Annotated in this window: 53 protein-coding genes and 1 tRNA gene (2 of these 54 only partly in view); 35 read left to right on the top strand and 19 right to left on the bottom strand. The window is 61.9% G+C overall.

All coding sequences use genetic code 11. The annotated features are described in order from the left end of the window. From surA to LOY45_RS24350, 10 genes are all read left to right on the top strand, one after another. A protein-coding gene (gene surA, locus LOY45_RS24305) for a peptidylprolyl isomerase SurA (protein WP_258578482.1) crosses the window boundary here: on the top strand, positions 1-795 show its 3' portion. It extends 525 nt beyond the left edge of the window; 795 of the gene's 1,320 nt are visible here — the last part of the coding sequence; the start codon falls outside the window, past its left edge; its stop codon occupies positions 793-795. Then, positions 792-1,781, top strand: a complete 990-nt coding sequence (gene pdxA, locus LOY45_RS24310) for a 4-hydroxythreonine-4-phosphate dehydrogenase PdxA (protein ID WP_258578483.1) — start codon at positions 792-794, stop codon at positions 1,779-1,781. The genes surA and pdxA overlap by 4 nt, the downstream gene beginning before the upstream one ends. Next, positions 1,778-2,584, top strand: coding sequence for a 16S rRNA (adenine(1518)-N(6)/adenine(1519)-N(6))-dimethyltransferase RsmA (gene rsmA / locus LOY45_RS24315; protein ID WP_115085031.1), 807 nt, complete (start codon positions 1,778-1,780; stop codon positions 2,582-2,584). Before pdxA ends, rsmA begins: the two co-directional genes overlap by 4 nt. Before the next feature lie 104 nt (positions 2,585-2,688). Next, positions 2,689-3,069, top strand: a complete 381-nt coding sequence (apaG, locus tag LOY45_RS24320) for a Co2+/Mg2+ efflux protein ApaG (protein ID WP_258578484.1) — start codon at positions 2,689-2,691, stop codon at positions 3,067-3,069. Further along, complete coding sequence (locus LOY45_RS24325) at positions 3,069-3,944, top strand: symmetrical bis(5'-nucleosyl)-tetraphosphatase (RefSeq protein WP_258578485.1); 876 nt, start codon at positions 3,069-3,071, stop codon at positions 3,942-3,944. The genes apaG and LOY45_RS24325 overlap by 1 nt, the downstream gene beginning before the upstream one ends. A gap of 14 nt (positions 3,945-3,958) precedes the next feature. Further along, positions 3,959-4,288 (top strand): thiosulfate sulfurtransferase GlpE, encoded by a 330-nt coding sequence (glpE, locus tag LOY45_RS24330; protein ID WP_115085028.1) that lies wholly within the window; start codon positions 3,959-3,961, stop codon positions 4,286-4,288. Between the two features lie 281 nt (positions 4,289-4,569). Further along, positions 4,570-6,492, top strand: a complete 1,923-nt coding sequence (locus tag LOY45_RS24335) for a PrkA family serine protein kinase (RefSeq protein WP_028942155.1) — start codon at positions 4,570-4,572, stop codon at positions 6,490-6,492. Between the two features lie 135 nt (positions 6,493-6,627). Beyond that, positions 6,628-7,899 carry a YeaH/YhbH family protein gene (locus LOY45_RS24340; protein ID WP_115085027.1) on the top strand — a complete coding sequence of 424 codons (1,272 nt, stop codon included), beginning with the start codon at positions 6,628-6,630 and terminating at the stop codon, positions 7,897-7,899. Then, on the top strand, positions 7,896-9,458 hold the full coding sequence (locus tag LOY45_RS24345) for a SpoVR family protein (protein ID WP_038998436.1): 1,563 nt from the start codon (positions 7,896-7,898) through the stop codon (positions 9,456-9,458). The genes LOY45_RS24340 and LOY45_RS24345 overlap by 4 nt, the downstream gene beginning before the upstream one ends. 55 nt (positions 9,459-9,513) lie before the next feature. Beyond that, complete coding sequence (locus tag LOY45_RS24350; RefSeq protein WP_134061268.1) at positions 9,514-10,743, top strand: multifunctional CCA addition/repair protein; 1,230 nt, start codon at positions 9,514-9,516, stop codon at positions 10,741-10,743. Positions 10,744-10,830: 87 nt separating this feature from the next. On the opposite strand, the gene folK is transcribed toward LOY45_RS24350, so the two are convergent. After that, complete coding sequence (gene folK, locus LOY45_RS24355; RefSeq protein ID WP_115085025.1) at positions 10,831-11,340, bottom strand: 2-amino-4-hydroxy-6-hydroxymethyldihydropteridine diphosphokinase; 510 nt, start codon at positions 11,338-11,340, stop codon at positions 10,831-10,833. Continuing rightward, positions 11,331-11,684 carry a dihydroneopterin aldolase gene (gene folB, locus LOY45_RS24360; RefSeq protein WP_115085024.1) on the bottom strand — a complete coding sequence of 118 codons (354 nt, stop codon included), beginning with the start codon at positions 11,682-11,684 and terminating at the stop codon, positions 11,331-11,333. Before folB ends, folK begins: the two co-directional genes overlap by 10 nt. A gap of 74 nt (positions 11,685-11,758) precedes the next feature. Between folB and plsY the strand changes: the two genes are divergently transcribed. Then, positions 11,759-12,328, top strand: coding sequence for a glycerol-3-phosphate 1-O-acyltransferase PlsY (plsY, locus tag LOY45_RS24365; RefSeq protein WP_166675631.1), 570 nt, complete (start codon positions 11,759-11,761; stop codon positions 12,326-12,328). 26 nt (positions 12,329-12,354) lie between these two features. Here the strand turns inward: plsY and tsaD are convergent, their stop codons facing one another. Beyond that, positions 12,355-13,380, bottom strand: coding sequence for a tRNA (adenosine(37)-N6)-threonylcarbamoyltransferase complex transferase subunit TsaD (tsaD, locus tag LOY45_RS24370; protein WP_258578486.1), 1,026 nt, complete (start codon positions 13,378-13,380; stop codon positions 12,355-12,357). Between the two features lie 201 nt (positions 13,381-13,581). Here tsaD and rpsU point away from each other — a divergent pair, with 201 nt between their 5' ends. From rpsU to LOY45_RS24395, 5 genes are all read left to right on the top strand, one after another. Then, positions 13,582-13,797, top strand: coding sequence for a 30S ribosomal protein S21 (gene rpsU / locus LOY45_RS24375; RefSeq protein ID WP_002551877.1), 216 nt, complete (start codon positions 13,582-13,584; stop codon positions 13,795-13,797). 304 nt (positions 13,798-14,101) lie between these two features. Continuing rightward, positions 14,102-16,072 (top strand): DNA primase, encoded by a 1,971-nt coding sequence (dnaG, locus tag LOY45_RS24380; RefSeq protein ID WP_258578487.1) that lies wholly within the window; start codon positions 14,102-14,104, stop codon positions 16,070-16,072. Positions 16,073-16,139: 67 nt separating this feature from the next. Then, entirely contained in the window at positions 16,140-17,987 is a 1,848-nt protein-coding gene (gene rpoD, locus LOY45_RS24385; RefSeq protein WP_115085020.1) for an RNA polymerase sigma factor RpoD, read from the top strand. 128 nt (positions 17,988-18,115) lie between these two features. Then, complete coding sequence (locus LOY45_RS24390; RefSeq protein WP_115085019.1) at positions 18,116-21,859, top strand: EAL domain-containing protein; 3,744 nt, start codon at positions 18,116-18,118, stop codon at positions 21,857-21,859. Positions 21,860-21,872: 13 nt separating this feature from the next. Continuing rightward, positions 21,873-21,949, top strand: a tRNA-Ile gene (locus LOY45_RS24395). 52 nt (positions 21,950-22,001) lie between these two features. On the opposite strand, the gene LOY45_RS24400 is transcribed toward LOY45_RS24395, so the two are convergent. Next, positions 22,002-22,154 (bottom strand): hypothetical protein, encoded by a 153-nt coding sequence (locus LOY45_RS24400; RefSeq protein WP_166675630.1) that lies wholly within the window; start codon positions 22,152-22,154, stop codon positions 22,002-22,004. Between the two features lie 71 nt (positions 22,155-22,225). Next, on the bottom strand, positions 22,226-22,879 hold the full coding sequence (locus tag LOY45_RS24405) for a glycosyltransferase family 25 protein (RefSeq protein WP_115085018.1): 654 nt from the start codon (positions 22,877-22,879) through the stop codon (positions 22,226-22,228). A 266-nt stretch (positions 22,880-23,145) separates the two neighbouring features. Between LOY45_RS24405 and LOY45_RS24410 the strand changes: the two genes are divergently transcribed. Beyond that, on the top strand, positions 23,146-23,943 hold the full coding sequence (locus tag LOY45_RS24410) for a lipopolysaccharide biosynthesis protein (protein ID WP_115085017.1): 798 nt from the start codon (positions 23,146-23,148) through the stop codon (positions 23,941-23,943). Here LOY45_RS24410 and LOY45_RS24415 read toward each other — a convergent pair. Further along, positions 23,898-24,746, bottom strand: a complete 849-nt coding sequence (locus LOY45_RS24415; protein ID WP_233674572.1) for an AraC family transcriptional regulator — start codon at positions 24,744-24,746, stop codon at positions 23,898-23,900. The genes LOY45_RS24410 and LOY45_RS24415 overlap by 46 nt on opposite strands. Positions 24,747-24,840: 94 nt before the next feature. Here LOY45_RS24415 and panB point away from each other — a divergent pair, with 94 nt between their 5' ends. From panB to LOY45_RS24470, 11 genes are all read left to right on the top strand, one after another. Then, on the top strand, positions 24,841-25,659 hold the full coding sequence (gene panB / locus LOY45_RS24420; protein ID WP_115085016.1) for a 3-methyl-2-oxobutanoate hydroxymethyltransferase: 819 nt from the start codon (positions 24,841-24,843) through the stop codon (positions 25,657-25,659). Positions 25,660-25,751: 92 nt separating this feature from the next. Next, entirely contained in the window at positions 25,752-26,213 is a 462-nt protein-coding gene (locus LOY45_RS24425) for an Lrp/AsnC family transcriptional regulator (protein WP_115085015.1), read from the top strand. 229 nt (positions 26,214-26,442) lie between these two features. Continuing rightward, positions 26,443-28,125 (top strand): flavin monoamine oxidase family protein, encoded by a 1,683-nt coding sequence (locus tag LOY45_RS24430; RefSeq protein ID WP_115085014.1) that lies wholly within the window; start codon positions 26,443-26,445, stop codon positions 28,123-28,125. A gap of 13 nt (positions 28,126-28,138) precedes the next feature. Continuing rightward, positions 28,139-28,936, top strand: a complete 798-nt coding sequence (locus LOY45_RS24435; protein WP_134061262.1) for a carbon-nitrogen hydrolase family protein — start codon at positions 28,139-28,141, stop codon at positions 28,934-28,936. Between the two features lie 38 nt (positions 28,937-28,974). Then, complete coding sequence (gene pqqF, locus LOY45_RS24440) at positions 28,975-31,308, top strand: pyrroloquinoline quinone biosynthesis protein PqqF (RefSeq protein ID WP_258578488.1); 2,334 nt, start codon at positions 28,975-28,977, stop codon at positions 31,306-31,308. A 168-nt stretch (positions 31,309-31,476) separates the two neighbouring features. Next, complete coding sequence (gene pqqA / locus LOY45_RS24445) at positions 31,477-31,548, top strand: pyrroloquinoline quinone precursor peptide PqqA (RefSeq protein WP_008365141.1); 72 nt, start codon at positions 31,477-31,479, stop codon at positions 31,546-31,548. A 67-nt stretch (positions 31,549-31,615) separates the two neighbouring features. Then, positions 31,616-32,527 (top strand): pyrroloquinoline quinone biosynthesis protein PqqB, encoded by a 912-nt coding sequence (pqqB, locus tag LOY45_RS24450; RefSeq protein WP_115085011.1) that lies wholly within the window; start codon positions 31,616-31,618, stop codon positions 32,525-32,527. An 8-nt stretch (positions 32,528-32,535) separates the two neighbouring features. Then, positions 32,536-33,291, top strand: coding sequence for a pyrroloquinoline-quinone synthase PqqC (pqqC, locus tag LOY45_RS24455; protein WP_115085010.1), 756 nt, complete (start codon positions 32,536-32,538; stop codon positions 33,289-33,291). Further along, positions 33,288-33,563 (top strand): pyrroloquinoline quinone biosynthesis peptide chaperone PqqD, encoded by a 276-nt coding sequence (gene pqqD / locus LOY45_RS24460; protein ID WP_115085009.1) that lies wholly within the window; start codon positions 33,288-33,290, stop codon positions 33,561-33,563. The genes pqqC and pqqD overlap by 4 nt, the downstream gene beginning before the upstream one ends. Continuing rightward, positions 33,535-34,695 (top strand): pyrroloquinoline quinone biosynthesis protein PqqE, encoded by a 1,161-nt coding sequence (pqqE, locus tag LOY45_RS24465; protein WP_115085008.1) that lies wholly within the window; start codon positions 33,535-33,537, stop codon positions 34,693-34,695. Before pqqD ends, pqqE begins: the two co-directional genes overlap by 29 nt. Then, entirely contained in the window at positions 34,661-36,499 is a 1,839-nt protein-coding gene (locus tag LOY45_RS24470) for a S9 family peptidase (RefSeq protein WP_115085007.1), read from the top strand. Before pqqE ends, LOY45_RS24470 begins: the two co-directional genes overlap by 35 nt. 86 nt (positions 36,500-36,585) lie before the next feature. Here LOY45_RS24470 and LOY45_RS24475 read toward each other — a convergent pair whose 3' ends face one another. The 3 genes from LOY45_RS24475 to LOY45_RS24485 all read right to left on the bottom strand — a co-directional run bounded on the left by LOY45_RS24475 (position 36,586) and on the right by LOY45_RS24485 (position 38,884). Further along, positions 36,586-36,744, bottom strand: a complete 159-nt coding sequence (locus LOY45_RS24475; RefSeq protein WP_003177654.1) for a YqaE/Pmp3 family membrane protein — start codon at positions 36,742-36,744, stop codon at positions 36,586-36,588. A 164-nt stretch (positions 36,745-36,908) separates the two neighbouring features. Beyond that, positions 36,909-38,189, bottom strand: a complete 1,281-nt coding sequence (locus LOY45_RS24480; protein ID WP_258578491.1) for an aspartate aminotransferase family protein — start codon at positions 38,187-38,189, stop codon at positions 36,909-36,911. Further along, complete coding sequence (locus tag LOY45_RS24485) at positions 38,186-38,884, bottom strand: MOSC domain-containing protein (protein WP_115084988.1); 699 nt, start codon at positions 38,882-38,884, stop codon at positions 38,186-38,188. Before LOY45_RS24485 ends, LOY45_RS24480 begins: the two co-directional genes overlap by 4 nt. 102 nt (positions 38,885-38,986) lie before the next feature. Here LOY45_RS24485 and LOY45_RS24490 point away from each other — a divergent pair, with 102 nt between their 5' ends. Next, positions 38,987-39,910 (top strand): LysR family transcriptional regulator, encoded by a 924-nt coding sequence (locus tag LOY45_RS24490; protein ID WP_115084987.1) that lies wholly within the window; start codon positions 38,987-38,989, stop codon positions 39,908-39,910. A 229-nt stretch (positions 39,911-40,139) separates the two neighbouring features. On the opposite strand, the gene LOY45_RS24495 is transcribed toward LOY45_RS24490, so the two are convergent. The 9 genes from LOY45_RS24495 to bioB form a co-directional block, all read right to left on the bottom strand. Beyond that, a complete protein-coding gene (locus LOY45_RS24495) occupies positions 40,140-41,918 on the bottom strand; it encodes an acyl-CoA dehydrogenase C-terminal domain-containing protein (RefSeq protein WP_115084986.1) in 1,779 nt (592 codons plus the stop codon). A gap of 122 nt (positions 41,919-42,040) precedes the next feature. Continuing rightward, complete coding sequence (locus tag LOY45_RS24500; protein ID WP_115084985.1) at positions 42,041-43,324, bottom strand: GGDEF domain-containing protein; 1,284 nt, start codon at positions 43,322-43,324, stop codon at positions 42,041-42,043. Between the two features lie 250 nt (positions 43,325-43,574). Beyond that, the gene (locus tag LOY45_RS24505; RefSeq protein ID WP_258578494.1) at positions 43,575-45,380 is read right to left on the bottom strand and encodes a phenylacyl-CoA dehydrogenase; all 1,806 of its coding nucleotides are present in this window, start codon (positions 45,378-45,380) and stop codon (positions 43,575-43,577) included. A 269-nt stretch (positions 45,381-45,649) separates the two neighbouring features. Then, the gene (locus tag LOY45_RS24510) at positions 45,650-45,946 is read right to left on the bottom strand and encodes a pyrroloquinoline quinone biosynthesis protein PqqE (RefSeq protein ID WP_115084983.1); all 297 of its coding nucleotides are present in this window, start codon (positions 45,944-45,946) and stop codon (positions 45,650-45,652) included. 107 nt (positions 45,947-46,053) lie between these two features. Continuing rightward, complete coding sequence (gene bioD / locus LOY45_RS24515) at positions 46,054-46,734, bottom strand: dethiobiotin synthase (protein WP_115084982.1); 681 nt, start codon at positions 46,732-46,734, stop codon at positions 46,054-46,056. Position 46,735: 1 nt separating this feature from the next. Continuing rightward, on the bottom strand, positions 46,736-47,560 hold the full coding sequence (gene bioC / locus LOY45_RS24520; protein ID WP_258578495.1) for a malonyl-ACP O-methyltransferase BioC: 825 nt from the start codon (positions 47,558-47,560) through the stop codon (positions 46,736-46,738). After that, the gene (locus LOY45_RS24525; protein ID WP_115084980.1) at positions 47,553-48,284 is read right to left on the bottom strand and encodes an alpha/beta fold hydrolase; all 732 of its coding nucleotides are present in this window, start codon (positions 48,282-48,284) and stop codon (positions 47,553-47,555) included. The genes bioC and LOY45_RS24525 overlap by 8 nt, the downstream gene beginning before the upstream one ends. Beyond that, positions 48,277-49,449, bottom strand: coding sequence for an 8-amino-7-oxononanoate synthase (gene bioF, locus LOY45_RS24530; RefSeq protein ID WP_115084979.1), 1,173 nt, complete (start codon positions 49,447-49,449; stop codon positions 48,277-48,279). Before bioF ends, LOY45_RS24525 begins: the two co-directional genes overlap by 8 nt. 7 nt (positions 49,450-49,456) lie before the next feature. Further along, entirely contained in the window at positions 49,457-50,515 is a 1,059-nt protein-coding gene (gene bioB, locus LOY45_RS24535; RefSeq protein ID WP_010221404.1) for a biotin synthase BioB, read from the bottom strand. A gap of 89 nt (positions 50,516-50,604) precedes the next feature. Between bioB and LOY45_RS24540 the strand changes: the two genes are divergently transcribed. The 5 genes from LOY45_RS24540 (at position 50,605) to rarD (ending at position 56,228) form a co-directional block, all read left to right on the top strand. Next, a complete protein-coding gene (locus tag LOY45_RS24540; protein WP_134061255.1) occupies positions 50,605-51,342 on the top strand; it encodes a ComF family protein in 738 nt (245 codons plus the stop codon). Positions 51,343-51,401: 59 nt separating this feature from the next. Further along, a complete protein-coding gene (locus LOY45_RS24545; protein WP_115084977.1) occupies positions 51,402-52,166 on the top strand; it encodes a TOBE domain-containing protein in 765 nt (254 codons plus the stop codon). Positions 52,167-52,229: 63 nt separating this feature from the next. Beyond that, entirely contained in the window at positions 52,230-54,131 is a 1,902-nt protein-coding gene (locus LOY45_RS24550) for a PhoX family protein (protein ID WP_258578496.1), read from the top strand. 169 nt (positions 54,132-54,300) lie between these two features. Further along, positions 54,301-55,275: a serine/threonine protein kinase gene (locus LOY45_RS24555; RefSeq protein ID WP_115084975.1), complete on the top strand. Its 975-nt coding sequence runs from the start codon at positions 54,301-54,303 to the stop codon at positions 55,273-55,275. Between the two features lie 65 nt (positions 55,276-55,340). Continuing rightward, the gene (gene rarD / locus LOY45_RS24560; protein ID WP_115084974.1) at positions 55,341-56,228 is read left to right on the top strand and encodes an EamA family transporter RarD; all 888 of its coding nucleotides are present in this window, start codon (positions 55,341-55,343) and stop codon (positions 56,226-56,228) included. A 98-nt stretch (positions 56,229-56,326) separates the two neighbouring features. Here rarD and LOY45_RS24565 read toward each other — a convergent pair whose 3' ends face one another. Further along, entirely contained in the window at positions 56,327-56,845 is a 519-nt protein-coding gene (locus LOY45_RS24565; protein WP_115084973.1) for a glycine cleavage system transcriptional repressor, read from the bottom strand. Between the two features lie 434 nt (positions 56,846-57,279). On the opposite strand from LOY45_RS24565, the gene LOY45_RS24570 reads away from it, so the two are divergent. Beyond that, on the top strand, positions 57,280-57,671 hold the beginning of the coding sequence (locus LOY45_RS24570) for a malate synthase G (protein WP_258578498.1). The gene runs 1,786 nt beyond the window's last position; the window shows 392 of its 2,178 coding nt (coding positions 1-392); the start codon lies at positions 57,280-57,282; its stop codon lies beyond the right edge, outside the window.

The following is a 57,671-nucleotide window of genomic DNA, read 5'->3' on the forward strand; positions in this document are numbered from 1 at the left end:
TCGGAAGAATGGCGACTGGCCAACATCCTGATCCCGACGCCGGAAAGCGCCAACTCGGCGCAGATCCAGGCGGCGGCCCAGAAGGCCGGCGAGGTGTACACGCGCCTGAAGAGCGGCGCCGACTTCGGCCAGATGGCAATTGCCAACTCCGCCAGCGAAAACGCCCTGGAAGGCGGTGAAATGGGCTGGCGTAAAGCCGGTCAGCTACCGCCTGACTTCGCCAAGTTGCTCAGCAGCCTGAACGTCGGCGACGTCACTCAGCCGCTTCGTATCCCTACCGGTTTCATCATCATCAAGATGCAGGAAAAACGTGGCGGCGGCGGAGCCACCCTACGTGACGAAGTGCATGTCCGTCACATCCTGATCAAGCCGAGCGAGATTCGCAGCGAAGCGGCGACCCAGGAGCTGGCCCAACGGCTCTATGACCGTATCCAGAACGGTGAGGACTTCGCCACGCTGGCCAAGAGCTTCTCCGAAGACCCTGGCTCGGCACTCAATGGCGGCGATCTCAACTGGATCGATCCAAGCGCCCTGGTGCCGGAGTTCCGCGAAGAAATGGCCAACGCCCAACAAGGCCAGGTGACCAAGCCGTTCAAGACCCAGTACGGCTGGCATGTCCTCGAAGTGCTGGGCCGGCGTGCCACCGACAGCACCGAGCAAGCCCGCGAGCAACAAGCCATGAACGTGCTGCGTAACCGCAAGTACGATGAAGAGCTGCAGACCTGGCTGCGTCAGATCCGTGACGAAGCCTACGTCGAAATCAAGCTTCCTGGCGCCGATCAGGCCGCGCAGTGAAACCTCAGCGCTTCGCCCTCACACCCGGCGAGCCGGCCGGCATAGGCCCCGACCTGTGCCTGCTGCTCGCCACGCAAGCCCAGCCGCACCCCCTGATTGCCATTACCAGCCGTGACCTGCTCGCCGAGCGGGCCGCGCAGCTGGGCGTGGCCGTCAGCCTGCTGCCGGTTCGCCTCGACGCCCTTCCCGACCAGCCCGCCCCCGCGGGCAGCCTGTATGTCTGGGATACGCCGCTGCAAAACCCGGTGGTAGCAGGCCAGCTGGACAAGGCCAACGCCGGGTTCGTGCTGGAAACCCTGACCCGCGCCGGGCAAGGCTGCCTGGACGGGCATTTCGCCGGGATGATCACCGCCCCCGTGCACAAGGGCGTGATCAACGAAAGCGGTATCGCCTTCTCTGGGCATACCGAATTCCTCGCCGACCTGACCAGTACCGCGCAAGTGGTGATGATGCTGGCAACCCGCGGCCTGCGCGTGGCCCTGGTGACGACTCACCTGCCCCTGCGTGACGTTGCCGACGCCATCACCAGCGAACGCCTGGAGCGTGTCACGCGGATCCTGCATGCCGACCTGCAACACAAGTTCGGCATTGCCAACCCGCGCATCCTGGTTTGCGGCCTCAATCCGCATGCCGGCGAAGGTGGCCACCTGGGCCATGAAGAAATAGACACCATCGAACCGACATTGGCGCGCCTGCGCAGCGAGGGCATGGACCTTCGCGGCCCGTTGCCCGCCGACACCCTGTTTACCCCCAAATATCTGGAGCACTGCGACGCAGTGCTGGCGATGTACCACGACCAGGGCCTGCCCGTGCTCAAGTACAAAGGCTTCGGCGCTGCGGTCAATGTGACCCTGGGCCTGCCGATCATCCGCACCTCGGTCGACCATGGCACTGCCCTGGACCTGGCTGGCAGCGGCAAGATCGACACCGGCAGCCTGCAGGTCGCCCTGGAAACCGCCTACCAGATGGCCGAGACCCGAAAATGACCGAGCAATACCAACACAAGGCGCGCAAGCGCTTTGGCCAGAACTTCCTGCACGACGCCGGCGTCATCGACCGCATCCTGCGCTCGATCCACGCCAAGGCCGGCGAGCGCATGCTGGAAATCGGCCCGGGTCAGGGCGCCCTGACTTCCGGCCTGCTGGCGAGCGGCGCACAGCTGGACGTGGTCGAGCTGGACAAGGACCTGGTACCGATCCTCAACCAGCAGTTCGCTAACCGCGACAACTTCCGCCTGCACCAGGGCGATGCGCTGAAGTTCGACTTCACCAGCCTGGGTGCGGCGCCGAACAGCCTGCGCGTGGTCGGCAACCTGCCGTACAACATCTCCACGCCGCTGATCTTCCACTTGCTGGCCAACGCCGAACTGATCCGCGACATGCACTTCATGCTGCAGAAAGAAGTGGTCGAGCGCCTGGCCGCAGGCCCTGGTGGGGGTGACTGGGGCCGCCTGTCGATCATGGTGCAGTACCACTGCCGGGTCGAACACCTGTTCAACGTCGGCCCGGGCGCGTTCAATCCGCCGCCCAAGGTCGATTCGGCGATCGTGCGTCTGGTACCGCACGAAACCCTGCCGTTCCCGGCCAAGGACCATCGCCTGCTAGAGCGCATTGTCCGCGAAGCCTTCAACCAGCGCCGCAAGACCCTGCGCAACACTCTCAAGGCCCTGCTCAGCAGCGACGCCATCGAGGCTGCCGGCGTCGATGGCAGCCTGCGTCCGGAGCAACTCGACCTGGCCGCCTTCGTGCGCCTGGCCGACAAGCTGGCCGAGCAACAAGGCGCCGCGTAACGTGCGCCAATGGCCAGTCATGCCCGCATGACTGGCCGGCTACCCCGCCGATAGCCTAGACTGACGCCATCGCCGTATCCGCGTCTGTTGCCAAGGCCCCTTGCATGTCTGATCCCCGTTACCAGATCGACGTCAGCGTCGTGACCCGCTTTCTCAAAGAACAATCCGACCCCGAAAACGAACGTTTCGCCTTCGCCTATACCATCACGGTGAAGAACAACGGCACTGTGCCCGCCAAGCTGATGTCGCGGCACTGGTTGATCACCAACGGTGATGGCCATGTCGAAGAGGTCAAGGGCGCGGGCGTTATCGGCCAGCAACCGCTGATCGAACCTGGCGAAAGCCACACCTACAGCAGCGGCGCGGTGATCAGCACCACGGTCGGCACCATGCAGGGCAGCTACCAGATGTTCGCTGAAGACGGCAAGCGCTTCGACGCCATCATCGCGCCGTTCCGCCTCGCCGTCCCTGGAGCCCTGCACTGATGGCGGTATACGCAGTCGGCGATCTGCAAGGCTGCCTGCAGCCACTCAAGTGCCTGCTCGAGCGGGTTGCCTTCAACCCGAAGGTCGATCGCCTGTGGCTGGTCGGTGACCTGGTCAACCGCGGCCCGGAGTCACTGGAAACCCTGCGCTTCCTTTATTCCATCCGCGAATCGCTGGTGTGCGTACTGGGCAACCATGACCTGCACCTGCTGGCCGCCTGGCACAACATCGAGCGCTTGAAAAAAAGCGACACCCTGCGCGAAATCCTCGATGCCCCGGATGCCGGTGAACTGCTCGACTGGCTGCGCCGGCAAAAGCTGCTGCACTACGACGAGCAGCGCGGCGCAGTGCTGGTGCACGCCGGCATCCCGCCGCAGTGGACCCTGGGCAAGGCCCTGGAGCTGGCAAGCGAAGTGGAGGAAGTGCTGCGCGACGACAACCGTTTAAAGCCCTACCTCGACGGCATGTACGGCAACGAGCCGAACAAGTGGAGCAAGGACCTCAGCGGCGTCACCCGCTTGCGGGTTATCACCAATTACTTCACCCGCATGCGCTTTTGCACCAGCGAAGGCAAGCTCGACCTCAAGGGCAAGGAAGGCGCCGATACCGCCCCGCCTGGCTACAAGCCCTGGTTCGCCCACAAGGGCCGTCGCTCTCGGCATGTGAAGATCATCTTCGGCCACTGGGCGGCGCTTGAAGGCCGCTGCAAGGAGCCCGGGGTCATTGCCCTGGACACCGGCTGCGTCTGGGGCGGCGCGATGACCCTGTACAACGTCGATACCGGCGCATTCCATCGCTGCGAATGTTCCGACCAAGGCACCCCGCGCGCGCAGCCTGCGTCCGCACAACCGGCTAGAATGAACGACCAGTCCTGAAGGAAACCGTACCCATGAGCGAATTCAAACGCATCCCTCCCGAGCAGGCCCAGGCGCTGCGCGAGCAAGGTGCGGTCGTGGTCGATATTCGCGACCCGCAAGCCTTTGCCGCCGGCCACATCACTGGCGCGCAACATCTGGACAACCATTCGGTAGCGGATTTCATTCGCGCCGCCGATCTCGATGCGCCAACCGTGGTGGTCTGCTATCACGGCAACTCCAGCCAGAGCGCTGCCGCTTATCTGATCAGCCAGGGCTTTTCCGACGTCTACAGCCTCGACGGCGGCTTCGAGCTGTGGCGTGGCACCTACCCGACGGAAACCGCCCAGGGCACTGCCGAATAATTTTTTTCACCTCCCGCAGCCCGCGTCCTGTGCGGGCTCGCGCCTGACCAGACGAACGGTCATGGCGAACTTCATGTACAAGCGGCCTTGACCTCCCCGATTACGAACTATCCTTAAGCCCAGGCCATCCAAAAAGGGGAGAGCCGGTACACCGGCGTGCGGGTCATCGGTAGCGAGTTCTAGGTGTTCTGGGGGGTATACAGCAATTGGCAGTGCCGATTGCATGCCAGCATCAGCTGACTGATCCGGCGTCGGCTCCACGTATCGAGCGAGGTGACGTCATGAGTATTTTTAGCCACTTCCAACAACGTTTCGAGTCCACCCGTCAGGAAGAACTTTCGCTGCAAGAGTACCTTGAGCTCTGCAAAAGCGATCGCAGCGCTTACGCGTCGGCGGCCGAACGCCTGTTGATGGCCATCGGTGAGCCAGAACTGGTCGACACCTCGAACAACTCAAGGCTGTCGCGCATCTTCTCCAACAAGGTGATCCGCCGCTATCCGGCCTTTGAAGACTTCCATGGCATGGAAGAATGCATCGACCAGATCGTGTCCTATTTCCGCCATGCCGCCCAGGGCCTGGAAGAGAAGAAACAAATCCTCTATCTGCTCGGCCCGGTAGGTGGCGGCAAGTCTTCCCTGGCCGAAAAGCTCAAACAACTGATGGAGAAGGTGCCCTTCTATGCCATCAAGGGCTCGCCGGTATTCGAGTCGCCCCTGGGGCTGTTCAACGCTACCGAAGACGGCGCCATTCTCGAAGAAGACTTCGGCATCCCGCGGCGCTACCTGAACACCATCATGTCGCCCTGGGCGACCAAGCGACTGGCCGAATTCGGGGGCGACATCAGCCAGTTCAAGGTAGTCAAACTCTACCCGTCGATCCTCAACCAGATCGCCGTGGCCAAGACCGAACCGGGTGACGAGAACAACCAGGATATTTCCGCTCTGGTGGGTAAGGTCGATATCCGCAAACTGGAGGAATACCCACAGAACGACGCCGACGCCTACAGCTACTCGGGCGCATTGTGCCGGGCCAACCAGGGCCTGATGGAATTCGTCGAGATGTTCAAGGCTCCGATCAAGGTCCTGCACCCGTTGCTGACGGCCACCCAGGAAGGTAACTACAACAGCACCGAAGGCCTCGGTGCGATCCCCTACTCCGGGATCCTGCTGGCCCACTCCAACGAATCGGAATGGCACAGCTTCCGCAACAACAAGAACAACGAGGCCTTCATCGACCGGATCTACATCGTCAAGGTGCCGTACTGCCTGCGGGTCAGCGACGAAATCAAGATCTACGACAAGCTGCTGTTCAACAGCTCGCTGGCCAAAGCCCATTGCGCCCCCGACACCCTGAAGATGCTGGCGCAGTTCACCGTGCTGTCGCGGCTCAAAGAACCGGAAAACTCGAACATTTACTCAAAAATGCGCGTGTATGACGGCGAAAACCTCAAGGATACCGATCCCAAGGCCAAGTCGATCCAGGAGTACCGCGACGCGGCCGGGGTGGACGAAGGCATGAACGGCCTGTCGACCCGCTTTGCCTTCAAGATCCTCTCCAAGGTGTTCAACTTCGACCCCCATGAGATTGCCGCCAACCCGGTACACCTGCTGTATGTACTGGAACAACAGATCGAACAGGAACAATTCCCGGCCGAAGTGCGTGAACGCTACCTGCGCTATCTGAAGGAATACCTGGCACCACGCTACATCGAGTTCATCGGCAAGGAAATCCAGACCGCTTACCTGGAGTCCTACAGCGAATACGGGCAGAACATCTTCGACCGCTACGTGCTGTATGCCGACTTCTGGATCCAGGACCAGGAGTACCGCGACCCGGAAACTGGCGAGATCCTTAACCGCATCGCCCTCAACGAAGAGCTGGAGAAGATCGAGAAGCCGGCCGGCATCAGCAATCCGAAGGATTTCCGCAACGAGATCGTCAACTTCGTGTTGCGCGCCCGGGCCAACAACAACGGCAAGAACCCGACCTGGCTCAGCTACGAAAAACTGCGGGTGGTGATCGAGAAGAAAATGTTCTCCAACACCGAAGACCTGTTGCCGGTCATCAGCTTCAACGCCAAGGCCAGCAAAGAGGATCAACAGAAACACAACGACTTCGTCACCCGAATGGTGGAACGCGGCTACACAGACAAGCAAGTTCGGCTGCTCTCGGAATGGTACCTGCGGGTCAGGAAATCGCAATAAGCGGCAAGCGGCAAGCTGTCAGCTGCAAGCCGCGCACGTATGTCGAATGCGTGCCGTGCTTGCGGGGACAGCGGTGATCCAACTTGAAGCTTGAAGCTTACAGCTTGCAGCTACCGCCTACTCCCGGAGGGGCCTATGAGCTATGTGATCGACCGACGCCTGAACGGCAAGAACAAGAGCACGGTCAACCGCCAGCGCTTTTTGCGGCGTTACCGTGACCACATCAAGAAGGCCGTCGAGGAGGCAGTGAGCCGGCGCTCCATCACCGACATGGAGCATGGCGAGCAGATCAGCATTCCCGGTCGCGACATCGACGAGCCGGTGTTGCACCATGGCCGTGGCGGCAAGCAAACGGTTGTGCACCCAGGCAACAAGGAGTTCACTGCTGGCGAGCGTATCGCCCGTCCGCAAGGGGGCGGGGGTGGCGGTGGCCGTGGCAAGGCCGGCAACTCAGGCGAAGGCATGGACGAGTTCGTCTTCCAGATCACCCAGGAAGAATTTCTCGAGTTCATGTTCGAAGACCTCGAACTGCCCAACCTGGTCAAACGGCACCTGACCGGCACCGACACCTTCAAAACCGTGCGCGCCGGTATCAGCAACGAAGGCAACCCGTCGCGCATCAACATTATCCGCACCCTGCGTTCGGCCCATGCCCGGCGCATCGCCCTGTCCGGCAGCAGCCGGGCAAAGCTACGCGAAGCCCAGGAGGAACTGGCGCGACTCAAACGAGAAGAACCAGACAACTTCGGCGATATTCAGGAAATTGAAGCAGAAATAGAGCGACTGAGTGCGCGCATCCATCGCGTGCCGTTCCTCGACACCTTCGACCTCAAGTACAACCTGCTGGTCAAGCAACCCAACCCCAGCTCCAAGGCGGTGATGTTCTGCCTGATGGACGTTTCCGGTTCCATGACCCAGGCCACCAAGGACATTGCAAAGCGCTTCTTCATCCTCCTGTACCTGTTTCTCAAGCGAAACTACGACAAGATCGAAGTGGTGTTCATCCGCCACCACACCAGCGCCCGCGAAGTGGACGAAGAGGAGTTTTTCTATTCCCGGGAAACCGGCGGCACCATCGTCTCCAGCGCCCTGAAGCTGATGCAAGAGATCATGGCTGAACGCTACCCGGCCAATGAATGGAACATCTACGCGGCCCAGGCCTCGGACGGTGACAACTGGAACGACGATTCGCCGATCTGCCGCGAGATCCTCACCAATCAGATCATGCCGTTCGTCCAGTATTACACTTACGTTGAGATCACCCCTCGCGAACATCAGGCATTGTGGTACGAGTATGAGCGTATCGGCGAAGCCTATGCCGATACGTTCGCCCAGCAGCAGCTGGTGTCGGCCGGCGATATCTATCCGGTCTTCCGTGAACTCTTCCAGCGCAGGTTAGTGACATGACCGCTAGAGAGCAGAAGCGCCATCCCATTTCTACCGGGTCCGAATGGACATTCGAACTGATCCAGGCCTATGACCGGGAAATCAGCCGCCTGGCCGAGCGCTATGCCCTGGACACCTACCCCAACCAGATCGAGGTGATCACCGCCGAGCAGATGATGGACGCCTACGCCTCCGTCGGCATGCCCCTGGGCTATCACCACTGGTCCTACGGCAAGCACTTCCTCAGCACTGAAAAGTCTTATAGCCGCGGTCAGATGGGCCTGGCCTACGAAATCGTGATCAATTCCGACCCCTGCATCGCCTACCTGATGGAAGAAAACACCATCTGCATGCAGGCGCTGGTGGTCGCCCATGCCTGCTACGGGCACAACAGCTTCTTCAAGGGCAACTACCTGTTCCGCACCTGGACCGACGCCAGTTCGATCATCGATTACCTGGTGTTCGCCAAGCAGTACATCACCCAGTGTGAAGAGCGCCACGGCATCGATGCCGTGGAAGACCTGCTCGACTCCTGCCACGCCCTGATGAACTACGGCGTTGACCGCTACAAGCGGCCCTACCCTATCTCTGCCGAAGAAGAGCGGCGCCGGCAGAAGGAGCGCGAAGAACACCTGCAGAAACAGATCAACGACCTGTGGCGCACTATTCCCAAGGGTGCCGACAAGAATAGCGATCGCGACAACGCACGCTTCCCGGCCGAACCCCAGGAGAACATCCTCTACTTCATCGAGAAACACGCGCCATTGCTCGAGCCCTGGCAGCGTGAAATCGTGCGCATCGTGCGCAAGATCGCCCAGTACTTCTACCCGCAGCGCCAGACTCAGGTGATGAACGAAGGCTGGGCGACCTTCTGGCACTACACCCTGATGAACGACCTGTACGATGAAGGCCTGGTCACCGAAGGCTTCATGATGGAGTTCCTGCAGTCACACACCAGCGTGGTGTTCCAGCCCGGCTTCGACAGCCCCTACTACAGTGGCATCAACCCCTACGCCCTGGGTTTCGCCATGTACCGCGACATCCGCCGCATGTGCGAACACCCTACCGAAGAGGACCGCCGCTGGTTCCCCGACATCGCCGGCAGCGACTGGCTGTCGACCATCAAGTTCGCCATGAGCAGCTTCAAGGATGAAAGCTTCATTCTCCAGTACCTGTCACCCACGGTGATCCGCGACCTCAAGCTGTTCAGCATCCTCGATGACGACCAGCGCGAGGACCTGTTGGTGCCAGCCATCCATGACGAAAGTGGCTACCGGATCATCCGCGAGACCCTGGCCGCCCAGTACAACCTCGGCAACCGCGAACCCAACGTGCAGATCTGGAGCATCGACCGCCGTGGCGACCGCTCCCTGACCCTGCGTCACCAACAACACGACCGCAAACCCCTGGGCGACTCCACCGAAGAAGTTCTCAAGCACCTGCACCGCCTCTGGGGCTTTGATATCCACCTGGAAACCCTGCAGGGCGACCAGGTGATGAAAACCCACCACGTGCCGCCCAGAGGCGAGCACGGCGAAGCGGACTATGGTCGCCTGGACCTGGCTGTAGTGCACCTCTAGCACGCCCTCCGTTGCTGCCAGACAGGTTATCCTGTGGCATCAACGGAGGTTCTACATGCAGATCTACAAAGTCGGCGGCGCGGTACGCGACCGTCTGCTCGGCAGGCCGGTCAGTGATATCGACTGGGTAGTGGTCGGCGCCACGGCGGAACAAATGCAAAACTTGGGTTATCGCCCGGTAGGGGCGGATTTCCCGGTGTTCCTGCACCCCAAAAGCGGCGAGGAATACGCCCTGGCGCGCACCGAGCGCAAGAGCGGGCGCGGCTATGGCGGCTTCACTTTTCACGCCAGCCCCGAGGTCACCCTTGAAGAAGACCTGATCCGTCGCGACCTGACCATCAATGCCATGGCCGAAGATGACCAGGGCAATGTCTGCGATCCGTATAACGGCAAAAGGGATCTAGAAGCCCGCATCTTGCGTCATGTATCCCCGGCGTTCGCCGAAGATCCATTGCGCGTGCTGCGCGTTGCCCGCTTTGCTGCGCGGTATGCCGGCTTGGGGTTCACCGTGGCCCCGGAAACCATTGAGCTGATGCGCGAACTCAGCGAATCAGGCGAGCTGCAGGCCCTGACCGCCGAGCGCAGCTGGAAGGAAATCGCCCGGGCACTGATGGAAGATCAACCCCAGGTGTTCATCCAGGTGCTGCGCGATTGCGGCGCCCTCAAGCAGCTGATGCCTGAACTCGATGCGCTGTTCGGTGTGCCGCAGCCTGAGGCTCATCACCCGGAAATCGACAGCGGTATCCACACCCTCTCAGTGCTCGAACAAGCCGCCCTGCACCAACAGCCCCTGAGCGTGCGCTGGGCCTGTTTGCTGCATGACCTGGGCAAGGGCCTTACCCCGGAAGAGGAATGGCCGCGACACATCGCTCACGAGCAACGCGGGCTGAAATTGATCAAGGCGGTGAACCAGCGCTTCAAGGCCCCCCGCGAGTGCCAGGAGCTGGCTTTGCTGGTGGGTGAGTACCACACACACTGTCATCGGGCGCTGGAGCTGCGGGCCTCGACCTTGCTGGAATTGCTGCAAAGCTTCGATGTGTACCGTCGGCCACAGCGATTCGAGGAATTCATCGCTGCGTGCGAGATGGACGCCCGGGGCCGCAAAGGGCTGGAGCAACGTGAATATCCACAGGCGGACTATCTGCGCGGCGCGGCAGCGGCGGCGCGAGCGGTGCAGGTGCAGCCACTGGTGCAGAGGGGCCTGGCCGGGCAGGCGCTGGGCGAGGCGCTCAAGGGCGAGCGGCTGAAGGCGTTGAAGGCGTACAAGGACGGCGCCAAGCCGTAATGCGTGTCGCCTTCATCGCTGGCAAGCCAGCTCCCACAGGGCCTGCCTACACCGGACCTTGTGGGAGCTGGCTTGCCAGCGATGGGGTCAAAACCTGGTTAGCTGCTGCCCACGCCACTCGAAGGGCACCGGCGCGAGCACTTGCTCGATCTGCGCCTCGACCCACAGCTGGCCCATGGTTTTCCCGGCGCCCGGATGCATCAGCTCAGGCGCAATCAACGCCAGCGGCCACAACACAAATGCGTTCCTGAGGATCTCCGCCCGCGGCAACACCAGCCCGTCAAAGCTGCCATGCAGGTCGTTGTACATCAGCACATCGATATCCAGCGGCAGGCCCTTGCGCTCGGGGGCATAGCGGCCATTGTCGGCCTCGATGAACTTGAGCCGGCGGTCCAGCTCCATCAGTGGCAGCTCGGTCAGGCCGGTGACCACCAGATTGAAGAACGGCCCGCTCTTGATCCCCACCGCCTGACTCTCGAACACTGCCGAGCAACGCATGCCCGCAAGCATCCCGGCCAAGGCGTCGAGCCCGGCAGTCAGATGCCGTTCGCGCTCGATATTACTGCCCAGCCCGAGGTAAACCCTGTTCAGAGACATCCGCGCTCAATCTCCACGCCCACCCCACTGGCGGCAGGTACCGCGCCTGGCTTGGTCAGCTTCAGGCGTAACCAGGGGATCTGGAACTCGCTCATCAGCACCGCCGCCAGACGCTCGGCGAAGGTCTCTACCAACTGGAATTCGGACTGCTCGGCAAATGCCTGGATGCGCGCCGAGACGCTGGCGTAGTCCAGGGCCTTGGTCAGGTCGTCACCGGCTGCTGCGGGGCGATTGTCCCAGGCAAAACTCAGGTCCAGACGCAGGCACTGGCGAATTCCGCGCTCCCAGTCATAGGCGCCGATCACGGTATCGACTTCCAGCCCCTCGATGAACACTCTGTCCAAGCACTTCTCTCCACAGCACGACAAGGGCGCGTTGCGCCGTTAGAATCAGGGCGTCCTCGCCCGGAATGGTTAGCATGTTTTGGTTACTGGCGCTGTGCGCCTACCTGCTCGGCTCTCTGTCCTTTGCCATCGTCCTCAGCCGCCTCAATGGCAGCCCGGACCCGCGCATGAGCGGTTCAGGCAATGCCGGTGCAACCAACATGCTACGCCTGGCCGGCCGCAAACTGGCGGTCCTGACCCTGCTTGGCGACTTGTGCAAGGGCCTGGTGCCCGTGCTGATCGCCAATCTTGCTGGCCTCGACCTGCAACAACAGGCCTGGATCGGCGTGTGCGCAGTGATTGGCCATCTGTTCCCGGTGTACTTCCGCTTTCGCGGCGGCAAAGGCGTCGCCACCGCTGCCGGCATGCTGCTGGGGCTCTACCCGCCAGCCGCCTTGCTGGCCATCAGCGCGTGGCTGCTGACCTTCCTCCTGACCCGCACCAGCTCGCTGGCGGCCCTGGTGGCAACGCCCCTGACCTTGCCGTTACTAGCCTGGCGCGAACCGGAAGCGCTTTTGCCGATCAGCGTGCTGACAGTGCTGATCGTCTGGCGCCACCGCGGCAATCTACGCGACCTTTTCGCCGGACGCGAACGGCATTTCTGAATCCACTGCATGAGCAACGCTCAGCTTCACAGCGGCGCCAGCTGCTCCATCGGCCAGCGGGCCTGCACGCTGATCGCCAGGCTTTCCTGCTGCCCGGCAGCCAGACGCTGGCAGCCGGCATAGGCAATCATTGCGCCGTTATCGGTGCAAAACTGCGGCCGGGCGTAGTACACATTGCCCTTGATGCCGGCCAGCATGTCTTCCAGCGAAGCGCGCAAAGCCTTGTTGGCACTGACGCCGCCAGCGATCACCAGGCGCTTGAGGCCGGTCTGCTTCAGCGCACGCTTGCACTTGATGGTCAAAGTCTCCACCACCGCCTGCTGGAAGGCCAGCGACACGTCGCAACGAGTTTGTTCGCCGTCGTCTCCAGCACTCTGGCAGCGCTGCCAGGTGTTGAGGGCGAAGGTTTTCAAACCACTGAAGCTGAAATCAAGACCGGGGCGATCGGTCATCGGCCGCGGGAACACGAAGCGCCCAGGCACGCCCTGGATCGCCAGGCGGGCGATCTCCGGGCCACCCGGGTAGTTCAGGCCCATCAGCTTGGCGGTCTTGTCGAAAGCTTCGCCAGCGGCGTCATCGAGGGTCTCGCCGAGCAGTTCGTAACGGCCGATACCATCGACCCGCACCAACTGGGTATGCCCGCCCGACACTAGCAAGGCGACGAACGGGAACTCCGGCGGCTGCTCTTCGAGCATCGGCGCGAGCAGATGGCCTTCCATGTGGTGTACGCCCAATGCCGGAATGCCCCAGGCAAAAGCCAGGGCCTGGGCACAGGAAGCGCCCACCAGCAGAGCGCCGACCAGGCCAGGGCCTGCGGTATAGGCGATGGCATCGATCTCGGTGGCGACGCAGTCGGCTTCGGCCAGCACCTGGCGGATCAACGGCAGCATGCGCTTGACGTGATCACGCGAGGCCAGCTCCGGCACTACCCCGCCATAAACGCGGTGCAGGTCGATCTGACTGAACAATGCATCGGCCAAAAGGCCGCGCTCACTGTCGTATAATGCGACGCCGGTTTCGTCGCAGGATGTTTCCAATCCCAGTACTAGCATGGGTCCGTGCCTTGTTGAGGCTGAATTCGAAGGCGCGCATGATAGTCCCCACTCCCGACGCCGACCAGCGGTTTTCGATCAGAGGCTTTGCATTCCGGTCGGCTAAGGGTTAACATCCGCAACCCTTAAAAACCGACGTTCTCCAGCGCACATTTTTGCCACGAGTTCGTTGACCCCGGTAATGAATGAAGGTAGCTCTGGATGCCAGCCGTCAAAGTTAAAGAGAATGAACCCTTCGACGTAGCTCTGCGTCGTTTCAAGCGCTCCTGCGAAAAAGCCGGTGTTCTGGCTGAAGTTCGTAGCCGCGAATTTTACGAGAAGCCGACTTCTGAGCGTAAGCGCAAAGCAGCAGCCGCTGTTAAACGTCACGCCAAGAAAGTTCAGCGCGAACAGCGCCGCGCCGTTCGCCTGTACTAATACAGTCGTCCGTCGCAAGCTTCTGCCTCGCCCGGCCCAAAGCCGGGCTGCCGGCAGTCGTTGCTTGATCCTTTGGCCTTCGGGCCCAAGGCGTCCTGCTGCCCTGCAGCATGGACAACCTGCCTGAATCGTCAGAACTGGCCTCAACGCCAGCTGTGCACGTCCTTCCTGACGAGCCTTCACCGGCTGCAGACGAGCACGTCTTTCCGTATTTTGTGTTACGCCATTCGACATCGCTCGAACGCGCAGCCGTTCCCGCCGCATTAGCGATTACACTTGCTTATCGCCTGATGATGAGAGTGCCATGGCCGGGCTGATTCCCCAGAGTTTTATCGACGATCTGCTTAACCGTACCGACATCGTCGATGTGGTGAGTTCGCGTGTGCAGCTGAAAAAAGCTGGCAAGAACCTCACGGCCTGCTGCCCGTTCCACAAGGAAAAAACCCCGTCCTTCAGCGTCAGCCCCGACAAACAGTTCTATTACTGCTTTGGCTGCGGCGCGGGCGGCAACGCCCTTGGCTTTATCATGGACCACGACAACCTGGATTTCCCCCAGGCCGTCGAGGAACTGGCCAAGGCCGCCGGCATGGAGGTCCCCCGCGAAGAAAGCGGGCGCAGCCACAAACCCCGGCAACCGGTCGATTCACCCCTGTACCCGCTGCTTGAAGCCGCCGCCGACTTTTATCGCCAGGCGCTGCGCAGCCACCCGACACGCAAATCGGCCGTCGACTACCTCAAGGGCCGCGGCCTGTCCGGTGAGATCGCCCGCGATTTCGGCTTGGGCTTTGCTCCGCCAGGCTGGGACAACCTGTTCAAGCACCTGAGCAGCGATACCTTGCAGCAAAAGGCCATGATCGATGCCGGCCTGCTGGTCGAGAACGCCGAGTCCGGCAAGCGCTACGACCGCTTCCGTGACCGGGTGATGTTCCCGATTCGCGACAGCCGTGGCCGGGTCATTGCCTTCGGCGGCCGGGTGCTGGGCGACGACAAGCCCAAGTACCTGAACTCCCCGGAAACCCCGGTGTTCCACAAGGGCCAGGAGCTGTACGGGCTTTACGAGGCGCGCAAGTTCAACCGCAACCTCGATGAGATCATCGTGGTCGAAGGCTACATGGACGTCATCGCCCTCGCGCAGCAAGGCTTGCGCAATGCGGTGGCCACCCTGGGCACGGCCACCAGCGAAGAACACCTCAAGCGCCTGTTTCGCGTGGTGCCGAACGTGCTGTTCTGTTTCGACGGCGACCAGGCCGGCCGTAATGCTGCCTGGCGCGCCCTGGAAGCAACGCTTTCGAGCCTGCAGGATGGACGCAAGGCGCGCTTTCTGTTTTTACCCGAAGGCGAAGACCCGGACACCCTGGTACGCGCCGAAGGCACTGACGCCTTCCGCGCCCGCATAAACCAGCATGCACAGCCGCTGGCCGATTACTTTTTCCAGCAGTTGACCGAGGAAGCCGACCCGCGCTCGCTCGAGGGCAAGGCGCACATGGCCACCCTCGCTGCACCGTTGATCGAAAAAGTGCCCGGGGCCAACCTGCGTGCACTGATGCGCAATCGCCTCAAGGAAATCACCGGGCTGGACAACCAGCAGGTCGAACAACTGGCGCACAGTGCGCCGGCAGAAGCACCACCCAGTTACGACCCGGGCATCGATTACGACGCCATTCCCGACTACACGCCGGATTACGGCGATTTTCATCAGCCCGACTACGTGCCAGCGCAACAGCAGTGGACGCCGAACAAGGGTGGCAAGAAAAAATGGGACGGCAAGCCCTGGGACAAGAAGGGCAAACCCTGGGAGCGCAATGGCCAGCGCCAGGATCCGCCGCCACGGGTACCGACCTCGGTAGAACCGCCGACCTTGAGCGCCCTGCGCACCCTGCTGCATCACCCGCAGCTGGCGAAAAAGGTCGAGGATGCCAGCCAATTGGCGGCCGAAGAACACGTCTACGCCCAGCTGCTGGTGGCCCTGCTGGAGGCGCTGCAGAAAAATCCTGAACTACGCTCACTACAGTTGATCGCCCGCTGGCACGGCACCGAACAAGGCCGCCTGCTCAGGGCTTTGGCAGAGAAGGAATGGCTGATCGATGCCGACAACCTTGAACAACAGTTTTTCGACACTATAACTAGCTTGTCCGCTCGCCAACGCGAGCGCAGCCTGGAACATCTGCTCAGGAAAGCACGTCAAAGTGACTTGAGCGCAGAGGAAAAAAATCAGCTGCGTGACCTGTTAAGCCGGAATGTTCCCGCACAAACCCCGACCTCAACTGGCGCGTGAGGTCCTAGCTCGGGTATAATCCTTGGCTTGTTTTTTGCCCGCCAAGACCTTCAGTGGATAGGGTGTTATGTCCGGAAAAGCGCAACAGCAGTCTCGCATCAAAGAGTTGATCACCCGCGGTCGTGAGCAGGGCTACCTGACTTACGCGGAGGTCAACGACCACCTGCCAGAGGATATTTCAGATCCGGAGCAGGTGGAAGACATCATCCGCATGATCAACGACATGGGGATCAACGTATTCGAGAGTGCTCCGGATGCGGATGCCCTTTTGTTGGCCGAAGCCGACACCGACGAAGCCGCAGCTGAAGAAGCCGCCGCAGCGTTGGCGGCTGTGGAAACCGATATTGGTCGCACGACTGACCCGGTGCGCATGTACATGCGTGAAATGGGTACCGTCGAGCTTCTGACCCGCGAAGGCGAAATCGAAATCGCCAAGCGGATCGAAGAAGGTATCCGTGAAGTCATGGGTGCTATCGCCCACTTCCCGGGTACTGTCGATCACATCCTCTCCGAGTACGATCGCGTCACCACCGAAGGTGGCCGCCTGTCCGACGTTCTCAGCGGCTACATCGACCCGGACGACGGCATTGCGCCGCCAGCCGAAGTGCCGCCGCCAGTCGACCCGAAAGCACCGGCCAAGGCCGAAGCTGACGACGAAGACGAAGAGAAGGAAGGTGACGAGGAAGAGGAAGAGACCGAAAGCGGTCCCGACCCGGTCATTGCACAGCAGCGCTTTGGTGCCGTTCAGGAACAACTGAACGCTACCCTCAAGGTACTGAAGAAGAACGGCCGCAGCCACAAGGACAGCATCAAGGCGATGCTCGACCTGGCTGAGCTGTTCATGCCGATCAAGCTGGTGCCCAAGCAGTTCGAAGCCCTGGTTGAGCGCGTTCGCAGTGCCTTGGATCGCCTGCGTCAGCAAGAACGCGCCATCATGCAGCTGTGCGTCCGTGACGCACGCATGCCACGCGCCGACTTCCTGCGCCTGTTCCCGAGCAACGAAACCGACCAGACCTGGAGCGGCGATCTTTCCAAGCGCAGCACCAAGTGGGCTGCAGCGCTGGGCGAGAAGAACGACGCTATCGTTGCTTGCCAGCAGAAGCTGATCGATCTCGAAAACGAAACCGGCCTGACCATCGCCGAGATCAAGGACATCAACCGTCGCATGTCGATCGGTGAAGCCAAGGCTCGTCGTGCCAAGAAGGAAATGGTCGAGGCCAACCTGCGTCTGGTTATCTCGATCGCCAAGAAGTACACCAACCGCGGCCTGCAATTCCTCGACCTGATCCAGGAAGGCAACATCGGCCTGATGAAGGCGGTGGACAAGTTCGAATACCGTCGTGGTTACAAGTTCTCGACCTATGCCACCTGGTGGATTCGCCAGGCGATCACCCGTTCGATCGCTGACCAGGCCCGCACCATCCGTATTCCGGTGCACATGATCGAGACGATCAACAAGCTCAACCGCATTTCCCGGCAGATGTTGCAGGAAATGGGTCGCGAACCGACCCCGGAAGAGCTGGGTGAACGCATGGAAATGCCTGAGGACAAGATCCGCAAGGTATTGAAGATCGCCAAAGAGCCGATCTCCATGGAAACCCCGATCGGTGACGACGAAGATTCGCACCTGGGTGACTTCATCGAGGACTCGACCATGCAGTCGCCAATCGATGTGGCCACGGTCGAAAGCCTCAAGGAAGCGACCCGTGACGTGCTCTCCGGTCTGACCGCTCGCGAAGCCAAGGTGCTGCGCATGCGTTTCGGTATCGACATGAACACCGATCACACCCTCGAAGAGGTCGGCAAACAGTTCGACGTGACCCGTGAACGGATCCGTCAGATTGAAGCCAAGGCGCTGCGCAAGCTGCGCCATCCGACGCGAAGCGAGCATCTGCGCTCCTTCCTCGACGAGTGATGACAAACCCCGGCCCAGGCCGGGGTTTTTCTTTTCCGGCGAACGGCGCTTTTAAGCCTTTGCCCACTACCCCGCCGCTTGAATGCCCGTCTACACTCGAATCAATCCACCTGTGTGACGAGGCCGCTATGCCCCCAATGCCGGCACTTCTGTTGGCTCTCCTGCTCATCTGGAGTGCAACGGCCGGCGCCCTGACCCTGACTGAAGAAGAACAAGCCTGGCTCAGCGCGCATCCGCAGCTGCGTCTGGGCGTCGATGCATCCTGGCCACCTTTCGAATACCGGGACCAGGACGGTCGCTACCAGGGATTGGCCGCCGACTACATTGCCTTAATCCAGGAACGCCTGGGGGTGCAGTTCAAGCCGATCGAACCGATCAGCTGGACCGCTGTACTCGAGCAGGCACGCAAGAACAAACTCGACTTGCTGCCCGGCATCATGTCGACCCCCGAGCGCCAGAGTTACCTGGCCTTCACCCGCCCGTACCTGGATTTCCCGATCGTCATCCTCGCCCATGACGGCGGGCCGCAACCGCGCACCATCAAGGACCTGTACGGGCTGAAAATCGCCGTGGTGGAGAACTACGCGCCCCATGAGCTGTTGCGCACCCATCACCCGGATCTCAACCTGGTGGCCCTGCCCAACGTCAGCTCGGCACTGCAGGCCCTGGCCACCGACGAGGTAGATGCAGTGGTTGGTGACCTCGCCTCGAGCATCTGGAGCCTGCGCCAGCTCAAGCTCGAGGGCCTGTACGTGAGTGGCGAAACCCCTTACCGCTATCAGCTGGCCATGGCTGTGCCCCGGGAGCAGAAAATCCTCGTCGGAATCCTCGACAAGGTCATGGCCGACATGACCCCCAATGAGGTCAGCAATATTCAGGAGCGCTGGGTTGGCAAGGTGCTCGATCACCGCACGCTGTGGTACGACCTGCTGATCTACGGTCTTCCCGCCTTGCTGTTGATGGTGGCGATTCTGGCCGCGGTGATGCGCGTGAACCGGCGCCTGAGTTCGGAAATCTCCCGGCGCATTGCCCTGGAACAGGAGCTGCGCAGCAGCGAGTACCATTACCGCGGCCTGGTCGAAAGCCTCTCGGCAATTGCCTGGGAAGCCGATGCAAACGACTTTACCTACAGCTACGTTTCGCCCCATGCCGAGGACCTGCTCGGCTACCCTTTGAGCCAGTGGCTGCGCCCGGGCTTCTGGCGCAGCATCATTCACCCCGACGACGCGTTGTGGGCCCAGGCCTTCTGCGACAGCGAAACCGCCGCTGGGCGCGATCACAGCCTCGATTACCGGGTAATCCGCGCCGACGGACGCAGCCTGTGGGTACGCGATATCGTCAGCCTGATCGAACACGGGCATAAACCGTTGATGCGCGGGCTGATGATCGATATCAGCGAAACCAAGAACGCCGAAGAGGCCCTGCGCCTGTCCGAACAGAAGTTCGCCTCGGTGTTTCAGCAATGCCCGGACATCCTGGTCATCGCCCGCCTGAGCGATGGCTGCCTGCTGGAAGTAAACGAAGCCTTCGAAGAGCAGATCGGCCTAAGCCCGGCGCAGGTTCTGGGCCGCACCGCGACCGAACTGAGTATCTGGGGCATCGACGGCGTCGGCCCTGACCTGCTCAAGCGCTTGCAGGCAGGCAGTATCCGCAACCTGGAAATGCTCTTTCGCCGCAGCAACGGCCAGGTGTTCACCGGGCTGACCTCCGCCGAAACCTTTCAGCTCGACAGCACGCCGGCGCTGGTGGTCGCGGTACGCGACATCAGCCAACTGAAAGAAACCCAGGAGCAGTTGCAAACCTCCGAAGAGAAGTTCGCCAAAGCCTTCCACGCCTCCCCCGACGGCCTGCTGCTGTCGCGCCAGAGCGACGGGCTGCTGATCGAGGTGAACGAAGGTTTCTGCCGCCTGACCGGTTACGACACCCAAATGTCGCTGGACCACACTTCGTTGGACCTGGGCATCTGGGTCGATCTCAACGAGCGCCGCCGCTTGCTGGAGATGCTTCAGCGCGATGGTTTCGTGCGCGACTTCAGTTGCCATATCCGCCGCAGCGATGGCCAGATTCGCTTGTGCGAGCTTTCCGCCCGACCGCTGCCAATCGCCGGTGTCGATTGCATGCTGACCATTGCCCGCGACATCACCGAGCGCCACCTCATGCAGGAAAAACTGCAACTGGCCGCCACGGTGTTCGAAAACACCGCCGAGGGGGTATTGATCACCGATACCGACCAGCGCATCAGCGCGGTCAACCGCGCCTTTAGCGAGATCACCGGTTACAGCGAGTTCGAGACTCTGGGCCAGACCCCTCGCCTGCTGGCTTCGGGTCAGCACGACAGCGCCTTCTATGTGGCCATGTGGCACCAATTGACTGCCGAAGGTCATTGGCAGGGTGAAATCCATAACCGGCGCAAGAATGGCGAGATCTACCCCAGCTGGCTGACCATCAGCGCCGTGCGCAACACCGAGCGGGTCATCACCCACTTTGTTGCGGTGTTCGCTGACATTTCCAGCCTCAAGCATGCCCAGGCCAAGCTCGATTACCAGGCCCATCACGACCCGCTCACCGGGCTGCCCAACCGCACCCTGTTCGAAAGCCGCCTGCAGGCCGCGCTCAATTGCACCCAGGCGTCAAAGCGCCAGGGCGCAGTACTGTTTCTCGACCTGGATCGTTTCAAGCACATCAACGACAGCCTCGGCCACCCGGTCGGCGACCTGCTGCTCAAAGGCATTGCTCAACGGCTCAAGGAACAGGTGCGTGATATCGACACCGTGGCGCGCCTGGGTGGGGACGAGTTCATCATCCTGCTGCCCGGCCTGCACCAGCCCAGCGATGCCGAACATATCGCACACAAGCTGCTGGCCTGTTTCAGCGCACCGTTCCAGGCTGGCGAACACGAGTTCTTCACCAGCGCCAGCATCGGCACCAGCCTTTATCCACAGGACGGCACCGACGTCGCCTCGTTGATCCGCAACGCCGACGCCGCCATGTACCGTTCCAAGGCCAAGGGCCGCAACCGGGTCGAGTCCTACACCCGCGATCTCACCGCCCAAGCCAGCGAACGCGTCGCCCTGGAGCACGAACTGCGCCGGGCCATCGAACGCAATGAGCTGAGCCTGTGCTACCAACCCAAGTTCAGCCTGAAAACCCAGAGCCTGGTGGGCGCCGAAGCGCTGATCCGCTGGTCCCACCCGACCTTTGGTGACGTACCACCGGAACATTTCATCCCACTGGCCGAAGAAAACGGCATGATCCTGCAACTGGGCGACTGGGTGCTGGAACAGGCCTGCCGACAAATGCAGGACTGGAAGCACAACTACCAGGCATTCGGGCCGCTATCGGTCAATCTTGCCGGCGCCCAGCTGCGCCAACCAAGCCTGGTCAAACGTATCGAACAGCTGCTCAAGACCCACCAGCTCAAGGCCGGCGACCTGCAGCTGGAGATCACCGAAAACTTCATCATGAGCCAGGCCGAGGAAGCCCTGGCCATCCTCCACCAGCTCAAGCACCTGGGCGTGCAACTGGCGATCGACGACTTCGGTACCGGTTACTCGTCACTGAGCTACCTCAAGCGCCTGCCGCTGGACATCCTCAAGATCGACCAGTCGTTCATCCGCGGCCTGCCCGACGACCCCCACGATGCCGCGATTGCCCGCGCCATCATCGCCCTGGGCCGCAGCATGCAACTGACCATCATCGCCGAAGGGGTGGAAAGCCAGGCCCAGCAACAATTCCTCGCTGCCGAAGGTTGCGAACAGATCCAGGGCTACATCGTCAGCCTGCCGCTGCCGGCCGAGGAGTTTGCCGCAACTTTCCTTCGCATAGCTCTTTCAGATCTTTCGGATGGCACAGCCTGGAAACCCTCGTTATAATCCGCGTCCACTGGGGCCTATAGCTCAGTTGGTTAGAGCAGGGGACTCATAATCCCTTGGTCGCAGGTTCGAGTCCTGCTGGGCCCACCAAACAAAAAACCGCGCCTTTGCGCGGTTTTTTTTTTGCCTGCAATAACAGGGATCACCTGCGCTGCTTGAGCTTCTCCTGCAGCCAGTCACCGACGATCAAAGGCACCCACACCAGCGGTATCAGCACGAAGCCGGACAGGGCCAACGCACTCAGAAAAGCGTCCTTCAGTGCTTGAAGTGCGCGAAAGCATTTTTTGCCAATCATCTCGAACCCTGAGCAATGAATGTGCCGTGGCATCCGTGCCACGCTTACCTTCACCACTTTAGTCCGTTACCTCAGAAACGCACCCGAAACAGCGTGCGCCAGAAATTCTTCAGCGGCGAAATGCGATGCTTGTCCCAATTACGCTGCCAGAAATCATCCTCATTCCTGACCTGCGCTTCGATGTCGCTACCCGTCGCTGATGCCGCGTGCTGACGGAACAGCATCGGGAACACACAATGCTGTTTGATCCGTTGCTTAAACAGCACATCCACTGGCGTGCCGTCATAAGGCGTTTCGGCCAGAATCCGGCAGCCCTCAGGCGACAGGACGTAGGCGTGCAAGGCCACCACACGGCCGCGGGCAATATAGGGGAACCAGGTTAGCCAAGTCCGGCCCATGCTGTAACCCAGGTGCAAGACTTCGAATGAACGGGTTCGGATAAAGCGGTTGACCCAACGAACCGGGGTTGCTTTGAGCTCATACGCCTTGACGTCATCCTCGAAGACCAGAATCCGTTGCAAACCTTCATCCAAGGCCTGCCTGGCCAAGGCTTGATGAGATTCGTAACAGCCCCGGACAGGATCATCACTGCGCTCGACCACGTGAAAAATCACCTGGTTATGAATCTGTCCACCCACCGTTCGCCTGAACAACTCGCGGCGGTCATTACGCTCTTTGATAGAGATGCAATACACCGCATCTACGTCGAACTTGATCTTGCTCACCACACCGTTCCCTCGAGCTGCAACCGGTTCTCCCGAAGGGCTGCATATAAAAGCCGACGAGTTTAATCCGCCCTAGCTGCCATTACAAAGCCACTACCTATATCCATTCCTCAAGCCGGCATCCTGCTGCTGGAACTGAACCTTGGGAGACTGGTCACAATCGTTAACAGTTTTTAACAAACTGACAAACAACACCTATACTTTGTATGGCCTTTACCCAGTCACTACCACTGTGGTGATTGTCTATATGCACAAGGAATTGGCACATGGGCGCCTCTGCAGCAAGATCACTTCTTGGCGAGCGCTGCAATATCCACGATTTTGCAGATTGCCAGAACATACAATCCGGTTCGGTATTCATCATTGCATCGGGCGGTTCGGCAAAGGATTTCCCCTTTCAAACCTTCCATGACATCCCCATGATCACAATGAATGGGGCAATCTCGATGTTTCTCGACACACCGGTCAGGCCCTTCTTCTACGCCTGTACAGACAGGGACTTCTCCAACCAGCAACCACAGCTGTTTGCTGAAGCGTTACATCGCAGTGACCGCGTTGCTCTTTGGGAAGAGCACGTTCGGTCCTTGTCGATCCGGACGGACGGCGAGCTGTACCTTTTGCACAAAGCCCCTAAACCGAGTTTCATCGACATTCTGCGGCGAAAGGACCAGGAACTTGTCCGTAACCACACCTTCCCAGGCTGGGGACAAAAGCTGCTCGGGTTCAGCAAAAATCTGCAGCGTGGCTTCTTTGATGCACGCACGGTGGCCTACCTGGCCTTGCAAATCGCCTATCACGTCGGTTTCACCAAGGTGTTTCTGGTAGGCGTTGACCTTAACCAGGACCTGGGAAGATTCTACGAACGCAATGATATGGCGGTATCCCCCTGCGGGCTGGACCAGCACTACGAGTCTCGCATCCTGCCGTCATTCCAACTTGTCGCCAACTCGGTGGTGGACGACACCTTCGCGGTCTACAATCTTTCCGAATTTTCCCGCTTACCGCACAGCGTCATTCCCTACAAAACCCTTGAAGAAGTGACCGCGATGGTTCGTGAGGGCTGATTGTCACCCGGAGTCCGGGCACAAAACCGCGTGCCATACAGGCCTGGAGTGACACCATAATGTCGCTGAAACAGCGCAATAAACGCCGACACCGAGTCATACCCCAACTCGTTGGCCAGCGCCGTGACACTCATGCCTTGCGCCAACAAGGGCAAGGCCGCGAGCAGGCGCAGCCGTTGGCGCCACTCTCTGAACGACAACTGTGTCTGCGCCTGAAATAGCCGCACAAGTGTGCGCCGCGAAGCCCCAACCTGCTGCGCCCAGTCTTCAATACTACGGTTATCGCCTGGGTTGGCCTGCAATGCTTCGGTGATGCGTCGCAAGCGCGGATCACTGGGCAGTGGCAGGCCAAAGGGCGCTTCAGGCAACTCCCGCAGTTCATCGACCAGCACCTGCAGCAGCCGCGCCTGGGCACCTTGCGCCGGATAATTCGGCGCAAATCGGCTGGCCTTGTCGATCAACTCGCGCACCAGTGGTGTCACCTGCAGCACTCCACAAGGCCGCTGGTAACCGTTAAGCAGCGATTCGTCCAGATAAAGCCCGCGAAACTCGATGGTCTGATCGCTATAGGCGGTGTGCTCGACACCCGCCGGTATCCACAACGCGCATTGAGGCGGCAGCAGGTAACTGTGCTGCTCGGTCAAAACCTCCATGATCCCGACGCTGGCATAGGTGAACTGCACCCAGGGGTGGCTGTGCATCTGCACCCGATGGCCCGCCGGAATGGCAAACATGCGCCGGTAGACCGGTTCCGGCAGCTGCTGAAAGTCCGGCAGCGACGGTACTTCACTGGTTTGTCTCATTGGCGGCATTGCCTGTCTCCTTTGCTCAAGTGAGCCGACAAAGGCCGATGGTAGCCTGCGCCCGGCTTAGTTGAACAACCCCTAGGAGAGACCGATGAGCAGCCATGTGCGTGAAAACCGTTTGAGCGTGCCCGCCATCCAGCAGCGCAAAGGCGCTGGCAATCTGGTAGTTCTGACTGCGTACAGCATGCCGATGGCGCGCTGGGTGGATGCCGAGGCCGATGTGATCATTGTCGGTGACTCGGTCGGCATGGTCCTGTATGGCATGCCCAGCACCCTCGGGGTCACCCTGGAAATGATGATTGCCCACGGCCAGGCGGTGATGCGCGGGTCGCAACGCGCCTGCGTGGTCATCGACCTGCCGTTCGGCAGTTATCAGGCCTCGCCCGAGCAAGCCTTCCTCACTAGTGCGCGACTGCTGCGCGAAACCGGTGCCCAGGGCATCAAGCTTGAAGGCGGCGAAGAGCTGGCCGAGACCGTCGCCTTCCTCACACGCCGTGGGATTCCGGTAATGGCCCATGTCGGACTGATGCCGCAGCAGGTCAACAGCCTCGGCGGATTCAAGGCCCAGGGCCGGGATGACCAGAGTGCTGCCAAAGTACGCCAGGACGCCCTCGCCATGCAGGCAGCCGGGGCTTTCTCGGTGGTACTGGAAGGCATCGCCGAACCCCTGGCCCGTCGCCTGAGCGAGGAGTTGGCAATCCCCACCATTGGCATTGGCGCTTCACCTGCCTGTGACGGCCAGGTTCTGGTCACCGAGGATTTACTGGGCTTGTTCGGTGAATACCAGCCACGCTTCGTCAAACGCTTCGCCGACCTGCAGCCACAGATTGCCCAAGCCCTGGCAGCCTATGCCCGGGAAGTGCGCGACGGCAGCTTTCCCCAGGCCGAGCACTGCTTCAAGTCGCGCTGAGCACAGACGCCTTGCTCAAGGGTGAGGGCAATGGATAGGCTATCGCGCTTATTCCATGAGCCGTGAAAAGCGGCTCTCGCCAGAGAGTGCCCATGCCTGACAGCCGCCCCGTCGCCCTCGACGAAATCGATCGCCAGCTGATCTCGCTGCTGCAGATCAACGCCCGTGAAAGCGTCGCCACGCTCGCCCGGCAACTGGGTATCGCGCGCACCACGGTGACTTCGCGCCTGGCCCGCCTGGAAAAGACCAAAGTCATCAGCGGCTACGGCGTGCGCCTGGGTCAGCGGCTGATCGATGGCGGCTTGCAGGCCTATGTGGGGATCAAGGTGCAACCGCGCTCGGGCAAGGACGTGGTGCGGCGCCTGAGCGCCATGGGCCAGGTGCAGCAATTGTGCGCGGTCAGCGGCGAATTCGATTACGTCGCCTGGCTGCGCAGTGATTCGCCCGAGCAACTGGACCAGTTGCTCGATCAGATCGGCAGCGTTGATGGGGTGGAGAAGACCACCACCTCGATTATCCTCAGCAGCAAGGTAGATCGCGGGCAGCCGGTTTAAAGCCACATTATGTGTAGGAGCGGGCTTGCCCCGCGATGAGGGTTGATCGCGGGGCAAGCCCCCTCCTGAAGGAATCAATATGAATTACAGATACGTCATATCGACCAAAAACATGACCAAACGACGACACTCTGCATCTTAATTACGTAACCCCCACCCCCTAAAATGACCGCCAGTGTTTTCCTATACTCAAGCTCCGCACCCCGCGCAGCGCCTGGCAAGGTCACGTATGAACAAGAACAATCGCCACCCCGCCGACGGCAAGAAACCCATCACCATTTTCGGCCCGGATTTCCCGTTCGCCTTTGACGACTGGATCGAGCATCCGGCCGGCCTGGGCAGTATTCCGAGCGAGCGCCAAGGCGAAGAGGTTGCGATTGTCGGCGCCGGTATCGCCGGGCTGGTAGCGGCCTACGAGCTGATGAAGCTGGGCCTCAAGCCTGTGGTGTACGAAGCCTCGAAAATGGGTGGGCGCCTGCGCTCGCAGGCCTTCGAAGGCACCGACGGGATCATCGCCGAACTCGGCGGCATGCGCTTTCCGGTGTCGTCCACGGCGTTCTATCACTACGTCGACAAGCTCGGCCTTGAGACCAAGCCGTTCCCCAACCCGCTGACACCCGCCTCGGGCAGCACGGTCGTCGACCTGGAAGGCCAGACCCACTACGCGGAAAAACTTTCCGACCTGCCCAAGCTGTTCCAGGAAGTGGCCGATGCCTGGGCCGATGCCCTGGAGGACGGTGCCCGCTTCGGCGATATCCAGCAGGCTATCCGCGACCGCGATGTGCCGCGCCTCAAAGAGCTGTGGAACACCCTGGTACCGTTGTGGGACGACCGCACCTTCTATGACTTCGTCGCCACTTCCAAAGCTTTTGCCAAGCTCAGCTTCCTGCACCGCGAAGTATTCGGCCAGGTCGGTTTCGGCACCGGTGGCTGGGACTCGGACTTCCCCAACTCGATGCTGGAAATCTTCCGCGTGGTAATGACCAACTGCGACGATCACCAGCACCTGGTGGTCGGTGGCGTCGAGCAGGTGCCGCTGGGCATCTGGCGCCATGTGCCGGAGCGCTGCGCGCACTGGCCGGCCGGCACCAGCCTCAGCTCGCTGCACCGCGGCGCACCACGCCCCGGGGTGAAAAGCATTGCCCGCGACAGCGACGGGCGCCTGGCGGTGACCGACAACTGGGGCGACACCCGTCATTACGCCGCCGTGCTGACCACCTGCCAAAGCTGGCTGCTGACCACTCAGATCGAGTGCGAAGAATCGCTGTTCTCGCAGAAGATGTGGATGGCCCTGGACCGTACCCGCTACATGCAGTCATCGAAGACCTTCGTCATGGTCGACCGGCCATTCTGGAAGGACAAGGACCCGGAAACCGGCCGCGACCTGATGAGCATGACCCTGACCGACCGCCTGACCCGCGGTACCTACCTGTTCGACAACGGCGACGACAAGCCGGGGGTGATCTGCCTGTCCTACTCGTGGATGAGCGATGCGCTGAAGATGCTCCCGCACCCGGTGGAAAAACGCGTCAAGCTGGCCCTCGATGCGCTGAAGAAGATCTACCCGAAAGTGGATATCGCCGGGCACATCATCGGCGACCCGATCACCGTGTCGTGGGAAGCCGACCCGCACTTCCTCGGCGCCTTCAAGGGCGCCCTGCCCGGCCATTACCGCTACAACCAGCGCATGTACGCGCACTTCATGCAGCAGGACATGCCGACCGAACAGCGCGGCATCTTCATTGCCGGTGACGATGTGTCGTGGACCCCGGCCTGGGTCGAAGGCGCGGTGCAGACTTCGCTCAATGCGGTGTGGGGTATCATGAATCACTTCGGTGGGCAGACCCACCCGGACAACCCAGGCCCGGGCGATGTGTTCAATGAGATCGGACCGATCGCCCTGGCCGACTGACGGGAGAATCGCCATGCGCATCGCCCTGTTCCAAGGCGAACCGCAACCGCTGGACCTGTCCGGCAACCTCGAGCGCCTGCACCAGCAGGCGCAACTGGCCGCTGCCCGCGGCGCCGAGTTGCTGGTATGCCCGGAGATGTTCCTGAGCGGCTACAACATTGGCAGCGAAGCCGTCGCGCGCCTGGCCGAAGCCGAAGACGGCCCGTCGGCCATGGCCGTGGTGGAGATCGCCCAGAGCAATCGCATCGCCATTGCCTACGGCTACCCGGAGCTGGCGGACGACGGTCAGATCTTCAACAGCGTGCAGTTGATCGACGCCCATGGCAGCAGCCTGTGCAACTACCGCAAGACCCACCTGTTCGGTGGCCTGGACCGGGCGATGTTCAGCCCGGGGCCGGATCACTTCCCGGTGGTCGAGCTCAACGGCTGGCGCCTTGGATTTCTGATCTGCTACGACATCGAGTTCCCGGAAAACGCCCGGCGCCTGGCCCTGGCCGGTGCCGAGCTGATCCTGGTGCCGACGGCGAACATGGTGCCCTTCGACTTCATTGCCCAGGTCACCGTGCGCGCCCGCGCCTACGAGAACCAGTGCTACCTGGCGTACGCCAACTACTGCGGCAGCGAAGACGAAATCCACTACTGCGGGCAAAGCAGTATCGTCGGCCCGGACGGCAGCATCCTGGCCATGGCCGGTCGTGACACGGCGCTGCTGAGCGCCGACCTGGACCTGCAGCGGGTGCAGCAAGGGCGGGCCAACAACCCTTACCTGCACGACCTGCGCCCCGAGCTCTACAGCACGCCGCGGCAATAATCCGCTAGCATGACGGTTCGCCTGTATCCGGAGCCGTCATGCCCAGCGCCCTTCACATCCTGACCCTCGCCAATGGCCTGCAGGTGACCCTGCGCCATGCGCCGCAGCTAAAACGCTGTGCAGCGGCAGTGCGGGTACAGGCCGGCAGCCATGACGCGCCACGGGCGTGGCCGGGGTTGGCGCACTTTCTCGAACACCTGTTCTTTCTTGGCAATCAACGTTTCGCGCTGGAAGACGGCCTGATGCGCTACGTGCAGCACTACGGCGGCCAGGTGAATGCCAGTACCCGTGAACGCAATACCGAGTTCTTCTTCGAAGTGCCGCCAGCGGCCTTTGCCGGTAGCCTGGAGCGTCTTTGCCAGATGCTTGCGCACCCGCAGTTCGACCTTGAACGGCAAGTGCGCGAGCGGGAAGTGATCCATGCCGAGTTCATTGCCTGGTCACGCAATCCACAAGCGCAGCGGCAGTTTGCCTTGCTTCAGGCTGCTGGCAGCGAACATCCGTTGAGCGCTTTTCAGGCTGGCAACCGTTACAGCCTGCAGGTTCAAAGCCCGGCGTTCCAGGCGGCATTAAGGGATTTTCATCAGCGCCTCTATCAGGCCGGGCAGATCACCTTGAGCCTGAGCGGGCCGCAAAGCCTCGACGAACTGCAGGCGCTGGCGTGTCGATTCGGCCAAGTGTTCAATAGCGGGACAAAAGTGCAGCAGGCGCTACCGCCAAGCTTCAACAACCAGGCACCACTGCTGGTCCGCAACGAGCGCCAAGTGGATGTCCTGTACCCGTGCGCCCCTCTCCCCGCTGGCTTTGAACAAGCCGTCGATTTTCTCGCGACCTGGCTGAGCGACACCCGGCCCGGCGGGCTACCGGCGACGCTGCGTGAGCGGGGCTGGCTGGAGCATTTCGAGTTTTCCTCGCTGTATGGCTTTGCCGGCCAGACCCTGCTGCACGCGGGCCTGAAACTCCACGTTACGGCTGACGCCGAGCAGGTCCGGGCACTGCTGGCTGACTGGCTGGCGTTCTTCCGGGCGGCTGACTTGGGCCAAATCAATCAGGAATACGCTCGATTGCAGCGCTGCCGCGAACTTACCGCCAGCGCATTGGAGCTGGCGCGCCGGGATAGCGCCGGGCAACGCTTCGAGGCGCTGGACGCGCAAGGACTTGCTGCGCTTGAGCGGTTACTCGAGACAATGCTCGCTGGCCAGGTAAAAACACCCACCCTCGCCTGGCAGTTGCCCACCGCGAATCCGTTGCTGAACGTGAAGGCAGAGACTACTCAAGCAACCGCCGTTCCCGAAGGCCTGACGGTTTCTCCTCTACTACCGCCGTCGCGCCAGCATGGTGTCATCTACCTGCGCTGGCGGCTCACCTCAGCCTTGCGCGAGCGCCTCTGGCAGGTACTTGATCGGGCGCTGCAAGCCCTGCGTGAACAGGCAGCGCAGGCTGGCGTACACCTGCAGTTCAGCGCCTGCGACAAATACTGGCAGTTGCGCTGCGCCGGCAATGGAACAGTGCTGGTCGCAGTGATCGAACAGGCGTTGGCAATCCTGCGGTTCCCCCCCAGCCAGAGCTGGACACCCGGCGCTGCCAACCAGCCCGATGTCATGCCAATTCGTGCCCTGCTCAGGCAGCTCCCGGAGCAGCTGCTTGGCTACCAGGACGAACCGTTACCAGCCTGTACCATCAGCCAGAGCGATCTTGATACGCTGTGGGAATATTCAATCTGGAATGGACTCTCGACCGGCTTGAGTGCCACCGATCAATCAGCACTGAACCGGGCCGTGGGTAAAGTGCCCGGGCGCGCAGGCAGGCATCTACCCGCCAGAATCGAAGCTGTGCGGCGCTGGCAAACACTGCCGCCGGTGGCCAGCGAGCAAGCGCTGCTGCTCTTTTGCCCGGTCGAAGACCAAGCCACTGGCCGGTTCCTTGCCCAGCAGTTGCAAGGGCCCTTCTATCAACGGCTGCGAGTCGAGCTGAATCTGGGCTATGCGGTGTTCAGCGCCTTCCGTCAGATCGAGGGCTGCAATGGCCTGCTGCTCGGCGTGCAGTCGCCGTCGGCCAGCCACGCCGAGATCGTCAGGCACATCCACACAGTACTCGATGCCCTGCCCGCCACGCTGAGCTGCAACACCGCGGACAAGCAGGCACTCGCCGCACAGTTCGACGAACAGGCCATGACCAACAATGACGTTGCCGAATGGGCCTGGCAGGCGCATCTGGCCGGCCATCAGCAGCCGCTGCTGAGCGATCTGCAAGCGGCGATCCTGGCTATCGACCCGCCACAACTGCAACACCTGGCGCGCCAGACAAGCCAGGCCGAACTCGGTTGGTTGTGCCTGGCGAACGGGCCGGCGCCCGGCGAAAACTGGCACTGACGCTGGCGATTCTTACCGTCCCTGTAACGGCGTTTATCTGAGATTTAACCATTCAGTTCGTATTTTTTTAGTAAGATAGCGCAATCTCGGCTATGGGACCCCCTCATCTGGAGGGTGGACTAAATAAGTAGCTGGCAAACCCCAGACCTATCCGGAAGGAGTAATCCCATGTGGACCAAACCTGCTTACACTGACCTGCGTATCGGCTTTGAAGTGACCATGTATTTCGCAAGCCGCTGAGCCTGCTTGCGGTACAACGCCTCGGTCCGCCGGGGCGTTTTTATTTCAGGACGCGGCAGGAGTGGCCATGTACATCCAGATTCTAGGTTCCGCCGCCGGTGGCGGGTTCCCGCAGTGGAACTGCAACTGCGCAAACTGCAAAGGCTTTCGCGACGGCAGCTTGCGCGCCACGGCGCGGACCCAGTCATCGATTGCCCTGTCTGACGACGGTATCCACTGGGTACTGTGCAACGCTTCGCCGGACATCCGCGCGCAGCTGCAAGGCTTTGCCCCGATGCAACCGGCCCGCGCCCTGCGCGACACCGGCATCAACGCCATCGTCCTGCTCGACAGCCAGATCGACCACACCACCGGCCTGCTCAGCCTGCGCGAAGGCTGCCCGCACCAGGTCTGGTGCACCGACATGGTCCATCAGGACCTGAGCACCGGCTTCCCGCTGTTCACCATGCTCAGCCACTGGAACGGCGGCCTGCAATGGAAGCGCATCGAGCTCGAAGGCAGCTTCGTCATCGACGCCTGTCCGAACCTGCGCTTTACCCCCTTCCCGCTGCGCAGCGCCGCACCGCCCTACTCACCGCACCGCTTCGACCCACACCCGGGCGACAACCTCGGGCTGATGGTCGAGGACCTGCGCACCGGCGGCAAGCTGTTCTACGCCCCGGGCCTGGGCCAGGTCGACGGCAAATTGCTACAGATGATGAGCGATGCCGACTGCCTGCTGGTCGACGGCACCCTGTGGGAGGATGATGAAATGCAGCGCCGTGGTGTCGGCACCCGCACCGGCCGCGAGATGGGCCACCTGGCGCAGAACGGCCCGGGCGGCATGCTCGAGGTGCTGGAAAGCTTCCCGCGTCAGCGCAAAGTGCTTATCCACATCAACAACACCAATCCGATTCTCGATGAGGATTCGGCCGAACGCGCCGAATGCGCCCGGCGCGGCGTCGAAGTGGCCTTCGACGGCATGAGCATCACTCTCTAGGAGCCGACATGAGCGACGCCAAACCGCTGTCCCCTGCCGAATTCGAACAGGCCCTGCGCGCCAAGGGCGCCTACTACCACATCCATCACCCCTACCATGTGGCGATGTATGAAGGCCGCGCAAGCCGCGAGCAGATCCAGGGCTGGGTGGCCAACCGTTTCTACTACCAGGTCAACATCCCGATGAAGGATGCAGCGATCCTGGCCAACTGCCCGGACCGCGAAATTCGCCGCGAGTGGATTCAGCGCCTGCTCGACCATGACGGCGCCCCTGGCGAAGACGGCGGCATCGAAGCCTGGCTGCGCCTGGGCCAGGCGGTCGGCCTCGACCCGGAGCAACTGCGCTCCCAGGAACTGGTGCTGCCCGGCGTGCGCTTTGCCGTGGATGCCTACGTCAACTTTGCCCGCCGCGCCAGCTGGCAGGAGGCGGCCAGCAGCTCGCTGACCGAGCTGTTCGCCCCGCAGATCCACCAGTCGCGGCTGGACAGCTGGCCCCAGCACTATCCGTGGATCGACCCGGCCGGCTACGAGTACTTCCGTACCCGCCTGGGCCAGGCCCGGCGTGACGTCGAGCATGGGCTGGCGATCACCCTGCAGCACTACACTACAGTTGCGGGCCAGCAGCGCATGCTGGAGATCCTGCAGTTCAAGCTGGACATTCTCTGGAGCATGCTCGACGCCATGAGCATGGCCTACGAACTGAACCGCCCGCCTTATCACAGTGTCACCAGCGAAAGGGTCTGGCACAAAGGAATCGCCTTATGAGTTTCGATCGCGCGCAAGTCCCGGCATGGCGCCCGGGCTATCGCTTCCAGTATGAGCCGGCACAAAAAGCTCATGTGCTGCTGTATCCGGAAGGGATGATCAAGCTCAACGAGAGCGCCGCGCTGATCGGCGGGCTGATCGACGGCCAGCGCGATGTCGCGGCGATCATTGCCGAGCTCGACACGCAGTTCCCCGGAGTACCCGAGCTCGGTGACGACATCGAGCAATTCATGGAGGTGGCCCGTGCCGAACACTGGATCACCCTTGCCTGAGCTGCCGGCAAGACCCGAAGTCGGCCTGCCGCTGTGGCTGCTTGCCGAACTGACTTACCGTTGCCCGCTGCAGTGCCCGTACTGCTCCAACCCCCTGGACTTCGCCGCCCAGGGTCAGGAGCTGAGCACTGAGCAGTGGTTCAGGGTCATGGCCGAGGCGCGCGAGATGGGCGCGGCACAACTGGGCTTCTCCGGCGGTGAGCCGCTGGTGCGCCAGGACCTTGCCGAATTGATCGGCGAAGGTCGGCGCCTGGGCTATTACACCAACCTGATCACCTCCGGCATCGGCCTCACCGAGCAGAAGATCGCCGCCTTCAAGGAAGCCGGGCTGGACCATATCCAGATCAGCTTCCAGGCCAGCGACGAGCAGGTGAATAACCTGCTGGCCGGTTCGAAGAAGGCCTTCGCGCAGAAGCTGGAAATGGCCCGGGCAGTCAAAGCCCACGGCTACCCGATGGTGCTGAATTTCGTCACTCATCGGCACAACATCGACAAAATCGACCGCATCATCGAGCTGTGCGTTGCCCTCGAAGCCGACTTCGTCGAACTGGCCACCTGTCAGTTCTACGGCTGGGCGCACCTCAACCGTGTCGGCCTGCTGCCGACCCGCGCCCAGCTCGAACGCGCCGAGCGCATCACCAACCAATACCGGGCTAAACTGCAGGCCGCTGGCAACCCGTGCAAGCTGATCTTCGTCACCCCGGACTATTACGAAGAGCGCCCCAAGGCCTGCATGAACGGCTGGGGCAGCGTGTTCCTCACCGTCACCCCGGATGGCACCGCCCTGCCCTGCCACGGCGCCCGCCAGCTGCCGGTGCAGTTTCCCAATGTCCGCGAGCACAGCATGCAGCACATCTGGTACGACTCGTTCGGCTTCAATCGCTTCCGCGGTTACGACTGGATGCCCGAGCCATGCCGCTCCTGTGACGAAAAAGAGAAGGACTTCGGCGGCTGCCGCTGCCAGGCCTTCATGCTCACCGGCGACGCCAGTAACGCCGACCCGGTTTGCGCCAAGTCGGCCGAGCACGGCATTATCCTCAAGGCTCGCGAAGAAGCCGAGCACGCCCACCAGACCATCGACGAGCTGACCTTCCGTAATGAGCGAAACTCACGTGTCATTGTCCGCGGCTGAGCGCTTCAGCGCCGAACAGGCGGTCGCCGCCGGTACCGATTTTGCCGAGCTGCGGGTGGCTGCCCAGGGATTGTTCTGGAACGAATTTCGCCCCAGCGATGGCGCCTGCCGGATCTGGCACTGGCGCGATGGCCAGGCCCGTTGCCTGACGCCCAATGGCTTCAGCGTACGCAGCCGGGTCTATGAATACGGCGGTGGCAGCTTCTGCCTGAGCGACGATGGCCTGGTGTTCGTCAACGAGGCGGACCAGCAGTTGTATACCCAGGACCTCAACGGCGGGTTACCGCAGTCGCTGACCGAGGGCGTGCGGCGCTACGGCGATCTGCGCTGGGCCAACGGGCATGTGCTGGCGGTGGAAGAAAGCCATGGTCCGGGGGCGGTCGAGCATCGCCTGGTGGCCATCGCCAAGGGCAGCCGTGAAGTCCTGGCCGAAGGCGCCGACTTTTACGCCTCGCCAACCCTGAGCACCGATGGCTCGCGCCTGGCCTGGATTGAATGGAGCCGCCCGGAACAACCGTGGACGGCAACCCGGCTGCTGTGCTGCCAACGCCAGGCAGATGGCCAGTGGAGCACGCCACGCTGCATCGCCGGTGAAGCCGGTCCGCAACAGTCCCTGCAACAACCTCATTTTGACCCAGCCGGTCGTTTGTATTGCCTGTCCGACCGCAACGGCTATTGGCAGCCCTGGGGCGAAACGGCAACAGGCTGGAACCCCTTGCCAGCCGCCGCGGCCGACCATGCCGGCGCGCCCTGGCAGTTGGGCGCCAGCACCTGGTTACCGCTGGACGAGCAGCGCTACCTCGCGAGCTGGTTCGATAACGGCTTCAGCCGCTTGGGGATTTGCCTTGCCGATGGCTCGGTAGAGGATTACAGCGCGGACTACAGCCGCTTCCGCTGCCTGGATCTGGACGAGCAGCATCTCTATGCCATTGCCGCGTCGGCCATCAGCCCACCCGCCGTTATCGCCATCAACCGCCAGAACCATCATGTACAGGTCCTGGCCGGCGGTGCTTTACCGCTGCCCGCCGAACGCATCAGCCGTCCGCAAGCACTGCGCTACCGCAGCGGTGACGGCATCGCCCACGGTTTCTTCTACCCGGCCATGAACGCTGAGGTGCAGCCGCCGCTGCTGGTGTTCATCCATGGCGGCCCGACCTCGGCCTGCTACCCGGTGCTCGATCCACGCATCCAGTACTGGGCCCAGCGCGGCTTCGCCGTGGCCGACCTCAATTACCGTGGCAGCAGCGGCTATGGCCGGGACTATCGCCAGGCCCTGCACCTGCGCTGGGGCGAGATTGACGTCGAAGATGCCTGCGCCGTGGTCAGGCACCTGGCCGAGCGCAAGCTGATCGACCCGCAGCGCGCGTTTATCCGCGGCGGCAGTGCCGGCGGCTACACCACCCTCTGCGCCCTGGCGTTCCATGATGTATTCCGCGCCGGTGCCAGCCTGTATGGCGTCAGTGATCCGCAGGCGCTGGCCCGGGCAACGCACAAGTTCGAAGGTGATTACCTGGACTGGCTGATCGGCGATCCGGTGACCGATGCCGAGCGTTACCAGCGGCGCACCCCCTTGCTGCATGCCGCAAACATCAAGGTGCCGGTGATCTTCTTTCAGGGTGAGCTGGATGCTGTAGTAGTGCCGGAACAGACCCGTTCGATGCTTGAAGCGCTGAAGGCCAACGGCATTCGCGCCGAAGGGCATTTCTACCCTTCGGAGCGTCACGGTTTTCGTACGGCGAGCAACCTGGCGCATGCGCTGGAAGAGGAATGGAAGTTTTATCGGCGGGTGCTGGAAGGCAGTTAGATCGCTATCGCGGGTCAAGCCCGCTCCCACAGAGTCAATCCTGTGGGAGCGGCGGTGCGGCGCCCCGACTTGACCCGCGATTGGCCTCACCGCTTGGCGATGATATACACCGCATGGACGATGCCCGGGATATACCCCAGCAACGTCAGCAAGATGTTCAGCCAGAAGGCGCCGCCGAAGCCAACCTGCAGAAACACGCCAAGCGGCGGCAGGAGAATGGCGATGATGATGCGGATAAAGTCCATTGGGCAGCTCCCTTCAAAGATGTACTAGAACTGACTCTAGCGCGTCACCGGGGTTCCACTTGTAAGCAGCAGACAAAAAAACGCCCCAAGCCAAAAACAACAGGCCCGGGGCGATGCGCAGGAACGCGAGACGGTTCGGAAAATTCGTTAGTGCGGTGTAGTGATCAGGCCGTGGCCTCGCGCCGCAGGTTCTGCTGCGCGGCGTGCACACGGGCAAAGGCCCGGGCCAGGCGCAGGAGCATCTCGTCGATGTTGCCCTTGCTCACCGTCAGCGCTGGCGAAAAGCGCAGCACGTCGGCCTGCGGAGCGTTGAGCAGCAAGCCTTCGTGCAAGGCGGCCTGGACCAGCTCGGTGGCGATGTCTTCGCTCAGCTGCAACGCCCAGAGCAGCCCCTGGCCGCGCACCTCGGCCTGACCATAGCGACCCGCCAGACGGCTCAGACCGTCGCGCATGTGCCGCCCTGAATCCTGCACATGTTCGAAGAACCCCGGCTCCAGCACGGTCTGCAGCACCGCCAGGCCCGCCGCACTCATCAGCGCATTGCCATGGTGGCTGCCCTCCAGCTCGCCAGCCTCGGCGCAGCAGGCACTGCCACGGGCCAGCAGGGCCGCCAGTGGTACGCCGCCCCCCAGGCCCTTGCCAAGGGTAAGGATGTCAGCGCGCACGCCATACAACTGTTCGGCGAGCATCGCGCCGCAGCGACCGACGCCAGTCTGCACTTCATCGAGGATCAGCAGGATGCCCAGCTCGCGGCACAGTCGCTCGACACCCTGGAGATACACCTGGGTCGCCGGAATCACCCCGGCTTCGCCCTGGATCGGTTCGAGCATGATTGCCACGGTGCGCGAATCGACAGCCGCGTGCAGCGCTTCAAGGTCGTTGAACGGCACCTTGCTGAAGCCCGGCAAACCCGGCTCGCAACGGTTGCACGGCGATGGGTCGGAGGCGGACAGCGCGCCCAGGCTGCGGCCATGGCAGCTCTGGCTGGCGGTGATGATGTGATAGGCGCCGTTGCGGTGCAGCTGACCCCATTTGCGCGCCAGCTTGATTGCCCCTTCGCAAGCTTCGGCGCCGCTGTTGAGCAGGTAGGCCTGATCGCTGCCGGTGCTTTCGCACAGGCGATTGACCAGGTTCAACAGGCCACGGTTATGAAAACCCGCCCCCGGATTGATCAACGCCTGCGCCTGGCTGCCCAGGGCTTTGACCAGCACACTGGGGCTGTGGCCGAGGCTGTTGACTGCACAGCCCTGGGTGAAATCCAGATATGCGTGACCTTCGCTGTCCCACAACCATGAGCCTTGGCCGCGGACGAAAACCTGGGGCGCGCGCTCTACCGCCGGCATCAGGTATTCACGCGACAATGCGTCTGCAGGCTGAGTAACGGCAGGTGCGATCTTGCGCTCGGCCACAGCCACAGCCGGGCGGCGCAGGTTGAACAGGTTCATGCGCGCAGCCCCTCGAGCGGCAGGCCAAGCAGACGCGCGGTCCAGTCTTCGACCTGACCGGTGCGCATGCGCTTGATCGCGATATCGCGCCAGCGTGACGAGAGGGCCGGACAATCCACCAGCTTTTTCAAACCTGCATGCTCCAGAGGTTCACGGTAAAAAGTGCGCAGCGCCCAGGCCACGGTCAGGCCCGGATAACTACGTTGAATCAGTTCGAAAGGTTCATCGGCGCTGACAAAACCCGGCTTGAGCACCCGGTAGAACCAGCCACAGCGGCCACTGTCCTGCGCCTGTTGCGGCAGGTTCGGCACGCCCCAGCGATGACTCAGGCGATAGCATGGCGAGCGCGGCTGACTGATCTGCAACAGCGCCCCACCCCAGCGGAACATGTCCCCCAGGCACACCTGATGTTCATCCAGGCCGTGGGTCGAGAGGTTCTCGCCGAAACCCGGGGCGCGCCAATCGAGCTGTGGATAACGTTGCCGCCACCAGGCGTAGTGCTCGGCCGGGTAATGGTGCAAGGCCCGTTCAGGGCCGGTGTGAAAGCGTGGGTCGCCGTGTTCGTCGCTCCCCAGCCCCTGTGGCCATAACCACAACCGTCTTGCAACCTCCTGCTTATCGATATCAGTCAATAAGCCATGCCCGAGGTTTTTTGCCTTGCCTATGTAAACGCCATCCACATACACGGTATTCATCGCGCCTTCTGGCCCTGTAAACCTTGTGAATACGGGATAGACTAGGCTTCTTGCAGGCTAACGGCCATTTGGTTTTTCGAGCATTTTTGATAAGTAATTCTTATGGATTTTCGCCAACTGCGTTATTTCGTCGCGGTGTATGAAGAAGGCCACGTCGGCCGGGCTGCCGAGCGCCTGTCACTGTCGCAACCGGCGCTTTCGCAGCAGATCCGCCAGCTTGAGCAAAACCTCGATGTGAGCCTGTTCGAGCGCGGCAACAAGCGCCTGCTGCCGACCCTGGCCGCGCACACCCTGTACAACCATGCCCTGCCCCTGCTCGACGGCCTGCAGCGGGCTCGCGAGGCGCTGCGCAACTTCAAGGGCCAGGCGTTGCGTACCCTGGCCATTGGCGTACTGCAGACCGTGCGCCCAAGCCTGGTACCGCAGCTGCTCGACCGAGTGCGCAAGGCGCAGCCGCATCTGGTGGTACAGATCTACGAACTGTCGGGCCTGGAGATCGAACGGCGTCTGCTCAACGGCAGCCTGGATATCGGCATCAGCTACCTGCCACCGCGCCAACCGGGCCTGCATGGGCTGCTGCTGTACGAAGATGAACTGCAGTTGGTCATCCCCAACACCCACCCCTTGCGTGAATTCAAGAAAGTCTCGCTCAAGCAGGCTGCCGAGTTACCCATGCTGCTGCTCGGCGAAGAGTTCCAGGTACGGCAGATCTGGCAGTCGCAACTGGCCAACCTCGGCCGGCGGCCGCAGGTACAGGCAGAAATGAACAACATGGGCGGGATTCTCGACAGCCTGGCGCATACCTCGCTGGCGACCGTATTGCCGGGGCGCGCCAAGGAAGTGGTCGAAGATGACCAGGAACTGCTGTGGAAGCCATTGAGCGAACCACGGGTGCCGCTGAAAATTGGCCTGGTGTTCCGCGATGCACAACGCCAGCAAGCGTCGGTGGAGCTGCTGCGCAACCTGCTGGAAGAAGAAGCCGATCCGCGGCAGATCGGGGTGTCGCCGCTGGATGTGCTGGGCTGAGGTTAAATCGCAGGCAAAAGAAAACCCCGCCGAAGCGGGGCTTTGCAGACTGTTTCCCTGACATCCTTTTCGCCCCGCCATCCTGGCAGGAATCCTTCGTGTCCGTGTTCTGTACTTTGCGCTTCCTGCGCTACGTCCATGTGAGAAGATTAACTGTGGATCCAATCTTCCGATAGAGGCGAAAAGTCACCACGTCATGTAAGAGAATGCTTACAAACAACTAACACCCTTAAAACTGTGCCGCATCGAGCAGGTACAGCGATTCGCTACCGGCTTTTACCGAGGCGCTGAGCGAGTGGATACGCGGCAGAAGACGGGCGAAATAGAAGCGTGCAGTGCCCAGCTTGCTGGCATAGAAATCGTCTTCACCTTGCTTGGCCAAGGCCGTACGGGCCATCAACGCCCACATGTAGGCATAAGCGGTATAGCCGAACACCTGCAGGTATTCCACCGAGGCTGCGCCAATTTCGTTCGGGTTGTTCTTGGCCCGATCCAGGACCCAGGCAGTCAGGTCGTCAAGATTGTCCAGAGCCGCGTTGAGCGGTTTGACGAACTCGGCCAGGTTGCTGTCGGCACTGGCGGTGAAATGACGGATTTCGTCGGCAAACAGCTTGTACAGCGCCCCTCCGCTACCAACCACCTTGCGGCCCATAAGGTCGAGAGCCTGGATGCCATTGGTGCCTTCGTAGATCTGGGTAATGCGCACGTCGCGCACCAGTTGCTCCTGGCCCCACTCACGGATGTAGCCGTGGCCGCCGAATACCTGCTGGCCGTGTACGGCCGATTCCAGGCCCAGGTCCGTCAGGAACGCCTTGGCCACCGGAGTCAGCAACGCCACCAGTTCTTCGGCGCGTTTGCGCGTGTCGGCGTCTTCGCTGAACTTGGCGGTATCGAGTTGCATCGCCACGTAGGTGGAAAATGCACGACCGCCTTCGTTGAGGGCCTTCATGGTCAACAGCATGCGTCGCACATCAGGGTGGACGATGATCGGGTCAGCGACCTTGTCCTTTGCTTGCGGGCCGGTTGGCGCGCGGCTTTGCAGGCGGTCGCGCGCGTATTCAATGGCGTTCTGGTAAGAGCGCTCGGCCGAGGCCAGGCCCTGAATACCCACGCCCAGACGCTCGTAGTTCATCATGGTGAACATCGCCGCCAGGCCCTTGTTCGGCTCGCCGACCAGGTACCCGACCGCCTCGTCGAAGTTCATCACGCAGGTGGCCGAGGCCTGGATGCCCATCTTGTGTTCGATCGAGCCACAGGTGGCCGGATTGCGTGCGCCCAGGCTGCCATCGGCATTGACCATGAACTTCGGCACCAGGAACAGGGAAATACCCTTCGGCCCGGCAGGCGCATCCGGCAGCTTGGCCAGCACCAGGTGGATGATGTTTTCGGTGAGGTCGTGTTCGCCACCGGTGATGAAAATCTTGGTACCACTGACCTTGTAGCTGCCATCGGCCTGAGGGTCGGCCTTGGTGCGGATAATCCCCAGGTCAGTACCGGCGTGCGGCTCGGTCAGGCACATGGAGCCGGCCCAGACACCGGCATACATGTTCGGCAGGTATTTTTCCTTGAGCTCGTCGCTGGCGTGGGCGTTGATCGACAAGCAAGCACCAGCAGTCAGCATCGGGTACAGGCCGAAGGACAGGCTGGAGGAATTGACCATTTCCTCGACCTGGGCCGAGATCACCTTGGGCATGCCCATGCCGCCGTAGGCTGGGTCGCCACCGACACCAACCCAGCCGCCTTCGGCGTAGGTCTTGTAGGCGTCGATAAAACCGGCCGGAGTGCTCACGGCGCCGTTATCCCAGTGGCAACCTTCTTCATCGCCGCTGCGGCTCAGCGGCGCGATGCTCTTGCTGGTGACCTTGCCGGCTTCTTCCAGCACCGCCAGGGCGGTGTCTTCGTCCACCGCTTCGGCAAGGCCGGGCAACTGCGCCCAGAGCTTGGCGACTTCGAAGACTTCATTGAGGACGAAGCGCATATCGCGCAGGGGCGCTTTATAGTCAGCCATGGCTACCTCTCACACTAGAGTCGGGGACGGCCTACAGGGCCGCATCACTGTTATGAAACCAGTGTAACCGAACAACTTTTGTGACACATAGGGTCATCTGGCGACTATACAGTCTATTTCGGTCACGCCATACGCACCGCACCACGTTTTGCCTGAACCCCATGGGCCATGACACAGTTGCGCCCAGCGCCCTTGGCGCTGTAGAGGGCCTGGTCGGCGGATTTGAGCACTTCATCGGGTGAACGATGATCGGCCAGGCGCTCACTGGCACCAATACTGATAGTCACCGACACACTGGAAGCCGCCGACGCCCCACGCCGTTGTCGACCCTGCTGGTCGTCCTGGGGGCGGTTGTCCTGGTTGCGCAACTGGATGTTGTAGTTGGCGATCACCTCGCGAACTGCCTCAAGGTGCGGCATACACTCTTCGATAGTTTTGCCGGCAAATACCACGGCGAATTCCTCACCCCCATAGCGATAGGCCCGACCGCCGCCGGTGACCTTGGACAGTTTGCTCGCCACCAGGCGCAGTACCTGGTCACCCACATCGTGGCCATGGGTGTCGTTGAATTTCTTGAAGTGGTCGACGTCAGTCATCGCCAGCACATAGTTGCGCCCCAGGCGCTGCATGCGCTCGTTGAGCGCGCGGCGGCCGGGCAAACCGGTCAGCTCATCACGAAAAGCCATTTGATAGGCCTCGTGGGACACCGCCGCGGCAATCATCAGCATCACCTGGCTGCACATGATGTTCAGGGTGAACGGCAGGATGAAGGTCTTGGGCAGCATCCAGAAGATACCGATCAGGCCGATCACCTGCGCCGCGTGCAAGGGACGCGGTTCACGCAGGTACTGCACCACCAGCAGGATGAAGGCGCAGAGGAACACCGGATAGGCCAGCTGGATCAGGCTCATCCACTGGCCATGCAACGAAGGCCAGCGAATCTCCGCCAGCCAGCTCAACAGCGCTTGGGGAAAACTCTGCTCCAGGCCCAGGGCGACGCTGCCCACAGCCAACAATACGGCGAAACGCGCGACCATGTCCTGGAACAGATGGGTGCGCTCTTGCCAGGCGCCATACAGGGCGAACATCAGCGGCAACAGCAGGCAGACCAGGTGGAACACCACCGCTGCATCTTCTCGCACGCGGCCGTTGTCGCGGTAGAAGTCGGTCTGGGTGTCGAGCAGGAAGTAGGCGATGTACACCGTGAGCATCAGAAACAGTTCACGTTGGCGGCGGTACACGGCGCAGTAGGCGCCGCCGAGCAACAAAACCAAGGTGGGCAGGACATTGAACAGCGACGTGAAAAACACACTGAGGTCTCTCACGTAAGCGGCCGCGAGCCCTGACACCAGCAAACAGACCGATGGCAGGAAGTGGCTCAGGCGTACAGCGGATAAACGAAACAAGGGTAATCTCCGACCCGGCAGATCAATAATGGCATTGTGCCTTAATGTATCGGCAGCGCACATGAATAGATGAATGCACTTGATCGGGATGGCTGGATGGGGTGGGCTGGGCTGGGTGGGAGCGGGCTTGCCCCGCGATGCGATGTGGCTGACAGAAAGCTATCGCGGGGCAAGCCCGCTCCCACAGGAAGCAAAAGCAAAAAAAAACGCCTGCCGGTGAGGGCAGGCGTTTTTTCTTACAGCCTTTGACTTAGTAGGAGAGACCGAAGTCCTCTTCTTTCATGTCCATCAGGTTGTTGGCGCCCGACAGCATGGTTGCTACGTGGGTGCGGGTACGCGGCAGGATGCGCTGGAAGTAGAAGCGCGCGGTCTGCAGCTTGGCGGTGTAGAAGGCTTCTTCAGTGGTGCCGGCAGCCAGTTTTTCGGCAGCCAGGCGCGCCATGTCAGCCCAGAAGTAGGCCAGGCAGGCATAACCGGAGTACATCAGGTAGTCCACCGAAGCGGCACCGACTTCTTCACGGTCTTTCATCGCGGCCATACCGACCTTCATGGTCAGCTCGCCCCACTCTTTGTTCAGCTGGGCCAGCGGCGCGACGAACTCGCTGATTGCTTCGTTGCCTTCGTTACCCTGGCAGAACTTGTGCACGATCTTGGTGAAGCCCTTGAGCGCCTCGCCCTGGGTCATCAAGACTTTACGGCCGAGCAGGTCCAGCGCCTGGATGCCGGTGGTGCCTTCGTACAGCATCGAGATACGGCTGTCGCGAACGTTCTGCTCCATGCCCCACTCGGCGATGAAGCCGTGGCCGCCATAGATCTGCACGCCGTGGTTGGCCGCTTCGAAGCCGACTTCGGTCATGAATGCCTTGGCGATCGGCGTCATGAAGGCCAGCAGTGCGTCGGCTTTCTTCTTCTCTTCTTCGTCCTGGCTGTACTTGACGATGTCCACCTGCTTGGCGGTGAAGTAGACCATCGCGCGGTTGCCTTCGGCGAACGCCTTCATGGTCAGCAGCATGCGACGTACGTCCGGGTGGACGATGATCGGGTCAGCGGCTTTGTCCGGCGCTTTCGGGCCAGTCAGCGAGCGCATTTGCAGGCGGTCGCGAGCATATTTCAGGCCGCCCTGGAACGCCACTTCAGCGTGGGCCAGGCCTTGCAGCGCGGTACCCAGGCGAGCGGTGTTCATGAAGGTGAACATGCAGTTCAGGCCTTTGTTGGCCGGGCCGATCAGGTAGCCGGTAGCGGCGTCGAAGTTCATCACGCAGGTGGCGTTGCCGTGGATGCCCATCTTGTGTTCGAGGGAGCCACAGGACACGGCGTTGCGCTCACCGACGGTGCCTTCGGCGGTCGGCAGGAACTTCGGCACGATGAACAGCGAGATGCCTTTGGTGCCAGCCGGTGCATCGGGCAGGCGGGCCAGAACGATGTGGACGATGTTGTCGGCCATGTCGTGCTCACCGGCCGAGATGAAGATCTTGGTGCCGGTGACTTTGTACGAACCATCAGCCTGAGACTCGGCCTTGGTGCGCAGCATACCCAGGTCGGTACCGCAGTGTGGCTCGGTCAGGCACATGGTGCCGGTCCACTCGCCGGAAACCAGCTTGGTCAGGTAGGTCTCCTGCTGCTCGGCGGTGCCGTGCTCGGAGATGGTGTTCATCGCGCCGTGGGACAGGCCAGGGTACATGCCCCAGGACCAGTTCGACTCGCCGACCATTTCGCTGACCGCCAGGCCCAGCGACTCAGGCAGGCCCTGACCGCCGTGCTCGACGTCATGGGCCAGGCTCGGCCAGCCACCTTCGACGAACTGCTTGTAGGCTTCCTTGAAGCCGGTCGGGGTTTTAACGCCCGATTCGCTCCAGGTGCAGCCTTCCAGGTCGCCGACACGGTTCAGCGGGGCCAGTACCTGTTCACAAAACTTGGCGCCTTCCTCGAGGATGGCGTCAACCATGTCCGGGGTGGCGTCCTGGCAAGCCGGCAGGCTCTGATAATGCGCTTCGTAGCCGAGCAGCTCGTCACGAACGAAGCGAATATCACGCAAGGGGGCTTTGTAATCAGGCATAGCGATGAACCTCTGCTGATGAATCCTGGATAGGGAGACCGCGATATACCGACCAGCTCTAGGCGGCTTTCGGTCAAACAGTTGTTTGAAACATACGTTTACGCCGAAAACTTGTCAAGCATCAAGCAGAGGGCAGTTCGGCCATGCCAGACTGCGCGATTGCCTTGGCAAAATGCCCGGCAAACGCGCAGCCGAACGCCGGCCAACAAGGCCAAAGCGCTGATACATAAAGACTAGTTGAAGGCTCGCGAAGGGCGAGCCGAAGGGGGTCAGGCGTAGGTGTCGATCAGGGTGCCGAGCATTTCGTCCGATGCTTTGGCCACTTTGACACCGAGTTCGACCTGATGCTTGCCCAGCGCCATCTCGACACTGCTGGTGGCCAGGTCCATCTGCTGGCTGCGGTCGACCGCGCGCAGGCGCTCCGCCTGATAGTCACTGGACTGGCTGGTGGCGGCACGCTCGACGGTGGTGTTGGCGATCTGGCTGGCGGCCTGATCGACGCGGTTTTGCCCAGCGTTAATGGCACCGAGCCCTGCGTAGTATGCTGAACTGCCCGAGATTTCCATGTCGAAACTCCATGACACTAAAAGCGAACGGCCTCTATTGAAGCAGACTTGCTGGCAAAAGACCCGTTGAAAACACTAATGGCACTTTGCCTTATGATAGACCAGTCTCAGTCCAGCAGGTCCAGTTGCAGGTACGCAGCCACGGTTTCGGCGCTGACCTGCTTGAGCTTGGGCACCCGCCCCAGGCACGGCGCCGGTAAACGCTCGGCGAGGCTGGCGAGGTTTTCTTCCAGCCGCGAGGTGCGTGGATCGACGATGTTGGCGACCCATCCGGCCAGTTGCAGGCCATCGCGAGCGATGGCTTCGGCCGTGAGCAAGGCGTGGTTGATACACCCCAGGCGCACACCGACCACTAGAATTACCGGCAGCTTCAGGGCAACGGCCAGGTCTGACAGGTTGGCTTCACCAGATAGCGGCACGCGCCAGCCTCCAGCCCCTTCGATCAGAGTGAAATCCGCCTCTTTGGCCAACACCTCGCGCATCGGCGTCAACAAGGCCTGAACACTCAGGGCGACACCGGCTTCCCGCGCAGCCAGGTGCGGAGCAATGGCCGGTTCGAAAGCGAACGGATTGACCTGTTCGTAGGGCAACTTGAGCGAACTTTCGGCGATCAGCGCCATGGCATCGGCATTGCGCAGGCCCTTGCTGCTGACCTCACAGCCCGAGGCCACGGGCTTGGCACCCAAGGTGCTGAACCCGGCCAGGTGCGCGGCATGCAGAAGGCCGGCGGCAATGGTGGTCTTGCCGACATCGGTGTCGGTCCCTGCAATGAAATAGGCCCGGCTCATCTCACTCCCCTTCTACCGGCGGCTTTTGCAGTACACCGTAGACCACCTGATAGGTAGCCGGTAGTCCCTGAGGCTGACGGAAGCGTTCGTAGGCCTGCAACAGGCCCTGCATTCGTGCCCGTCCGGTAAGCCCGGCGGGGCGCCCCGGATTAAGGTTGTGGGCGCCGAGGGCCTTGAGCTCGTGGGTCAGGCTGCGCACGTCCGGGTAGTGCAATACATGGGGCCGAACCTGCAGGCCGAGCACCTTCAGCTCGCTTTCGCCGCACAGGCGTTGATAGTCCTCAAGGCGCCGGAAGCGGTTGACATGCACCAGGCCGTCGACCGCCTGCCAGCTTTCGCGCAGCTCATGCAGGGTGCCGACGCAGAGACTGGCGAAGGCCAGCACGCCGCCCGGCTGCAGAACGCGCCGGGCCTCGCTGAGCACGGCGCGAAAATCGCCGCACCATTGCACCGCCAGGCTGGTGAAGATCAGCTCGACACTGGCGTCCCGCAGCGGCAAACGCTCGGCATCGCCAGCCACATGGTGGTGCGCCCCGCCCTGCTCCCGGGCGTGCAGGAGCATCCCTTCGGCAATATCCAAGGCAACACCGGCAGCCTGGGGAAAACGGCGGTTCAGAGTGCGACTGAAGTAGCCGGTACCGCTGCCCAGGTCCAGCCAGCGTTGCGGCTCGAATGCACCGGGCAACTGCTCAAGCAGTGCATTGCCCACCGCACGCTGCAGTTCGGCGACGCTGTCGTAGCTGGCGGCAGCGCGGGAGAACGACGCTGCGACCTGACGTTTATCGGGCAAGGCGCCGGGCAGGCCCGGCAGGGAAAGATCAGTCATCGTCACTCTCATGTACAAAGGCCTTGATTGCCGCCGCCAACTCATGAGGTGTTTCCATCACAAAACCATGAGCACTGTCTTCCAGCAGCCCGACTTCCACGTCGGGCAGTATTTCCAGCAACTCGCCGGCGACCTCCGCCGGTACCAGCCCATCCCGCCCGGCAAACAGGTGCAATTGCGGACCGCCATAACGCTGCAGGGCTGCACGCGTATCGAGCTGGCCAAGGACTTCGAGCCCCGCCACCAACTGCTCCGGAGCGGGAGCAGGCATCCCGGCGCTGAGCAGGCGGGCCAGGCTGCGCGGCTCTTCGGCGCCCTGGCTGCACAGCGAAACGAAGCGCTTGAGGGTGACCTGGGTGTGATAGCGGCAACCTTCGAGGAAGGTCTGGAAGGTATCCAGCGCCATGCCGTGCGGCCAGTCCGGGCGGCTGACAAAACTGAGGTTGCTGCCCAGGGTGATCAACCCATGGCAGTCATCGCCGCGCCGTGCAGCCAGTTCGGCGGCGAGCATGCCGCCCAGCGACCAGCCGCCCAGCCAGGCATTGCGCGGCAACTGCCGATCGAGCTTGTCGAGCCAGTCCTCGGGGTTGCTGGACACCAGGCTGGGCAAGGCCTGGATTTCGACCCGCAAGCCAGGGTCGATGGCCCGCAGGGTCGCCACCAGCGGTTGCAAGGCGGAACTGCCCAGGCCCCAGCCTGGCAACAGGATCAAATGATTACGCATCTGCAGGCTCCAGCAGCGGATAACAGTCAGCCAGTGCATTCAACAATAGCTGCACCTGCGCCGGGCTGTGCGCCGCACTCAGGGTCACGCGCAGGCGCGCGCTGCCGGTGGGTACCGTTGGCGGGCGGATCGCGGTCACCAGCAGGCCGCGCTCGCGGAGCATCTGCGACAGGCGCAAGGCCCGCGCGCTGTCGCCGATCAGGATCGGCTGGATCGGCGTGAAGCTGTCCATCAGTTGCAGGCCGATCTGCTCGGCGCCGCTGCGAAACTGCTGAATCAACGCCGCCAGGTGCTCACGGCGCCAGTGTTCGCTGCGCAGCAACTCCAGGCTGCGCAGGGTGGCACAGGCCAGGGCCGGTGGCTGGCTGGTGGTATAGATGTAGGGCCGGGCGAACTGGATCAGGCATTCAATCAGCTCTTCGCTGCCAGCGACAAAAGCACCTGCGGTGCCACAGGCTTTGCCCAGGGTGCCAATCAGGACCGGCACCTGTTCGAGGCTCAGGCCGAAATGCTCGACGATGCCGCCGCCGTTGCGTCCCAGGGTGCCGAGACCATGGGCATCGTCGACCATCAGCCAGGCGTCGCGGGCATTGGCCACCGCAGCCAGGGCTGGCAAATCGGCCAGGTCGCCGTCCATGCTGAACACGCCGTCAGTCACCACCAGGGTATTGCCGACGGCCTTGTCCAGGCGGCTGGCCAGGCTCACGGCATCGTTGTGCAGGTAGCGGTTGAAACGCGCACCGCTGAGCAGGCCGGCATCCAGCAACGAGGCATGGTTGAGACGGTCCTGCAGCACCGTGTCGCCCTGCCCGACCAGTGCGGTCAACGCACCGAGGTTGGCCATGTAGCCAGTAGAAAAAAGCAGCGCCCGCGGCCGCCCGGTCAGCTCGGCCAGGGCTTCTTCTACCGCGTGATGGGGGCTGCTGTGGCCTATCACCAGGTGCGAGGCACCGCCGCCGACCCCCCAGCGCTCGGCACCGGCGCGCCAGGCGGCGATCACTTCCGGGTGATTGGCCAGGCCCAGGTAATCGTTGCTGCAAAACGCCAGCAACGGCTGGCCGTCGACCACCACTTCAGGGCCCTGCGGGCTTTGCAGCAGCGGCCGCTGACGGTACAAGTCAGCTGCGCGGCGTTGCTCCAGCCGCGCGCGAAGATCAAAAGCCATGGCCGCCTCAGGCCGAGGCGGCGTTGTAGAACAGCTCGCTGCTCTTCTGTTCCACCAGGGCCTGTTCGATGGCCGCCTGATGGACTTCGTCGGCGTGCTCTTCACGGGCTTCGGGCTGGATACCCAGGCGCGCGAACAGCTGCATGTCCTTGTCGGCTTGCGGGTTGGCGGTGGTCAGCAGTTTCTCGCCGTAGAAGATCGAGTTGGCGCCAGCAAAGAACGCCAGGGCCTGCATCTGCTCGTTCATCGCTTCACGGCCAGCGGACAGCCGCACGTGGGACTTGGGCATGAGGATCCGGGCCACGGCGAGCATACGGATGAAGTCGAACGGGTCGACTTCTTCGGCGTTCTCCAGCGGGGTGCCGGCGACTTTCACCAGCATGTTGATCGGTACCGACTCCGGGTGCTCCGGCAGGTTGGCCAGCTGGATCAGCAGGCCTGCGCGGTCGTCCAGCGACTCGCCCATGCCGAGGATACCGCCCGAGCAGATCTTCATTCCGGCATCACGCACATAGGCCAGGGTCTGCAGGCGATCGCTGTAGGTGCGGGTGGTGATGATGCTGCCGTAGAACTCCGGCGAGGTGTCGAGGTTGTGGTTGTAGTAGTCAAGCCCGGCCTCGGCCAGCGCCTGGGTTTGCTCCAGGTCGAGCTTGCCGAGGGTCATGCAGGTTTCCAGGCCCATGGCCTTGACCCCTTTGACCATCTGCAGCACGTAGGGCATGTCTTTGGCGGACGGATGCTTCCACGCCGCCCCCATGCAGAAGCGGGTCGAGCCGATGGCCTTGGCCCGGGCTGCCTCTTCGAGGACCTTCTGCACTTCCATCAGCTTCTGTTTTTCCAGCCCGGTGTTGTAGTGGCCGGACTGCGGACAATATTTACAATCTTCCGGGCAGGCGCCGGTCTTGATCGACAGCAGGGTCGAGACCTGCACGCGGTTGGCGTCGAAATGCGCGCGGTGCACGGTTTGCGCCTGGAACAGCAAGTCATTGAACGGCTGCTGGAACAGGGCTTTGACCTCGGCCAGGGACCAGTCGTGACGTGTTGTTGCAGTTGTGCTGGCGCTCATCGGCGATTCCTTGTTTAGGCTTGTACTGGCGCCGGCACAGGAAACCCCGCCAGCGCATCACGGATAGCTCGCATAGTTAAGGAAGGCTGATGCACTGTCAACCACAACTCAAAACACTGGTTTACAATTGGCTATTTAATAACCATACATGCCTACTCTGCAATGAAGCGGCCGAGCAGCCCTACCCCCTGTGCGTCGCCTGCGAAAGCGAACTGCCCTGGCTGGATGATCGCTGCCAGGTGTGTGCCCTGCCGTTGCCCATGCATGGCCTGGTCTGCGGCCAGTGCAGCCGGCGCCCGCCGGCCTTCTATCGGGTCGAGGCGCCCTGGCATTACGGGTTTCCGGTCGATGCGCTGGTTACCCGCTTCAAGCACAACAGCCAGTGGCCGCTGGGCCGCCTGCTCGCGCAACTGCTCGGGCGCTGGTTGATCCACCGCTTTGACGAAGGGCTACCGCGCCCGGCCTTGTTGCTGCCGGTACCGCTGTCACGGCGGCGTTTGCGTCAACGCGGCTACAACCAGGCGGGCATGCTGGGCAACTGGCTGGCGCAACAGCTGGGTATAAGCTGCAGCGAACAGGTACTCACTCGCACCCTCGATACCCCGGCCCAGCAAGGCCTCAAGGCCAAGGCACGCAAACGCAACCTGCGCCAGGCCTTCGCCGTGCACGACAGCAGCCTGATTGCCGGGCGTCATGTAGCGCTGGTGGATGACGTACTGACCACTGGCGCCACTGCCCAGGCATTGGCCAGCCTGCTGCTCAAGGCGGGTGCCCGACGGGTCGATGTCTATTGTCTCGCACGCACCGCCAAGCCCGGCAGCGCTTGACTTGAACGCGGGGTGCGGGCACTTTCGGGCTGTTTCCTTTCAGGTGCCCGTTACCGCTTATGTCTCTGCCTGCCCTGCTCACCCAGCACATCGTCCGCCGCCCGCAGCGTATTGCCTTGCTGCAACACATTGCCGAACAAGGTTCGATCACCCGTGCGGCAAAAAGCGCCGGCATGAGTTACAAGGCGGCCTGGGATGCAATCGACGAACTCAACAACCTGGCGGCCAGCCCGCTGGTCGAGCGCAGTGTTGGCGGTCGCGGTGGTGGTGGAGCAAAACTGTCTGCCGAAGGCCAACGGGTGCTGCGTCTGTACCAGCGCTTGCAGGCCCTGCAGGCGCAGATCCTTGAAGCCGCCGAGGACGCCAGCGATCTCGACCTGCTCGGCCGCCTGATGCTGCGCACCAGCGCGCGCAACCAGCTGCACGGGCGCATCAGCTCGATTGAAGCCCAGGGCCGCTATGACCGCATCAGCCTGACCCTGGCGGGCGAACTGCGCATTGATGCCGAGATCACCCACGACAGCACCGGCCGCCTGGAACTGACCCCCGGTACCGCCGTCGTGGCGCTGATCAAGGCTGGCTGGCTCGAGTTGCTGGGCCTCGACCAACAGCCTGCCGAGGGCTACAACTGTTTGCCGGTCAAGGTCGATGCCTTGCTTGATGACGCCGAAGGCCCCACCGAAGTGCGTCTGGCACTGGCCAGCGGGCAAACCCTTTGCGCCTTCGCTGAAGCACACTGGCTGAAGGACCATCAGGTCGTTGTAGGCAGCAACTTGCAAGTGCAATTCCAACCTTCCTACGTGCTTCTCGGAACTCCTCTATAAAACTGCCACAAAACCGTCATGCACCCTGACTAAGGTGACTGCCAAACCCGCAGGAAGCCTGTCATGCACCTATTAGAAGAACATCAGCCAACCGACCTTGAACACCTGACCCGTCTCAGCCGCCGCCGCTTCATCGGCGCCGGCGCCTTGTGCGGCGCGGCGCTGTTTCTCGGTGGCAATCTGCTCAGCCGCAGCGTACTGGCGGCCAGCGTCAGCGCCGGCGGCAGCAGCCTGCTGGGCTTTGCCAGCATCCCCGCCGCCACCGCCGACAGCATCAGCCTGCCGCCAGGCTACAAGGCCCGGGTACTGATCAGTTGGGGCCAGCCGCTGCATGCCGACGCCCCGGCCTTCGACCCTTCCGGCAATGGCAGCGCCCTGGCCCAGGAACTGCAGTTCGGTGACCACAACGACGGCATGAGCCTGTTTCCCTTCCCCGGCGACGACGACCGCGCCTTGATGGCGATCAACAACGAGTACACCAACTACCGCTACCTGTTCAGCCATGGCGGCAAGCCGGCCTCTGCTGAAGAGGTGCACAAGGCCCAGGCCGCCGAAGGGGTGTCGGTGATCGAAGTGCGGCGCCGTGATGGCCAGTGGCAGTTCGTCCAGGACTCACCCTACAACCGGCGTATCCATGGCAACACACCCATCAGCCTGAATGGCCCGGCCGCCGGCGATGCACTGCTCAGAACCGCGGCCGACAACAGCGGGCGCAAGGCGCTGGGCACCTTCCAGAACTGCGCCAACGGCAAGACGCCGTGGGGTACTTACCTGACCTGCGAAGAGAACTTCACCGACTGCTTCGGCAGCAGCGATTCATCCCAGGCCTTCGACGCCGCACAGAAGCGCTACGGTGCCTCGCTCACCGGCAAGGAGGTCGACTGGCACCAGCACGACCCGCGCTTCGACCTGGCCAAGAACCCCAACGAACTGAACCGTCATGGCTGGGTGGTGGAAATCGATCCGTTCGATCCGCAATCGACTCCAGTCAAACGCACCGCCCTGGGCCGTTTCAAGCACGAGAACGCCGCTCTGGCCGAAACCCGCGACGGCCGCGCCGTGGTGTACATGGGCGACGATGAGCGTGGCGAGTTCATCTACAAGTTCATCAGCCGCGATCGCATCGACCACAAGAACGCCAACGCCAACCGCAACCTGCTGGACCACGGCACCTTGTATGTGGCGCGCTTCGACGATGGCGACCATAACCTTGATCATCCGCGCGGCAAGGGCCAATGGCTGGAGCTGACCCATGGCAAGAACGGCCTCAACGCCGCCAACGGTTTTGCCAGCCAGGCCCAGGTACTGATCCATGCGCGCCTGGCCGCCAGCCACCTCAAGGCCACGCGCATGGACCGCCCGGAGTGGATCGTGGTCAGCCCCAGGGACGGCCAGGTCTATTGCACCCTGACCAACAACGTCAAACGCGGTGAAGAAGGCCAGCCGGTCGGCGGCCCCAACCCGCGCGAGAAGAACGTCTACGGGCAGATCCTGCGCTGGCGCGAAAGCACCGATGACCATGGCGCGATGAGCTTCGACTGGGACCTGTTTGTAGTAGCGGGTAATCCGGCCGTGCATGCCGGTGATGCCAAGGCAGGTTCCGCCAACATCACCCCACAGAACATGTTCAACAGCCCTGATGGCCTGGGCTTCGATGCCGATGGCCGCTTGTGGATCCTGACTGACGGCGATTACAGCAACAATGGTGACTTTGCCGGCATGGGCAACAACCAGATGCTCTGCGCCGACCCGGCCAGTGGTGAGATCCGCCGCTTCATGGTCGGGCCGGTGGCGTGCGAAGTGACGGGGATCGCCTTTGCTCCGGATCAGCGCACCTTGTTCGTCGGTATTCAGCATCCGGGGGAAACCGGTGGCTCGACCTTTCCCGAGCACCTGCCCGACGGCAAGCCGCGCTCCTCGGTGATGGCGATCAGCAGGGAGGATGGCGGGATCGTTGGGGGTTGAGTCTGTGCAGCCCAATCTGTAGGAGCGGCGATGCGGCGACCCGACGTACCCCGCGATGACCCCAGTGCAGACAGCACATCAGGTGGTGTCTGCATCGCGGGGCAAGCCCGCTCCCACACGAGCCGCCGATGTGCGATACCATGCAGGGAACCGCACAGCAGGAGCGAGCATGTCCCACCCCTTTGAAACACTCACCCCCGACCTGGTCCTCGACGCCGTGGAAAGCATCGGCTTTCTCAGCGACGCCCGGGTGCTGGCACTGAACAGCTACGAGAACCGGGTCTACCAGGTGGGTATCGAAGGGGCTGAACCACTGATCGCCAAGTTCTACCGCCCGGACCGCTGGACCGACGCGGCGATCCTCGAGGAGCACAGCTTTACCGCTGAACTGGCCGAATGCGAAGTGCCGGTGGTCGCGCCACTTGTCCACAACGACAAGACCCTGTTCGAACACAGCGGCTTTCGCTTCACCCTGTTCCCGCGCCGCGGTGGCCGTGCACCAGAGCCGGGCAACCTCGATCAGTTGTATCGCCTTGGGCAACTGCTCGGCCGTCTGCATGGGGTCGGCGCCACCCGCCCGTTCGAGCACCGTGAAGCACTGGCCGTGGATAACTTCGGCCACGCCTCGCTCAATACCCTGCTCGAAGGCAACTTCATCCCCAAAAGCCTGCTGCCGGCCTTCGAGTCGGTGGCCCGCGACCTGCTCAAGCGGGTCGAGGCGGTTTACGCCAGCACCCCGCACCAGGTCATTCGCCTGCACGGCGACTGCCACCCGGGCAACATGATGTGCCGCGACGAGGTGTTTCACATCGTCGACCTCGATGACTGCCGCACGGGCCCGGCGGTGCAGGATTTGTGGATGATGCTTGCCGGCGATCGCCACGAGCGCCTGGGCCAGTTGGCCGAGCTGATGGATGGCTACAACGAGTTCCACGATTTTGATCCGCGCGAGCTGGCCCTGATCGAACCCCTGCGCGCCCTGCGCCTGTTGCACTACAGTGCCTGGCTGGCCCGGCGCTGGGACGACCCGGCGTTCCCGCGCAGCTTCCCCTGGTTCGGCCAGGAGCGTTACTGGGGCGACCAGATCCTCGCCCTGCGTGAGCAAATGGCGGCACTGGATGAAGAACCGCTGAAATTGTTCTGAAGCGTGCGCGAGTCTGTCTACAATAGCCCCCTGCTTTTAGATAGCTGCCTAAGCAAGGAATCTGCATGCACGCCGCCAACCCGCGCCGCGGGTACATCCTGGGCCTGAGCGCCTACATCATCTGGGGTTTGTTCCCGCTCTACTTCAAAGCGCTGCAAAGCGTTCCCGCCGTGGAAATCATCGTCCACCGGGTGCTCTGGTCAGCCCTGTTCGGCTCGTTGCTGCTACTGGTCTGGAAACATCCTGGCTGGTTGCGCGAGCTGCGCGACAACCCCAAACGCCTGGCAATCCTGGCCCTGAGTGGCTCGCTGATCGCCGGCAACTGGCTGACTTACGTGTGGTCGGTCAACAACGGGCGCATGCTCGAAGCCAGCCTGGGCTACTACATCAACCCATTGGTCAATGTGTTGCTGGGCATGCTCTTGCTCGGTGAGCGCCTGCGCCGCCTGCAGTGGGTAGCCGTGGGCCTGGCTGCACTCGGGGTGGCCCAGCAAGTCTGGCAGGTCGGCAGCCTGCCCTGGGTATCGCTGGTGCTGGCACTGAGCTTCGGCTTCTACGGCCTGATCCGCAAACAGGCGCCGGTCGCCGCCCTGCCCGGGCTGGTGGTGGAAACCTGGATGCTGGTACCGCTGGCCATCGGCTGGATGCTGCTCAACCCCATGGCCCATAGCGCCCAGGCGAGCTTCTACACCAGCAGCGAAGCCCTGTGGCTGATAGCCGCCGGCCCGGTGACACTGGTGCCACTTGTGTGTTTCAACGCCGCCGCCCGGCATCTGCCTTACACCACCCTGGGCTTCCTGCAATACCTGGCGCCTACCCTGGTACTGCTGCAGGCGGTGTGGCTGTTTGGCGAGCATCTGTCGAGCAGCACCCTGGTGGCCTTCATGTTCATCTGGGCGGGCCTGGCGCTGTACAGCGTGGATGCCTGGCTGAGCCTGCGCCGGCGCAGCTGATCAAAAAACGTACAAAGCCATGCAGGCCACGCAATTAGTGGCCTGCAGCGACATCTCCCAAGGTTATCCACAGGCGCATCCCCGATAAACCGGGATAACTAATCCTCAGGGCGCAGGTTCAATTCCACCATCAGGTCGTCGGCCAACGCCTCCAGTTTGCCCTGCAAGACATCCAGCGACAGTGTCAGCGGCACGGCCAGCAAGGCATCGGCATGAAACAGCGGCTCGCTGCTCATCGGCGCCGGGCGCACCTCGGTGGTCAGGCGCTCGACGTTGACGCCCTGGTCGGCCAGCAAGCGGGTAATGTCGCGGACGATACCCGGGCGGTCATTGCCCACCAGTTCCATGGCGATCGGCTTCCAGGTGCAGGACGGCTCGATGCCGCTTTCGGCGATCAGCACACGAATGTCGTACTTGCCCAGGGCCTGCAGCGCCTCGACCAGCTCATCGTAGGACTCGGCCGGCACCGCCACCTTGAGAATGCCGGCAAATTGCCCGGCCATCCGCGACATGCGGCTCTCCAACCAGTTACCGTTATGCTCGGCAATACATTCAGCGATACGCTCGACCTGCCCGGCCTTATCGGGGGCGATCACTGTCAATACGAGATGATCCACGCGGCAACCCTCTGCTTTTAACGTTCAGCCCCGAAATCAAAGGGCGCGGAGAAAGTATAGGCAAGGCGCGGCAACCTGCCGCAGGAGCTTCGAATGACTAATCGTGTACTGTTTCAAGATTTATCTGGAACAATCTGCCGGTTTTTTGAGAACATACCGATTCCCAGCGTGACCCTATGCGACCAATTGGTCGCAGAACGACGTATTTAGTCTAATTTTCACAACCGCAGCGCATCATGTAGTATGCCGCAGCGCGGACTACAAAACGTTGGATCGATGTCTGCCAAGGCGCCTGTGAAAATACGCCAACGCCCGCCAGCCTGTCTGGCAGGCCGCACCCAGCCGCCCGCGAGGGCATGTTCTGGTGCCGTGTTTAGAGAAGCGCGCAAGGCTTAAATAGAAGAGCTGAATAGCTGAGCAGAGTGAGGCAAGCAATGACTGAACACGTTCAAGTCGGTGGCCTTCAGGTCGCCAAAGTCCTGTTCGACTTCGTGAACAACGAAGCCATTCCCGGAACCGGCGTCAACGCCGAACAATTCTGGGTGGGTGCGGAAAAGATCATCAACGACCTCGCTCCAAAGAACAAAGCACTGCTGGCCAAACGTGACGCACTGCAGGCGCAGATCGACGCCTGGCACCAGGCGCGCAAAGGCCAGGCTCACGATGCCGTGGCTTACAAAGCCTTCCTTCAGGACATCGGTTACCTGCTGCCAGAAGCGGCAGACTTCCAGGCCTCGACCCAGAACGTCGACGACGAAATCGCTCGCATGGCCGGCCCGCAGCTGGTGGTGCCGGTCATGAACGCCCGCTTTGCCCTGAACGCCTC

It is taken from the genome of Pseudomonas wadenswilerensis, assembly GCF_024749185.1.
Classification (GTDB): Bacteria; Pseudomonadota; Gammaproteobacteria; order Pseudomonadales; family Pseudomonadaceae; genus Aquipseudomonas; species Aquipseudomonas wadenswilerensis.

Coding starts and splice junctions, on each gene's coding strand:
- LOY45_RS24350 (WP_134061268.1), top strand. CDS start 9,514: ATGCAGATCTACAAAGTCGGCGGCGCGGTACGCGACCGTCTGCTCGGC.
- bioC (WP_258578495.1), bottom strand. CDS start 47,560: ATGACTGATCTTTCCCTGCCGGGCCTGCCCGGCGCCTTGCCCGATAAA.
- folK (WP_115085025.1), bottom strand. CDS start 11,340: ATGTCTCTGAACAGGGTTTACCTCGGGCTGGGCAGTAATATCGAGCGC.
- LOY45_RS24495 (WP_115084986.1), bottom strand. CDS start 41,918: ATGGCTGACTATAAAGCGCCCCTGCGCGATATGCGCTTCGTCCTCAAT.
- pqqF (WP_258578488.1), top strand. CDS start 28,975: ATGCCCAGCGCCCTTCACATCCTGACCCTCGCCAATGGCCTGCAGGTG.
- panB (WP_115085016.1), top strand. CDS start 24,841: ATGAGCAGCCATGTGCGTGAAAACCGTTTGAGCGTGCCCGCCATCCAG.
- LOY45_RS24430 (WP_115085014.1), top strand. CDS start 26,443: ATGAACAAGAACAATCGCCACCCCGCCGACGGCAAGAAACCCATCACC.
- LOY45_RS24510 (WP_115084983.1), bottom strand. CDS start 45,946: ATGGAAATCTCGGGCAGTTCAGCATACTACGCAGGGCTCGGTGCCATT.
- pqqB (WP_115085011.1), top strand. CDS start 31,616: ATGTACATCCAGATTCTAGGTTCCGCCGCCGGTGGCGGGTTCCCGCAG.
- LOY45_RS24540 (WP_134061255.1), top strand. CDS start 50,605: ATGCACTGTCAACCACAACTCAAAACACTGGTTTACAATTGGCTATTT.
- rarD (WP_115084974.1), top strand. CDS start 55,341: ATGCACGCCGCCAACCCGCGCCGCGGGTACATCCTGGGCCTGAGCGCC.
- LOY45_RS24545 (WP_115084977.1), top strand. CDS start 51,402: ATGTCTCTGCCTGCCCTGCTCACCCAGCACATCGTCCGCCGCCCGCAG.
- rpsU (WP_002551877.1), top strand. CDS start 13,582: ATGCCAGCCGTCAAAGTTAAAGAGAATGAACCCTTCGACGTAGCTCTG.
- LOY45_RS24485 (WP_115084988.1), bottom strand. CDS start 38,884: ATGAATACCGTGTATGTGGATGGCGTTTACATAGGCAAGGCAAAAAAC.
- LOY45_RS24555 (WP_115084975.1), top strand. CDS start 54,301: ATGTCCCACCCCTTTGAAACACTCACCCCCGACCTGGTCCTCGACGCC.
- bioF (WP_115084979.1), bottom strand. CDS start 49,449: ATGGCTTTTGATCTTCGCGCGCGGCTGGAGCAACGCCGCGCAGCTGAC.
- LOY45_RS24340 (WP_115085027.1), top strand. CDS start 6,628: ATGAGCTATGTGATCGACCGACGCCTGAACGGCAAGAACAAGAGCACG.
- LOY45_RS24390 (WP_115085019.1), top strand. CDS start 18,116: ATGCCCCCAATGCCGGCACTTCTGTTGGCTCTCCTGCTCATCTGGAGT.
- LOY45_RS24550 (WP_258578496.1), top strand. CDS start 52,230: ATGCACCTATTAGAAGAACATCAGCCAACCGACCTTGAACACCTGACC.
- tsaD (WP_258578486.1), bottom strand. CDS start 13,380: ATGCTAGTACTGGGATTGGAAACATCCTGCGACGAAACCGGCGTCGCA.
- LOY45_RS24470 (WP_115085007.1), top strand. CDS start 34,661: ATGAGCGAAACTCACGTGTCATTGTCCGCGGCTGAGCGCTTCAGCGCC.
- LOY45_RS24525 (WP_115084980.1), bottom strand. CDS start 48,284: ATGCGTAATCATTTGATCCTGTTGCCAGGCTGGGGCCTGGGCAGTTCC.
- LOY45_RS24410 (WP_115085017.1), top strand. CDS start 23,146: ATGGGCGCCTCTGCAGCAAGATCACTTCTTGGCGAGCGCTGCAATATC.
- LOY45_RS24480 (WP_258578491.1), bottom strand. CDS start 38,189: ATGAACCTGTTCAACCTGCGCCGCCCGGCTGTGGCTGTGGCCGAGCGC.
- glpE (WP_115085028.1), top strand. CDS start 3,959: ATGAGCGAATTCAAACGCATCCCTCCCGAGCAGGCCCAGGCGCTGCGC.
- LOY45_RS24415 (WP_233674572.1), bottom strand. CDS start 24,746: ATGAGACAAACCAGTGAAGTACCGTCGCTGCCGGACTTTCAGCAGCTG.
- LOY45_RS24335 (WP_028942155.1), top strand. CDS start 4,570: ATGAGTATTTTTAGCCACTTCCAACAACGTTTCGAGTCCACCCGTCAG.
- rsmA (WP_115085031.1), top strand. CDS start 1,778: ATGACCGAGCAATACCAACACAAGGCGCGCAAGCGCTTTGGCCAGAAC.
- LOY45_RS24325 (WP_258578485.1), top strand. CDS start 3,069: ATGGCGGTATACGCAGTCGGCGATCTGCAAGGCTGCCTGCAGCCACTC.
- LOY45_RS24400 (WP_166675630.1), bottom strand. CDS start 22,154: ATGATTGGCAAAAAATGCTTTCGCGCACTTCAAGCACTGAAGGACGCT.
- pqqD (WP_115085009.1), top strand. CDS start 33,288: ATGAGTTTCGATCGCGCGCAAGTCCCGGCATGGCGCCCGGGCTATCGC.
- dnaG (WP_258578487.1), top strand. CDS start 14,102: ATGGCCGGGCTGATTCCCCAGAGTTTTATCGACGATCTGCTTAACCGT.
- apaG (WP_258578484.1), top strand. CDS start 2,689: ATGTCTGATCCCCGTTACCAGATCGACGTCAGCGTCGTGACCCGCTTT.
- bioB (WP_010221404.1), bottom strand. CDS start 50,515: ATGAGCGCCAGCACAACTGCAACAACACGTCACGACTGGTCCCTGGCC.
- rpoD (WP_115085020.1), top strand. CDS start 16,140: ATGTCCGGAAAAGCGCAACAGCAGTCTCGCATCAAAGAGTTGATCACC.
- LOY45_RS24490 (WP_115084987.1), top strand. CDS start 38,987: ATGGATTTTCGCCAACTGCGTTATTTCGTCGCGGTGTATGAAGAAGGC.
- LOY45_RS24345 (WP_038998436.1), top strand. CDS start 7,896: ATGACCGCTAGAGAGCAGAAGCGCCATCCCATTTCTACCGGGTCCGAA.
- LOY45_RS24505 (WP_258578494.1), bottom strand. CDS start 45,380: ATGCCTGATTACAAAGCCCCCTTGCGTGATATTCGCTTCGTTCGTGAC.
- LOY45_RS24435 (WP_134061262.1), top strand. CDS start 28,139: ATGCGCATCGCCCTGTTCCAAGGCGAACCGCAACCGCTGGACCTGTCC.
- LOY45_RS24475 (WP_003177654.1), bottom strand. CDS start 36,744: ATGGACTTTATCCGCATCATCATCGCCATTCTCCTGCCGCCGCTTGGC.
- bioD (WP_115084982.1), bottom strand. CDS start 46,734: ATGAGCCGGGCCTATTTCATTGCAGGGACCGACACCGATGTCGGCAAG.
- pqqC (WP_115085010.1), top strand. CDS start 32,536: ATGAGCGACGCCAAACCGCTGTCCCCTGCCGAATTCGAACAGGCCCTG.
- LOY45_RS24425 (WP_115085015.1), top strand. CDS start 25,752: ATGCCTGACAGCCGCCCCGTCGCCCTCGACGAAATCGATCGCCAGCTG.
- plsY (WP_166675631.1), top strand. CDS start 11,759: ATGTTTTGGTTACTGGCGCTGTGCGCCTACCTGCTCGGCTCTCTGTCC.